Source organism: Trueperella sp. LYQ143 (assembly GCF_046599595.1).
Classification (GTDB): domain Bacteria; phylum Actinomycetota; class Actinomycetes; order Actinomycetales; family Actinomycetaceae; genus Trueperella.
This window is the reverse complement of sequence record NZ_JBKIWR010000009.1, coordinates 57,672-115,342: the sequence shown is the minus strand read 5'-3', so window position 1 is coordinate 115,342 and position 57,671 is coordinate 57,672. Positions and strand designations below refer to the sequence as shown.

General features: G+C 53.7%; 46 protein-coding genes and 1 other RNA gene (1 of these 47 only partly in view). 15 read left to right on the top strand and 32 right to left on the bottom strand.

Going from position 1 to position 57,671, the window contains the following annotated elements:
• Positions 1-567, bottom strand: the 5' portion of a protein-coding gene (locus tag ACLHIL_RS04720) for a GNAT family N-acetyltransferase (RefSeq protein ID WP_411296798.1). The gene continues 180 nt to the left of window position 1, outside the view; only the first 567 of its 747 coding nucleotides appear in the window; it begins with the start codon at positions 565-567; its stop codon lies off the left edge, out of view.
• A gap of 452 nt (positions 568-1,019) precedes the next feature.
• Positions 1,020-1,847: an ammonia-dependent NAD(+) synthetase gene (nadE, locus tag ACLHIL_RS04715; RefSeq protein WP_411296797.1), complete on the bottom strand. Its 828-nt coding sequence runs from the start codon at positions 1,845-1,847 to the stop codon at positions 1,020-1,022.
• Positions 1,848-2,556: 709 nt separating this feature from the next.
• Here nadE and ACLHIL_RS04710 point away from each other — a divergent pair.
• From ACLHIL_RS04710 to ACLHIL_RS04695, 4 genes are all read left to right on the top strand, one after another.
• A complete protein-coding gene (locus ACLHIL_RS04710) occupies positions 2,557-3,087 on the top strand; it encodes a GNAT family N-acetyltransferase (protein WP_411296796.1) in 531 nt (176 codons plus the stop codon).
• Positions 3,088-3,308: 221 nt separating this feature from the next.
• Positions 3,309-3,902, top strand: a complete 594-nt coding sequence (locus ACLHIL_RS04705; protein ID WP_411296795.1) for a hypothetical protein — start codon at positions 3,309-3,311, stop codon at positions 3,900-3,902.
• A 242-nt stretch (positions 3,903-4,144) separates the two neighbouring features.
• Positions 4,145-4,348, top strand: coding sequence for a helix-turn-helix domain-containing protein (locus ACLHIL_RS04700; RefSeq protein WP_411296832.1), 204 nt, complete (start codon positions 4,145-4,147; stop codon positions 4,346-4,348).
• The gene (locus ACLHIL_RS04695) at positions 4,345-5,325 is read left to right on the top strand and encodes a hypothetical protein (protein ID WP_411296794.1); all 981 of its coding nucleotides are present in this window, start codon (positions 4,345-4,347) and stop codon (positions 5,323-5,325) included. The genes ACLHIL_RS04700 and ACLHIL_RS04695 overlap by 4 nt, the downstream gene beginning before the upstream one ends.
• On the opposite strand, the gene ACLHIL_RS04690 is transcribed toward ACLHIL_RS04695, so the two are convergent.
• The 10 genes from ACLHIL_RS04690 to prfB form a co-directional block, all read right to left on the bottom strand.
• Complete coding sequence (locus ACLHIL_RS04690) at positions 5,326-6,552, bottom strand: DNA methyltransferase (RefSeq protein ID WP_411296793.1); 1,227 nt, start codon at positions 6,550-6,552, stop codon at positions 5,326-5,328. It lies immediately after the preceding gene.
• A 393-nt stretch (positions 6,553-6,945) separates the two neighbouring features.
• Positions 6,946-7,315: a transfer-messenger RNA gene (gene ssrA, locus ACLHIL_RS04685) on the bottom strand.
• 222 nt (positions 7,316-7,537) lie between these two features.
• A complete protein-coding gene (gene lysX, locus ACLHIL_RS04680; protein ID WP_411296792.1) occupies positions 7,538-10,804 on the bottom strand; it encodes a bifunctional lysylphosphatidylglycerol synthetase/lysine--tRNA ligase LysX in 3,267 nt (1,088 codons plus the stop codon).
• A gap of 19 nt (positions 10,805-10,823) precedes the next feature.
• Positions 10,824-11,861, bottom strand: a complete 1,038-nt coding sequence (locus ACLHIL_RS04675) for an alpha/beta hydrolase (protein WP_411296791.1) — start codon at positions 11,859-11,861, stop codon at positions 10,824-10,826.
• 780 nt (positions 11,862-12,641) lie between these two features.
• Positions 12,642-13,394 (bottom strand): DUF4230 domain-containing protein, encoded by a 753-nt coding sequence (locus ACLHIL_RS04670; protein WP_411296790.1) that lies wholly within the window; start codon positions 13,392-13,394, stop codon positions 12,642-12,644.
• Positions 13,395-13,549: 155 nt separating this feature from the next.
• Entirely contained in the window at positions 13,550-14,077 is a 528-nt protein-coding gene (gene smpB, locus ACLHIL_RS04665; RefSeq protein ID WP_411296789.1) for an SsrA-binding protein SmpB, read from the bottom strand.
• Between the two features lie 269 nt (positions 14,078-14,346).
• On the bottom strand, positions 14,347-15,696 hold the full coding sequence (locus ACLHIL_RS04660; RefSeq protein ID WP_411296788.1) for a peptidoglycan DD-metalloendopeptidase family protein: 1,350 nt from the start codon (positions 15,694-15,696) through the stop codon (positions 14,347-14,349).
• 47 nt (positions 15,697-15,743) lie between these two features.
• Entirely contained in the window at positions 15,744-16,652 is a 909-nt protein-coding gene (gene ftsX / locus ACLHIL_RS04655) for a permease-like cell division protein FtsX (RefSeq protein WP_411296787.1), read from the bottom strand.
• Positions 16,649-17,341 carry a cell division ATP-binding protein FtsE gene (gene ftsE, locus ACLHIL_RS04650; RefSeq protein ID WP_411296786.1) on the bottom strand — a complete coding sequence of 231 codons (693 nt, stop codon included), beginning with the start codon at positions 17,339-17,341 and terminating at the stop codon, positions 16,649-16,651. Before ftsE ends, ftsX begins: the two co-directional genes overlap by 4 nt.
• A gap of 119 nt (positions 17,342-17,460) precedes the next feature.
• Positions 17,461-18,585 carry a peptide chain release factor 2 gene (gene prfB, locus ACLHIL_RS04645; RefSeq protein WP_411296831.1) on the bottom strand — a complete coding sequence of 375 codons (1,125 nt, stop codon included), beginning with the start codon at positions 18,583-18,585 and terminating at the stop codon, positions 17,461-17,463.
• A gap of 81 nt (positions 18,586-18,666) precedes the next feature.
• On the opposite strand from prfB, the gene ACLHIL_RS04640 reads away from it, so the two are divergent.
• Complete coding sequence (locus tag ACLHIL_RS04640; RefSeq protein ID WP_411296785.1) at positions 18,667-19,800, top strand: phosphotransferase; 1,134 nt, start codon at positions 18,667-18,669, stop codon at positions 19,798-19,800.
• A 346-nt stretch (positions 19,801-20,146) separates the two neighbouring features.
• Here ACLHIL_RS04640 and ACLHIL_RS04635 read toward each other — a convergent pair whose 3' ends face one another.
• Together ACLHIL_RS04635 and ACLHIL_RS04630 are read right to left on the bottom strand one after the other, a co-directional pair.
• On the bottom strand, positions 20,147-23,947 hold the full coding sequence (locus tag ACLHIL_RS04635; protein WP_411296784.1) for an ATP-dependent helicase: 3,801 nt from the start codon (positions 23,945-23,947) through the stop codon (positions 20,147-20,149).
• Positions 23,944-27,312 carry a PD-(D/E)XK nuclease family protein gene (locus tag ACLHIL_RS04630; RefSeq protein WP_411296783.1) on the bottom strand — a complete coding sequence of 1,123 codons (3,369 nt, stop codon included), beginning with the start codon at positions 27,310-27,312 and terminating at the stop codon, positions 23,944-23,946. Before ACLHIL_RS04630 ends, ACLHIL_RS04635 begins: the two co-directional genes overlap by 4 nt.
• A gap of 82 nt (positions 27,313-27,394) precedes the next feature.
• On the opposite strand from ACLHIL_RS04630, the gene ACLHIL_RS04625 reads away from it, so the two are divergent.
• On the top strand, positions 27,395-27,616 hold the full coding sequence (locus ACLHIL_RS04625) for a DUF3107 domain-containing protein (RefSeq protein WP_411296782.1): 222 nt from the start codon (positions 27,395-27,397) through the stop codon (positions 27,614-27,616).
• A gap of 42 nt (positions 27,617-27,658) precedes the next feature.
• The gene (locus ACLHIL_RS04620; protein ID WP_411296830.1) at positions 27,659-29,368 is read left to right on the top strand and encodes a DEAD/DEAH box helicase; all 1,710 of its coding nucleotides are present in this window, start codon (positions 27,659-27,661) and stop codon (positions 29,366-29,368) included.
• A 278-nt stretch (positions 29,369-29,646) separates the two neighbouring features.
• Here the strand turns inward: ACLHIL_RS04620 and ACLHIL_RS04615 are convergent, their stop codons facing one another.
• Complete coding sequence (locus ACLHIL_RS04615; RefSeq protein WP_411296781.1) at positions 29,647-30,261, bottom strand: MarC family protein; 615 nt, start codon at positions 30,259-30,261, stop codon at positions 29,647-29,649.
• Positions 30,258-31,109: a PHP domain-containing protein gene (locus tag ACLHIL_RS04610; RefSeq protein WP_411296780.1), complete on the bottom strand. Its 852-nt coding sequence runs from the start codon at positions 31,107-31,109 to the stop codon at positions 30,258-30,260. The genes ACLHIL_RS04615 and ACLHIL_RS04610 overlap by 4 nt, the downstream gene beginning before the upstream one ends.
• A 92-nt stretch (positions 31,110-31,201) precedes the next feature.
• On the opposite strand from ACLHIL_RS04610, the gene ACLHIL_RS04605 reads away from it, so the two are divergent.
• The 5 genes from ACLHIL_RS04605 to ACLHIL_RS04585 all read left to right on the top strand — a co-directional run bounded on the left by ACLHIL_RS04605 (position 31,202) and on the right by ACLHIL_RS04585 (position 36,601).
• On the top strand, positions 31,202-32,704 hold the full coding sequence (locus tag ACLHIL_RS04605) for an aminopeptidase P family protein (RefSeq protein ID WP_411296779.1): 1,503 nt from the start codon (positions 31,202-31,204) through the stop codon (positions 32,702-32,704).
• 10 nt (positions 32,705-32,714) lie between these two features.
• Positions 32,715-33,995: a magnesium transporter MgtE N-terminal domain-containing protein gene (locus tag ACLHIL_RS04600; protein WP_411296778.1), complete on the top strand. Its 1,281-nt coding sequence runs from the start codon at positions 32,715-32,717 to the stop codon at positions 33,993-33,995.
• Entirely contained in the window at positions 33,988-34,578 is a 591-nt protein-coding gene (locus tag ACLHIL_RS04595; RefSeq protein ID WP_411296777.1) for a DUF1003 domain-containing protein, read from the top strand. Before ACLHIL_RS04600 ends, ACLHIL_RS04595 begins: the two co-directional genes overlap by 8 nt.
• 18 nt (positions 34,579-34,596) lie before the next feature.
• Complete coding sequence (locus ACLHIL_RS04590) at positions 34,597-35,724, top strand: Mrp/NBP35 family ATP-binding protein (RefSeq protein WP_411296776.1); 1,128 nt, start codon at positions 34,597-34,599, stop codon at positions 35,722-35,724.
• A 247-nt stretch (positions 35,725-35,971) separates the two neighbouring features.
• The gene (locus tag ACLHIL_RS04585) at positions 35,972-36,601 is read left to right on the top strand and encodes an O-methyltransferase (RefSeq protein WP_411296775.1); all 630 of its coding nucleotides are present in this window, start codon (positions 35,972-35,974) and stop codon (positions 36,599-36,601) included.
• On the opposite strand, the gene ACLHIL_RS04580 is transcribed toward ACLHIL_RS04585, so the two are convergent.
• Both ACLHIL_RS04580 and ACLHIL_RS04575 read right to left on the bottom strand, forming a co-directional pair.
• A complete protein-coding gene (locus tag ACLHIL_RS04580; protein ID WP_411296774.1) occupies positions 36,598-36,771 on the bottom strand; it encodes a DUF3117 domain-containing protein in 174 nt (57 codons plus the stop codon). The genes ACLHIL_RS04585 and ACLHIL_RS04580 overlap by 4 nt on opposite strands.
• Positions 36,772-36,869: 98 nt before the next feature.
• Complete coding sequence (locus ACLHIL_RS04575) at positions 36,870-37,646, bottom strand: TIGR00730 family Rossman fold protein (RefSeq protein WP_411296773.1); 777 nt, start codon at positions 37,644-37,646, stop codon at positions 36,870-36,872.
• Positions 37,647-38,083: 437 nt separating this feature from the next.
• Here ACLHIL_RS04575 and ACLHIL_RS04570 point away from each other — a divergent pair, with 437 nt between their 5' ends.
• The 3 genes from ACLHIL_RS04570 (at position 38,084) to ACLHIL_RS04560 (ending at position 41,716) form a co-directional block, all read left to right on the top strand.
• Complete coding sequence (locus ACLHIL_RS04570) at positions 38,084-39,130, top strand: sulfite exporter TauE/SafE family protein (RefSeq protein WP_411296772.1); 1,047 nt, start codon at positions 38,084-38,086, stop codon at positions 39,128-39,130.
• Between the two features lie 93 nt (positions 39,131-39,223).
• Positions 39,224-40,030, top strand: a complete 807-nt coding sequence (locus ACLHIL_RS04565; RefSeq protein ID WP_411296771.1) for a purine-nucleoside phosphorylase — start codon at positions 39,224-39,226, stop codon at positions 40,028-40,030.
• The gene (locus ACLHIL_RS04560) at positions 40,031-41,716 is read left to right on the top strand and encodes a phospho-sugar mutase (protein ID WP_411296770.1); all 1,686 of its coding nucleotides are present in this window, start codon (positions 40,031-40,033) and stop codon (positions 41,714-41,716) included.
• A 164-nt stretch (positions 41,717-41,880) separates the two neighbouring features.
• Here ACLHIL_RS04560 and deoC read toward each other — a convergent pair whose 3' ends face one another.
• From deoC to ACLHIL_RS04490, 14 genes are all read right to left on the bottom strand, one after another.
• Positions 41,881-42,534 (bottom strand): deoxyribose-phosphate aldolase, encoded by a 654-nt coding sequence (deoC, locus tag ACLHIL_RS04555; RefSeq protein WP_411296769.1) that lies wholly within the window; start codon positions 42,532-42,534, stop codon positions 41,881-41,883.
• Positions 42,531-43,319 carry a hypothetical protein gene (locus ACLHIL_RS04550; protein WP_411296768.1) on the bottom strand — a complete coding sequence of 263 codons (789 nt, stop codon included), beginning with the start codon at positions 43,317-43,319 and terminating at the stop codon, positions 42,531-42,533. Before ACLHIL_RS04550 ends, deoC begins: the two co-directional genes overlap by 4 nt.
• A 93-nt stretch (positions 43,320-43,412) precedes the next feature.
• Positions 43,413-44,699 (bottom strand): thymidine phosphorylase, encoded by a 1,287-nt coding sequence (locus ACLHIL_RS04545; protein WP_411296767.1) that lies wholly within the window; start codon positions 44,697-44,699, stop codon positions 43,413-43,415.
• 53 nt (positions 44,700-44,752) lie between these two features.
• Positions 44,753-45,193 carry a cytidine deaminase gene (locus ACLHIL_RS04540; protein WP_411296766.1) on the bottom strand — a complete coding sequence of 147 codons (441 nt, stop codon included), beginning with the start codon at positions 45,191-45,193 and terminating at the stop codon, positions 44,753-44,755.
• Between the two features lie 5 nt (positions 45,194-45,198).
• The gene (locus ACLHIL_RS04535) at positions 45,199-46,509 is read right to left on the bottom strand and encodes an ABC transporter permease (RefSeq protein WP_411296765.1); all 1,311 of its coding nucleotides are present in this window, start codon (positions 46,507-46,509) and stop codon (positions 45,199-45,201) included.
• Entirely contained in the window at positions 46,506-47,846 is a 1,341-nt protein-coding gene (locus tag ACLHIL_RS04530) for an ABC transporter permease (RefSeq protein ID WP_411296764.1), read from the bottom strand. Before ACLHIL_RS04530 ends, ACLHIL_RS04535 begins: the two co-directional genes overlap by 4 nt.
• Complete coding sequence (locus tag ACLHIL_RS04525; RefSeq protein WP_411296763.1) at positions 47,846-49,402, bottom strand: ABC transporter ATP-binding protein; 1,557 nt, start codon at positions 49,400-49,402, stop codon at positions 47,846-47,848. The genes ACLHIL_RS04530 and ACLHIL_RS04525 overlap by 1 nt, the downstream gene beginning before the upstream one ends.
• An 85-nt stretch (positions 49,403-49,487) precedes the next feature.
• On the bottom strand, positions 49,488-50,570 hold the full coding sequence (locus ACLHIL_RS04520; protein ID WP_411296762.1) for a BMP family lipoprotein: 1,083 nt from the start codon (positions 50,568-50,570) through the stop codon (positions 49,488-49,490).
• A gap of 167 nt (positions 50,571-50,737) precedes the next feature.
• A complete protein-coding gene (locus ACLHIL_RS04515) occupies positions 50,738-51,805 on the bottom strand; it encodes a mannose-1-phosphate guanylyltransferase (protein WP_411296761.1) in 1,068 nt (355 codons plus the stop codon).
• Positions 51,805-53,076, bottom strand: a complete 1,272-nt coding sequence (locus tag ACLHIL_RS04510; RefSeq protein ID WP_411296760.1) for a YihY/virulence factor BrkB family protein — start codon at positions 53,074-53,076, stop codon at positions 51,805-51,807. Before ACLHIL_RS04510 ends, ACLHIL_RS04515 begins: the two co-directional genes overlap by 1 nt.
• Positions 53,077-53,099: 23 nt before the next feature.
• Positions 53,100-53,924, bottom strand: coding sequence for an exodeoxyribonuclease III (locus ACLHIL_RS04505; protein WP_411296759.1), 825 nt, complete (start codon positions 53,922-53,924; stop codon positions 53,100-53,102).
• Between the two features lie 66 nt (positions 53,925-53,990).
• Positions 53,991-54,887, bottom strand: a complete 897-nt coding sequence (locus tag ACLHIL_RS04500) for a tetrahydrofolate dehydrogenase/cyclohydrolase catalytic domain-containing protein (protein WP_411296758.1) — start codon at positions 54,885-54,887, stop codon at positions 53,991-53,993.
• Positions 54,884-56,167 (bottom strand): serine hydroxymethyltransferase, encoded by a 1,284-nt coding sequence (gene glyA / locus ACLHIL_RS04495; RefSeq protein ID WP_411296757.1) that lies wholly within the window; start codon positions 56,165-56,167, stop codon positions 54,884-54,886. The genes ACLHIL_RS04500 and glyA overlap by 4 nt, the downstream gene beginning before the upstream one ends.
• A 408-nt stretch (positions 56,168-56,575) precedes the next feature.
• Positions 56,576-57,568 carry a malate dehydrogenase gene (locus ACLHIL_RS04490; RefSeq protein ID WP_411296756.1) on the bottom strand — a complete coding sequence of 331 codons (993 nt, stop codon included), beginning with the start codon at positions 57,566-57,568 and terminating at the stop codon, positions 56,576-56,578.
• Positions 57,569-57,671 lie beyond the last annotated feature (103 nt).

The window sequence follows — 57,671 nt, the reverse complement described above, 5'->3', positions numbered from 1 at the left end:
TGCCCCTGGCTGCTGGATAAGCACCATCTGCCAGCGATCAAGCATCGCCGTGCCCACAGTGCTTTCCATTACCTCCCGCATCTGATCCAGATCAATCTCCCCGTCGCGAATCAAAAAATCAAAGCGCCCATCCGGCTCATCCGTCGATAATCCGGTGTAAGAAAAACCATTGCGCAGATAGAAACGCTCCCGGCGTTGCCGCTGATCGGCATTGCGCGCCTCCGAAAGCACGGCTTCGATCTCTAAGAGCAGCGCTCGTTGTGGAAACTCGGCGGCGAGCATCTCCAGCGCTCGCGTGCCGTATCCTTGACCACGGCTCGCCGGCGTCATCGCAAGAAATAATATCCACAGATACTGAGGCGTCGGCACAATATAGCTTGCACCAATGAATTCTTCCCGCCCATCACTCTCATCCACAAAGGCAATCGCGTGACCTATTCCCCGTTTTACGAGGTCAACAAGATCGTCTACGGGCGCGCGCTGCTCAGCGCGAAAGGCCGTCACATATACGTCACATGCCGGCTGATAATACGGATCACAGGTTGATCGGATATACGAAAGTCGCACCTACCCAGAATATATCGACGGAGGAATAATCCGTACCGCAAATTTCACGAGGAAAAGCTCTCATCCCTAAAGCAACCGCTATCACCTACCGCTAGTTTATTAGCCACTCACTCACGCTGGAGCACTACCAGTTACGGCTACGGTTCACTATCGCCACCACGATAGGAAAGGCCCACAGCTACAACTACAGCCACAACCTCAGCCGCTACCCATATAATCACAGCAGCTCACCGCGGGTTTCTGGGCAGCATTGACGCAAGGTAACTAGAGCATCTCCTTATCGGTGAGCACGTCGGCGACAGAGCACAGCAGCTCCCCTGCAGGCACGCTACAGCACATAACTATTAGCGCGAAGCTATCGGCGACAGCCCGATATAGGATGCCACAGCGGAACAGCAGCTTGTAGCCGGAATGATGGCACTACCGCGTTGGCCTGCCCGCTGCCCGTCGTTTTACTCACGCCACCACTGATCGTCTGGCCCTGGTGGAATATGACGTTTATGTTCTGCTCGCTGCCACTTACTTTCGATGTTCTGACGAGCTGAATCTGATACCGTTTTGCCCTCTAAATAGTCGTCAATCTCGTCGTAGCTCAGCCCTAATTCGTCCTCATCTGTGCGCAGCGGCCTGCCGTCAAGCAGATCCGCCGTCGGAACTTTTTGCCATAGATGCTCCGGAGCACCCAAATACTGCAATAGGAGACGCACCTGCCGCTTGTTCAAACCGGCCAGCGGAAGTAGGTCTGCCCCACCGTCGCCGTATTTCGTGAAGAATCCCGTGACGTTCTCCGCCGCATGATCCGTGCCGATCACCAATAACCCACGGTCCCCAGCAATAGCGTATTGTGCAACCATACGCATACGAGCTTTAACATTGCCCTTATTAAAATCGGAGATTTGGCAGGCTAGGGCTGACTCGTATGCCTGCTCCATAGCGTCCGTAGCGGCTTTGATATTGACGGTGACTTCTTCATCTGCTGCCACCCACTCCATAGCCGCTGCCGCGTCGGCTTCATCGGCCTGCACACCATACGGTAAACGAACCGCAATGAAATGAGCTTCTTCCCCTGCAGAGCGCATACGTTCGACCGCGAGCTGGGCTAAGCGACCTGCGAGAGTTGAATCCACACCGCCAGAAATGCCAAGCACGAAACCTTTGGCATGTGTTGCACGGGCGTATTCGCAGAGGAATTCCACCCGACGGGTAACCTCGGCTTGCGGGTCAATAGCCGGATGCACCCCGAGAGTAGCAGTAATACGTTCTTGCAATGAATGGCTCATGGGAATCATTCTATGCGCGATAGGCGCGCGATGCGCTTTCACGTGCGCCCTCACGCACAGACGCTCTATGCCGACCGGCAGGTTGATACCCGCTTTCCTCGTTATCTCGCAAATGCTAAGCCCATATTCCACGACGATTGCCGTTTATAGGGGTTTGTAAGCACCAGCGACATTAGGAACTTCTACCTCCTACTGCCGGTGGCTACAACGCCCCATTGCCACGTACCACAAAATACACGATTTCAACTCTTCACCAGAGCTGGCAGCAGTTCCTATTTCCAGCAAACCACCTCGCTGCGAATTATCACAATCCTTCTTGCAGGTCAGCCCGCCGCGTTTTCAGTTTCTTCTTCAGTTCTTTTATTTTCTTCTTTTCCAATTCCGTTATTTTCTTCGCTTCTGCATGAGCGTGCCTATGGGTCTACCGAAAAGCCTCTCCCCCGTACCGAAAGCAGCCTCAGGTAAGACGATTCCGGCATTACGGTTACTTTCACCACCATCTCATACGTTTTACCGTCGTCTAACACGTCTGCTCACGCAACAACCCATAAGCCTCTTATCCAGCTAAAACTTTGCTGCAACGCCAGTACACAGCACTATTCGTGCCCGAAAAGCAAAACAGAATGTATAGTCACCCCACAAAGGGCGTATTAAGCTAGACAATAATTTCTCACATGATTCCCCTCCTTTGATCGGCGGTCCAAAAAAAATGACGGTAAGCCTTCGCCCACTAAGCGAATCAGATCTTCCATTTCTCTACCACTGGCTATACGAGGTCACTGAACCCCAGTGGAAGCAGTGGGACGGCCCGTATTTCGCTCCGGCACCTCACCTCACCTATGACAAGTTCTGCCAAAGTAGCTGGGCATGCAGCACAGATAACAACCGACGCATCATTGACGTTGCTGGCAAACCCGTCGGAATTGTGACGCGCCACGAAGAAGATCCAGTGGGCGGTGGCTGGTATGAAACCGGCATCGTCATCTATGACCCCCAGCACTGGAAGCACGGGATCGGCACCCAGGCACTATCGCTGTGGACGAAGCTCACCTTTGCGGAAACAAACGCTCATCTACTCACGTTAACAACCTGGTCGGGCAATGAACGCATGATCCGCTGTGGACGCCGCATTGGCTTTACTGAATGTGCCCGTATTCCACAAGCCCGACTCTGGGATGGCAAACGATGGGATAGCGTCAAACTCGTCATATTGCGATCTGAGGCAGAACGCCTACCCTGATAAGGCTGAATACAAGTCGCAATAGGCTACGCTGACTATCGCGCATATACCGTTCTGTTTCTTTCTGCGCCCTCATTATTCTTTTATCGTCTTTCTCGATAACGCCGTAGCCTATTGCGTCAGCACTTAATCACAGGATCTGCCACATGCTCAGCACATAAACTATTACAGCCCACTCCCCTTATTCGACAGCCGCAGAGGCGAACATCTATATTCGCTATATGGAATGGGGAAGCATTGCTGAATGGGTCGGGGCTATTACCGGAACTGGATTAGCCACCGCCTCTCTTATTGTTGCATTACGCGCAAATCGTCATGCCGATGCGGCAAATACTCGCGCAGACAAAATGGAAGAGCTCGAACGGCAACGCGACCTCCTCAACATCGGCTCTCAGCTACAAGTATGGTGGGCCTGCCACGAGGCAAGTGGCGAGGATTCTGATGATGACAATACAGAGCAGTCAAAGAAAGAATGGGGAATCATTATCGCCAATACCGGCGACGAGGCTCTCATGCTAACTAAGGTCGAAATTGAGGTAGTAAAACAGAATTTCACCCCTGAAGAAGTATCCAGCGAGATCGTTACCTGGAAATACGACGCCCTTCCACCCGGAGTATTCTTCCGACAGGCATATCGGAAGGGATATACGAACGCTATTGCCAATCTCAGTAACTACCGGGTCATACTTAATTCCTCGAAATATCGAATCAACTCCATTTGTTATTCGACGCCTAATCATCGACGCTGGAAATGGACACCAGAATACGGGCTAGCCGAGATCATCGAAAGCGACACCTCGAACAACGCATCATAGAAACGAAACAGCCTACCTTTCCTGCACGAATGTTTATTTTTGTTCCAGGCAAACACCCAGACCTCAGCAACCTAATCCGCGTCTACCATGACCAAATCGAGAAGCAGATCTTCATCGCCGTCGACAAGACCAGCGAATGCACACCAGAAGCACAGAAATTTCTGCGGGACACAACCGTGCTCAAGCTCGACAACAACGAACAAGCGCTCTTCGGTGAAAAGTGGAGCCGAAAGAACCGCCCCATGAAGATCCAATACAACAAACTCTGGAAGATCCTCATCGACAAGAACATGAACAAGGTTCAACTCCGAGAAACCGCAGGAATCAGCAGCAACTCCCTAGCCAAACTCGGCAAGAACGAATCAGTCCGCATGGACGTGCTCATGAAGATCGCCACCGCACTCGACTGCAAAGTCGAGGACCTCTTCGAGACGTTTCCAACGTGACGAATTTGATGCAATATCCCGCAGCAGCTGAAACAAAACATATCCAATTAAGCAGCAACACAGAAAGCAGCAGCACCATGAAATCACTACGTGACTATGAAAATTCCTTCTGGAGCCAAATCACATTCGTAGATTCCCCATTTTATCCCGACTACATGGAGGCGGTAGAAATCGCGTACAAAGAAGCCTTTGATTCTTTCTGGGAACTCGTAACAGAAACCGAAGACGCAGCAACCTTGTTACGACGAATCATGAAGGAAAAAGGCGGGCTCCGCATGAATCTACTAAAACTATTTCGCCGATTCGTTTCGCCAGATACTTCTGTCGAGATGCTGAAGAAAGTAAGCAATACGGAAAACATCATCCGCGAGTACGGGTACAGATTCCGAAGCACGGCGGACCTGGTCGAGATACAAGAACGATACAAGGGGAAAATGCGCGAACTTGAACTTCCGTTAATGGCAGTTCTTTTCGAGACACAGAACCGTGGGCAAAGCGGATATCGTCTTACAGACATGTTTTTCGAATGGTTTGAGAACAATCTAGGCGATGAATTCACAATCGAAGGTCCCCGAGGTGCCGGACGCGATGTCGAGCTTTCATCAATCCTTCCGGGGTTTGACAAGGGAACCCCGACCGACTTCGTTATCCGCTCGCGCGACAATAAGGAAGTCGTAGCAATCGGTTACGCACGTTACGACAGCGACAGGGGTGGCTCGCAGGAGGACGATCGGATCAGCGGCAACCGTGACAAGATCACCAAACTTCGGAATTATCGTCAAGCGAATCCTGACAGTGACATCAAGATTATCTTTCTCAACGATGGTCCCGGAATTGTACTTGGATCAATGTACAAAGACTATGTGGACCTCGAAGAGGTATACGGGCCGGGGTTCACCATGGTCACAACACTAAAGATGCTTGACGACCGGTTGACTTCTAGCTGGCTGACCAGTGATTCAACCGGCAATCAGTAGTCAGAACTGCAAGATTCGGTATGGGAATGACCCCTCACTCCCATTACCGAAATCCAAATCTAGCTGCTGCATCTGATTATCTTGTCCCTCAGAAAATGACCTAAAATCACCCATCGGTCTGGTTCCGTTTTCAAACCTTTCTCGAATGGTTTGAATTGCGAGTTCAGAATTATCAACGCCAATCCATCGACGTCCTAGTCGGCTTGCAGCCTCTAGAGTTGTGCCACTTCCCGCAAACGCGTCAAGAACCAGATCGCCTGGGTTGGACGAAGCACTAATAATTAGTTTAAGCAAGTCCAAGTTCTTTTCTGTTGGATAGCCAGTAATCCGAATGTTCTGATTATGAGCGTCCTTAAAATCCAACCAAATATCCTGCACTGCAATACCTGGACGTTCATCCAAGTAAACTTTTCTACGCGGGTTGCCCGTTGGAGACCAGTAAATTTCACCACGCCGATCAAATTCATCAAGCTTGTCCGGAGTGTACTGCCAGTGCTTACCTGGAGGCGGAAGCATTCCTTTCCATTCACCTCCCGTTGCACCATTTCGAGTTCCTGGCGCGTGAATAGGAACCTTCTTGTAGCGCCGTCCAGTACCTTCTTCTACATACTGATATTCCTTGAGCGCTGTCGCTTCAGTCCAAGGAGTATGTTGGACGTTGAAAGTCATCTGCTTGGAACGCGAATAGAAGAGTATATAGTCCGAAATGTTTCCAAATTGCTTCGAAGAATAGTTCTTTGGATTTGATTTCTTTCGCGTAATCATACTCCTGAAGTTATGACGCCCAAAAACCTCATCCATAATTAGCTTCGCTTCGAACACCATCTTGTTATCTAAGTGCACATAGATCGACCCTGTTGGAGACAAAAGTTCTCGCATCAGAATTAATCGCACACGCAAAAATTCAACAAACCCGGCACCGAAAAGTGTGTCCGAATAGGCAAATTCTTGCTTTCGGTTGTGAAAGTTTGAGTTCGTGGCGTAGGGCGGGTCAATATAAATTAGCTCGACTTTCCCCCGCACCTCAGGATTATTCAGTAAGTCCCCCAAGACCGAGAGATTGTCACCGAAGTACAAAGTGTTCGCCGCTTCAGCATCGGTCTCAAAAATTGTTCGATAATCAAGTGAAACTGCATCATTGATGACGTCCGCCTCTGCCCTTTTCCCCTCATAAATAAGCTCATAAGATAATGAGCTAGACACGCTAGACGGTACACCAATAGCCACCTGTTCCAACCTCTCTGAAGTTAGTGCTAATAGTCGCGAGGCTTCATTCCTCTACGCTACGTATTATCGACGTTAACTAAACACCTCAGCGGTATCAAGTCCCCGCCTATACAACTTCAGACCTGAAACTGTGAGGCGAAAACTGAAGGGCCATGTTGCCCAAATGCTGACGTTCGTTAGCAACTTCATGAGTTCACCTTTTGACGCCTAACCCACACTTTTCGACGCCCCTACCGGCTCCGCAACACTGAGTGGATTCGGCCTACCCAGCAGCCACCTCCTGCACCCACCAATTACGCAAAACCCCTCGCATTCCTTGTTCTACTAGGTAAAACGTTGGACCCGAGGGGTTCAGGTTGCACGCCCTATTTTGTATCAATAGTGCAGTACAAATAGTGGAGATGCGGGGAATCGAACCCCGGTCCGACGATGCATAACTCAAGACTTCTCCGGGTGCAGTCTACTCAGCGTTATTTTTGACTCCAGCACTCACGTAGACAAGTTGCTGACGAATCTAGTTATCTTAATGTTGCTGGCAATTCGATAACATCATTGCCAACCAGAGGCTTTCAAAAACGACGCCACGAACCTAACACGAAAGCAATGTTAGTGTGACGGATTCGGGCTCGCCTTAGGCGGCGAGGGCGAAATCAGACTTCTGCTTGTTGGCAGTTATTTTTTGCAGAGAATCGTTAAAGAGATGACTCTGCTTCCTCTACCCGCTTCCCTTCAGCGATCATCGCCGTCGAAACCGATCATCCCCTATGAAGTTGTCATAAGCTGAAGCTTTCAGCCGTAACACAAGACCGTATGAGCACGCCTCTCCATCGGATACGGCATAGCTACAACGAGCCTCCCCGAAATTATAGACCGTTCACTGCCACAACGTCCAGATAGCACCCTGCCGGCTTCTTCCGAGAAAACACTCAGCTATGATCTCCTTCTCCTCGCGCCTTCCGCGTAACTATCCAGCAGCCATACAAAGTCAGTTATTATTTTGTGGACGCACAAAGGGGAACGCCAACACCTGGCGAATATTTGTATCCGTCAAAGCCATCACCAGACGATCCAATCCAATGCCTAATCCTCCGGTTGGTGGCATACCCAAAGCCATTGCATCAAGGAAATCGACGTCAAGCTCCATCGCGTCGCCGTCTCCCCCAGCAGCTTTCCACGATTGAATCACTAAGCGTCGGCGTTGCTCCACCGGATCAGTCAATTCTGAATACGCCGTCCCTAGTTCCATTCCTCCAGCAACCAAGTCCCAACGCTCCACTAATCCAGGCTTAGTGCGGTGCGGAGCCGTTAACGGTGAGGTTTCCGCAGGAAAATCCACATAGAACGTCGGCATTACGGTATGCGACTCAACGAGTTCCCCGTACAGCTCCTCAATAATCGCTCCCTGCCCCCAATCTGGGCGCACTTCAATATCGTGCTCTCGGGCAATGCGCAGCATCTCATCCATATCCGTGTTTACAGATAGCTCAATCCCCGCTGCTTGACTGACGGCCTCACACACTGATACGACTGGCCAATCCCCAGAAATATCGACCAGTTCTTTCTGCTCAGAACCATCAACACTAAGTGGCATTACAGGTCGCCCGTATATTGCGCACGCTGCTTCTTGTACCAGACGTTGCGCCAGGCGCCGCATATCACGGTAATCCGATCCACGCCGATAGGCCTCAACTACTGTGAATTCCGGATTATGCGTCGCGTCTGCGCCCTCATTACGGAAATTCCGCCCGATCTCAAATACGGCATCCATTCCAGCAATGACCAACTTTTTCAGGGCTAATTCTGGAGCAATACGGGCCACCAGATCCATACCGTAGGCGTTAATATGCGTCCGGAATGGACGTGCACTCGCACCCCCATGAACCGTATTGAGAATCGGGGTTTCCACCTCAAGATAATCTTCAGATAGTAAAGTCTGACGGACAGCTTCGATTGCTTTCGAACGCAACCGCAACAGCTCCACCTGATGTGGATGCACGATCATATCCATTGTTCGCTTGCGTAGCCGCGTTTGTGGATCCCGCAACCCGTCCCAGGGCACAGGCAGATACGCCTTAGCAAGCATTTGCCATGATCGAACCAAAATCGAAGCCGTGCCGTTACGCGACTCCCCGGCGACGCCATCAACCCGAATAATATCCCCGCTATCGGCATAGCGGGCGAACATGCGCAGTTGTTCTCGCCCTACAGACTCTGACTCAAGAACTAATTGCCGTTGGGCCTGACCGTCCACAAGATCAACAAAGCACACTCCGCCATGATCGCGAATACTGCGCACACGACCAATAAGTCCATTGGCGAGGCATGGATTTTCTGCGCTCTCATACTCAGCAAGCCACATTCCGTTAACTTGCCCGACGGGATTAAGCTCAACTCCACATTCCTGCAGATCGCGAGCATGAGCGCAACGATGCCGCTGCTGGTCCGTCATTTCCCCAAACATGTCACTATTTGGGGGCGGCGGTAACTCCAGGGCACGTACTTGCTCAACCTCTGCTTCAGTAAGTCGAACCCGATCCACGTTTTCGCGACGCCCAAACAGATCCGGCAAAAATCCCTCTGCTCGACCGGCAGCAATGCATACCGTCGGAACTGTTAACACGGAAGACAACGCCAAATATCGCGGCGACCAGGTAGGACCATACTTTGCGTTCGAACGATACAGACGCTGAAGCTGCCAAATACGATCGAAGAATCCAAGAATTCGTGAATTCACCTTTTCTAAGGGCGAGGCATTGATTTCTTCAGCTTCAGCAAAAACCTGACGGAGGAATGCGAAATTCAGCGATACCCGCGTCACTCCATGATTTCTTCCCCACGCCATTAGCTCCGCAACGAGATATTCATTGGCACCATTAGGCGCCTGAGCAGAACGACGCATGTAATCCAGGGATATTCCACGACGCCCCCACGGGACGAAACTCATGAAAGCCACAGGCTCACCGTTGTCTTTATTAACTTGCGCAATAAGGACGCGCGGATCGCTCGGATCACCTAATCGACCCAATGCCATCGAAAAACCGCGCTCAACCTCACCGTGCCTCCAGTCCTCGGCTGCTTGAGCTAAGGCTTCACATTCGCTATCTGGAATATCGTCTTGATAGCGGAACTGGCAGGTGTAGCCCTCACGCCGTAGGCGTCGAGCAGCGCGGCGCACATCCGTCATTGCCGGAGTATCCAACCGGAAAGCCTCGGGCAGAATAATTGCCTCGTCACCGAGTTTGAGAACTTCATAGCCTACTACTTTGGAATACTCGCGAGCGCCAGCTTCTGAACAGGCCAGGACCCCAGGAGTCATTCCATATTTATGCGCTTGTGCGTCCCAGGAGGCGATTGCAGCAGCCCAATCATCTGGGTCGCCAATGGGATCTCCTGAGGCCAGGCAGACGTTCCCAAATTGTTGATAAGCAATGGCGCAACGCCGACTGGGCGAGAAATGAAGTAGCTTGTCGCGTCGGGTTGCGACATATCCGAGGGAATCGTCCTCGCCGTATTTTGCCAATAGTCGCCGCGCTTCAATTTCATGGCGGCTGTTCCACTGATCCGGCGAGCGCGTCGAATACAGGAACACCGCAACCGTCAACACCACGGTTATACCGAGAGTCACCGAAACAACCCGCGGGACAATCGGCGGTAACCCTTTCAACCAGTGGCGTGGCCAATCCAGGCCAATTCCCTGCGATATTGCCGCCCAGAATTGCTTCCAGAACCGCCCTGGGCAGTGGAAAATATGCACCAAAATCCAGGTGATAATCAGCGAAACGACCAGGCCAACAACAAACACCACAAGTGCTCTACGCCAGGATGTTGAGCGAGTGCGAGCGGTAAAAGCATCGGCTAGCCAGACGATTATGCCGAGGAAAATCAGGGAGACGATAATATCGCCCACCATGACGACTAGCTCCGGCATAAAGGAATTCTCCGTCATCGTTAAGACGAATACGATCCCGGATATTGCCGATACGATGCCAAACATCTGGAAAGCTGCAACGATAAAAAGCGCTAAGCGTTTGCGATGAAGCAACCCAAGATACAGAAAAGCTGCGGTAAAAAACGATACTAATGAAGCCGTAGCCGGGATATTAACCGAGACGAATATTCGTTCAACAAAGGTGAGTTTGGGCGAATACGTCACGACTTTACGCATCACTAACGCAACCAAAGAGGTTAAGGTCGCTAGCGCAAAGATCCAAATCAGGATTTGCGCAACAATGCGTTTCTTCCGGTCAATCATCAGTTCACTTTCTGCGTAGTTAGGCAGCCTGCCAGGCAAACTCGGGAGAAATGCGCCCCAGCCACGCGAAAGCTCGCGGAGTTCCCGCACGCCATACCGGCCAGGCATGCCCACCATTATCCGTTAGCACCGTATGCAAGGACGTTGGCGCATGAACCTTATCAACAAATTTCTCCCAATGCTCTATGGGGACGGTATCGTTCTTCGCAGCAATAAACCACAAATGAGAATCAGGCGCTTGCTCCTGGGCAATCGTCGGCAGATCGTAAACCCGATCTTCTTCTGGGCGTAGCGGCTTGCCGAGATATGTTGGCCAAAAATAGCCCGACATATTGATTCCATAGGCATAGATATCTGGATGTTTCATGCTCACCATCGCCGCACACCATCCGCCTGCAGAGTATCCGATAGCGGCCCACGCCTGACGATCCGGCACAATCCGTAGATTCTTCATCAGCCAGTTTCGCCACGGCGAAGTTATGTAGGAATCGACAGTGATTTTACCGTCGGTGCTATCGAGACATTCCGTATCATAATTTCGCGGAAACACATCCGGCGAGACGACAATTGCTTCGCGCATTTCCTTACGCTGGCTGGCAAGTTCCACCATCTGCCCGATGTCCATCTTTTTCCTATATGCCGACGGAGTTCCCGGCGTGCCAGGAAAGGCAACCAGAACGGGATAGAACCGATCTGGATTGCTGAGATAGCTCGGGGGCAGCCACAGGAGCGTCTTAGTCGTTTTATCCCCCACTCCCGATCCGGGGACCTCAACCGTCAGATAATCTCCCTCTGCGGATTTTGACCAGGAGTGCCCAGCAAAAGCCGGATTCTTCTCCGGATGTGCCTGCAGATCCGAAGCTTTTCTCGTCACCCACGCATTAGCTTGCACTGCCGGTAGCGGTTGACCGACGTCCTTTTCTTCTGAGACGTGAATCGTTGGATGAAAACTTGACCAGGTCGGATACCATTCGTTCATCCGATTAAGAACAACAGCCACTAGAGAGAGTGCTAGCACAACATTCACCACAATCATTAACGCTTGCCGCAGCCTCATTCGCCACGGACGTACCTGGGTGCCTGCTTTAGGCACAGAAAAAATAGACCATACAAATGCCGCCACAAACGCACACAGCGTAAAACACAGAGGACCCCACCCTACGGGCTGTAACCAGTTCGGCATCCCTTGCTCTCGCTTTCGATAATCATTACAACGCTAGTGCAGTCTCAACGATGAAAATATCTCAGATCCATATATACCGCGAGTTTTGCGCCCTGGTATCCACCTTCAGCCGGAGGGAAAGACGCATCTCAACGGCAGATTCACCCACAAGCCTGGGCCAATCATTTGTTTACGCCACTTTCTTGCTACCGCTCCGCACTAATCCATCTGCGGGAAAATCCGGAAAACGGCGTGTCGCTTAGCATTTGTGCCTATTGAGAACCTCACAAGGCAGTCGGTTAATTTACAGATCTTTTCTCCGTCACCGCTGTATCCAATCGGAGCTCTGCCGCGCGGTTACGCGCAGGGCGATCTAGCTTTTCTCCTACGTTATCTGCCTTTGCGAGATGCACAGAAAATGAAACTGATACAGGTAACACGCCAAGCGTGCAGGCGCATACAAGGGTTTACGTCATGCCCTTAAGAATCTGAATCCGGCAACACAGCCCTATGCTCATACTGTACTTATCCAGATAGCGATTCTTCGCGATACCGGCACGCGAGTGAGCAACGCGCAAATCTACCAGCATGCGCTACGAGCTATGCGCGCTATGGAATCCATACGCCCCAGAATTCAGGCGGTACATATCTCACAGCCTATCTGTTGATACCACGTTACTTTTTCGGCGTCGTATTCCAGCGCACCTCAATCTGATAATCTGCCGCTTGCGTCCCAGCTAGCATGGATTTCGCCTGAATACTCAACAGCTCCTCTGACCGTTTCTGTGCTCGCTCAAGCAAACCGCCAGCAAGCGCCTCAGAAGTAGCCCGTTTAGTTTCCGTATTGAGAAAATCAGTAATATCCGAGACAGAAAATTGGTTAATTGGATTGAAAGTCTGGTCATACTGTTCAATTGACGCAGGATCAATCGCGCTTGACAGTACCTGTGGCTCAGGCACCACCAGAACGACCTTGCGCGCACCATCGTCAATATCCACATCAATTTTCTCAATATCACTTATTCCTGCCTTTATCGTGCCGGAATAAGTAACCAAAAATGATTTTCCGGTAAAAGGCACACTCCACCCAAGGATCTGACGACCTTCATCAGAGAACTTTCCGACCCCAGTAAAGCGGTATTCCTCAACCGCGAGTTCAGCAAGATCTTCAAAAGAGTTCTTGATCGTTTGCCCAGTGATCTCTGGTTCTGGATGCGAGAAAATCTTTATTGAGATTCCGGAGATTGCCAATACTACACAGACGAAAGCTCCCAGGAGCGCTGCCGTCGTCCCAATAACTCCCCATCGGAATGATCGCAGTAGCCGGCGACGTGGGCGCCGACGTTCCTTCTGGTCTGGTTCCTGCTCTGATTCCTCACGCGATAAACGCTCCTCATCGCGCATAGAACGATATGTGAACAGTGGCATCTGTATATTCCTTTATGCTGACGGTATACGGCGCTAAACAGCCATTATCGTGCTGGCATCGCCGGTCATTATGAAAATCGGCAACGCTCTTATTGATGTGCGAGTATCTCACACATGGGCAATGAAAAAGTGAATCGAATACTCATAGCGGCTTGTTAGCGTTGACGGCGACGCGCCTGGGCCATAGCCCGTTCGGCTTCCCGAGCATCTTGCTTGCGGCGCAACGTTTCACGCTTATCCCACTCTTGCTTGCCACGGGCCAACGCAATCTCAACTTTCGCGCGCCCGCGGATGAAATACAGCTCTAAGGGGACGATCGTGAACCCCTTTTCCCGAGAACGCCGCGCCAGATCACGCAATTCATATTCATGCAGTAGTAATTTACGCTTCTGGGCTGGCGCATGATTAGTCCACCCACCCGTTGCATACACCGGAATATTTGCTCCGAGTAACCAGGCTTCCCCACGTCGGTCAATATCAATCCAGGCTTCCGCCAAGGAGGCACGCCCCATCCGTAGGGCTTTGACTTCAGTTCCTGCTAATACCAGGCCTGCCTCGTAGGTTTTATCAATCGCATAGTCGTGACGTGCCTTTTTATTGCGCGCAATGACGTGCTTGGCATCAGCTTCAGCCTTTGCTTTTTGCGCTGCTGTCATCTTTTTCGGCTTTGTTGTCTGAGCCATCGTCAACCTCCCATCACGTCATCTTCACACTAATATCTACTTTGTACAACCTGCTCGCCGCGAGCAGCTCTGGAAATTATGCCATACGCACAGGCCGTACCTGTTAAGAAGCCCCACTAAACCGCGATCTTCTCCGTATGATTCGTTGCTATCAGCGTTACCCTAGCAAATTCCTTAAACATATATTGACATCACCGGATAACTGGAGACGACTTCACCTTGGCACACAAATACTTTGCCCAAATAGCTACTAATTAGTAGCTATTAGTTTAGTTATAGGTCTCCACGAACGAACTCAGCGTCATTGGATCAAGTACCTGCCCGTCACGCCACACCTCAAAATGAACGTGGCAGCCAGTAACCATTCCCGTTGCACCCGTCCATCCGATAACATCCCCCTGGCGAACGGATTGACCAGGAACAACATTAAAACCAGACATGTGGTTCGATACGGTAACCCACGACGAGCCGTTAACAATCCCGTGGTTGATATACACCTGATTGCCGTGCGTCGAATTGCCAGCAGCCGGAATAACCGCAGAAACCACGCCATCCGCAGCCGCCACCTGAGCCTGACCACACGGAGAACGCAAATCAACACCTTGATGCATCCAGATCTGACCATCAAAAGGATAGACCCGCATGCCGAAAGGTGACGTGACGTACAGCGGGTTAGGAATCGGCGGGATAATCCACGAGCCACTCGTATTCACCCCAGCAGATCCAGAGCTATGAGCTTGGGACTGCGCCTGAGCTGCGGCAGCCGCCGCAGCAGCCGCACGCCGGTTCTCTTCATCAATTTGGGCGATCCGAGCTGCCGTGGCGTCCCGAGCCGCGCTCACTTCCGCCAAAGACTGCTGATAGTTAGCCTTCTGGGCTTGGAATTGTTTGGACTGATTATCCAAACTCGCCTCTAACGCAGCGAGCTCTGCGCGTTTTGAATCTGCGACGTCCTTCTTTTCTTTTTGGACCTTAACCAGTTGATCTGACTGTGCCTTAAGATCCTCAATCTGTGCTCGCACGGCCTCTTGACGAGCTTGCCGATTCTTCGCCTGTGCAGCCCGTTGCTGATACTGCGTCAGTGATAGCGTCTGGGATCGCGAAATTACTGATTGCGCCCGATATGCATTCGCAAAATCCTCTGCAGTACTCGAACCAAACAGCACCTCAAGGGTTGAGGGCATCATCTCCCCGCGATACGTCGCCCGTGCCAGTTCCGCTAACGAACGTCGGGTATCTTGCGCACTGCCCTCTGAGGAAACAATCTCCGCGTCAATACTCGCCAACTCTGTTTGAGCGGAATTGAGCAAGGCCGCATTTGCTTCAGCTTGGCGCACCGCCGCAGATAACTCATTTTCTGCCTGCTGAACAGCGACCTCGGCAATCGGGATGGCTGACTTAGTCTGTTCAAGTTGCAGGTAGGTCTGCTGCAGATTAACGTCAATCCCCTCCAACTGAGACTGCAGACGTTCCTGCGTGGCTTCCTGCTGCCCTTGCAGTTCAACAAGATCAGATCGCTCATCAGCATAGGCCGGAAGACTGGCCGCTACCCCGCAGCTTAACGCGCCAACCACTGCTACGGCGGCGAAGCGTCGATGATGTGAACGACGAATTGCCATGAGCGTTTCCTTCAAGCCTTATCGTGAGTTGTGATCCGAATTCGGTACTAGACCCTGGTGTATCGACGGAGAGCCAAATACGAGGCCAACATCGAGATAACGAGCGAACCGACGAGCAACCAGGGCGCGAGCAGCAACACATTCGATCCAGTGATGATACGCAGCCAAGAATCCGCAAACCAGTTATGGATGAAATGCTGTACGCCCACCCAGAGCGTCCCAATTGCCAATAGCGCACCGATCAGAGAAGCAAACATGCCTTCCAAGATAAAGGGCGCTTGAATAAAGGCGTTCGAAGCTCCGACGTACCTCATAATTTCGGTTTCGTTGCGTCGGAACATCGCTGAAAGACGGATTGTTGCCGGAATAAGTAGCAGGGCCGTCAGGATCATAATTCCCGCTAATACGCCAGCGATTAGCGTCAGACGATTGAGCATCTTGAACAGGGGTTCAAGCTGTTCGCGCTGGTCAATGACGGTATCCACACCAGGGCGCCCCTCTAAGGATTCGCGCACTACGTCGTATTGTGAGGGATCGACAAGTTTAATGCGGAATGAGGCCTGCATGAGATCAGGGTCTACGGTATCAACCCAGGCGCTATCGGCAAGATATTGGCGGAATGACTCGTAGGCTTCTTGCTTCGTCTCGAAGAATACGTCCTCGACATACGGGGCAAGCTGCGGAGATTTAATGTAGGCCGCCAGATCGTCAATCTGAGCTTTGCTCGCTTCCCCTGCGGCGCATTGCGCAGTGTTCTGTTCGGGGGCACACATAAAGACGGATACTTCAACCCGGTCATACCAATCGTTCTTGGCGTTTTCAATCTGGGTTTGCAACAGCACCGCTGCCCCAACAAACAATAACGAAACGAAAGTAACCAGCGTCACCGAAGCCGACAAGGCCAGGTTTGCTCGCAGCCCTTTAATAACCTGGGAGAAGATGAAACGTAATCTCATGCTTGGCTCCCTCCATATACGCCTCGGTCCTGGTCGCGAACCACATTGCCATCAACTAACTCAATAACGCGCTTGCGCAACTGGTTGACGATTGCTTGATCGTGGGTGGCCATGACAACGGTCGTCCCCTGACGATTAATCCGATCCAGTAGGCGCATAATGCCTAAGGCAGTCTTATGATCCAGATTTCCCGTCGGTTCATCCGCGAGGAGCAACTCTGGGCGGTTGACCATCGCACGAGCAATCGCCACCCGTTGCTTCTCACCGCCAGATAGCTCATGCATCCGGCGCTTCTCTTTTCCGTCTAAGCCCACAAGCTCCAAAACCTGCGGAACCTCTTTCATAATGGCATGACGTGGCTTACCGATGACCTGCATCGCCAAGGCCACATTGTCAAAGACGTTCTTATCAGAAAGGAGGCGGAAATCTTGAAACACTGTGCCGATCTGCCGACGCAAAAATGGCACCCGCCGAGTGGAAACCCCAGATAGATCTTTACCGAGGACGTGAACTTTTCCAGAGGTCGGGCGTTCCTCAGCTAGCACCAAAGCCAGCATGGTGGACTTCCCCGATCCAGATGCGCCAACCAAAAAGACGAATTCTCCTCGGTCGATATTGACGCTCACGCCGTCAAGTGCTGGCGCAGCCCCTCGGGCGTAAATCTTTGTGACGTTATCAAATGTGATCATAGATATGCCAGTTCGTCGGAAACCTAGTCCCGATTAGCATAGAGGGCGAATCCGCGCAGACGGAGAGGCGCGCCGTCATGCGTAATAGATCACCTCAAAAGGGCGAGAAGCTCTTTCGATTAATCCGATTTTGCGCTGTGCCGCCAGCGAATACCAGCGTCAATAAAGGCGTCAAGATCCCCATCAAATACGGAATCCGTATTGCCGACCTCGCAGCTCGTGCGCAAGTCTTTCACCATCTGATAGGGATGTAATACGTATGAACGCATCTGATCTCCCCACGAGGCTTTGACGTCACCGGCCAATTCCCGCTTCTTTGCCTGCTCTTCTTCGTGGCGCCGTTGTAATAGCTTTGATTGCAATACTCGCAGGGCCGCTGCTCGATTTTGAATCTGCGACTTCTCATCTTGCATCGAGACGACAATCCCCGTGGGGATATGCGTCATTCGCACAGCAGAATCCGTGGTATTCACTGACTGACCACCAGGCCCGGAAGAACGAAAAACATCAATTCTCAGTTCTGTTTCTGGGATCTCAATGCTGTCGGTCGTTTCGATCAACGGGATAACCTCCACTGCCGCAAAGGAGGTCTGCCGGCGCCCCTGATTATCAAATGGGGAGATACGAACCAGACGATGCGTTCCCGCTTCAACGGAGAGTGTGCCGTAGGCATACGGAGCTGAAACCTCAAAGGTTGTCGATTTAATCCCTGCCTCTTCCGCATAGGACGTATCCATAACCTTCGTCGGATACCCATGACGCTCTGCCCATCGCAAATACATCCGCTGCAACATCTGTGCAAAATCGGCAGCATCCACCCCGCCCGCGCCGGAACGGATCGTCACCACAGCAGCTCGCTCGTCATATTCCCCGTTGAGCAAGGTGCGAATCTCTAGATCCGATAAATCCGTGGCAATCTTCGCCATTTCGGCGTCAAGCTCAGCGAATAGTTCCGCACCTGAAGCCGCATCCGTTTCAGATTCTTCGCGCGCCATCTCATATAGCGTCTCAACATCAGACACTCGTTCAGCCATCTTGCGCACCCGCTCTAGCTCAGCTTGGGCATGAGATAGCTTCGAGGTAACCGCTTGAGCGGCTTGCGGATCATCCCATAGATCCGGCGCGGCTGACTGCTGCGTCAGTTCGTCAATGGTTGCTTGCAAGCCAGGAACGTCACTTACTGCTTCAATCTGGTTGAAGCTGCGACGAATCTGCTCCAGTTCTTCCTGATAATCAATAGCCACGGTTCGATATTCTACGGTATTCCCCATAGGTTAAGGCGTGTACGTTATGCCACGTCCGCCACGGACCGCTACGGTAAAGGGGTGGACAATACTCCCTTCAAACTTGCTGCATTGGCCGTCACGGCAATAGACGGGCTGAACGCCGTTGGGGTGCGCGGCCCGTACACTCGGACTGCGGATTTCCAATACGGCACAGTGATTGACGACCGCGGTCGCCCGTGGATTGTGAAATATCCGCTGCATGCCATTGCTGCGACGATGATCGAAGCGGAAGCCTCCGTCGCGCCCTATTTGCTCAATGCGCTACGAGATGGTCACTTGCCTTTTGATGTCATGCGCCCCTCAGGTTTCGCTCAGGCAAAGCATGGCCGCGCCGTCGTCTATATGGAGCCGTTAGGGCGGCAAACTGAATTTGACGTCCTTGATTTAGCCGGTGCAGGTGAGCTGGGGCGTGCCTTGGCTGCCATCCATCGTCTGCCCCACTCCATTGTGGAAAATGCCGGACTGCCGAGCTATGACGCACAAACATGCCGACGCCGGCTCCTTTCTGAACTACATGATGCCGCAGCTAGCGCCGCCATTCCGGGCGTGTTGCGTCGGCGTTGGGAGAATGCCCTCGAAGTCACGGATATGTGGGATTTTGAGCCGTGCGTCGTTCATGGCGATATTGGTTCGGATCAATTCACATGGTCCGACGGCAGTATCTCGTGCGTCCTCGGTTTCGGTAGCGCACACGTCGGCGATCCTGCCTCAGATTTTGCCGCGCTCATTTCCGGCATGGACGAAACGCTCTTCGATGCGGTGATCTCTTCCTATACGAACGCCTTGGATCGAAACCTGGACGAGAATTTCTTTAACCGCGCCGTCTTGCTCTCTGAGCTGGCATTAGCGAAATGGCTCATGTTCGGTGTACGCCGTTCTGATCCTGACATTATTGACGACGCCGTGAATATGATGAACGATCTGGCCGCCGATGTGGAAGCCGATCCCGAGCTCGCTCCGGGGCCAACCTGGTCTGTTTCCAGTATTGATCCGCATACCAATATGGGATATGCCGAAGATGCTGGTTTCACGTCTGATACGGGTTTTGTTTCGGATACTGGCTTTGCCTCTAATGCGGGCTTCGCCACGGAAGCAGACTTTGCTTCTGGCTCATATGGTGAGAATTCGGACTATACGTACCGCAATGACGAGGAGGAGCACCCCGCTTCCTAAGAAACTTAGTTTCTCGGCTCGTGGAGGCGCAGATTCTAGGCTACCCAGGGGTTCTGTATTTCTGCTTTCTCGACGCACGGCTCGCTCGTGCTCGGCTCTGACGTGGATTTTCCTTTCTTAGGAAGGCAGCTCAGATAATGGCTGCAGGCGGTACTACTGCGCGTCTGCCGTATCTGGTAGGCAGCATCCGCTAAGGCAGAATAATTCTTCAGCAGCCCGATACTGACGTGCTGAGCAATGCCCCCTACCTATTTACCCGCGTATTTACTCTCGGGCTAATAGGCAGTCACATGCTCGAGCTAGTATGGGTCAGGCGTAACGATCCCTCCCCAATCCAAACGGCCCCTCACGCCAATCCACCGGCCCGCAAATACTCTCTCAAGGTATCGACCAGCTCTGCTTTCGTCACCTGCCCTGCGCTCAGCTCTCGTCGTTGTGGATCAGATTCACCTAAATAATAGAAACACGCACCAATTTGCTCTACTGGGATATGTTGCGAAGCCGACCATGCCAGGCGATACAAGGCTAATTGCCACTCTCGGGCAGCAATATCCGAAACCGACGGGCGGTGGCCAGTCTTCCAATCGACAATCATCACATCGGGATAATCCGCAAGCGCAGAGGTATCCAACACCGCATCAATGACGCAGCGCACCGGAATCCCATCAAGCTCCACCTCGCATTGTTCCTCGACCGCAATCGGCTCGCAGTGGGCAAACGGAGCGGCTTCAAAACGCGCAAACAACTCCTGCGCACGCGCCTGCGTCAGCTCTTCCTCATCCCCATAATCCGCGTCAAGATATTGAGCATCGTCATCAATATCGAGCGCTAACGGGCGCTGATACCAGTGAGCGATACGTTCATGAACATCAGTTCCAATACGGGCAGCACGTGAGGGTGGCACCGGAATCGGGCGGCGCTCATCCCTGGCAAACTGCACCGGATCATGTGCCAGCTTCACCAAACCCGAAGCGGTAAAGTAATCGCGAACCTGTGGCTGTTTTCCATGCCCACGCTGATGTTCTGCCGCTAAAATATCCGCCTGTATTCGCCACCGTTCGATATGCTCCATACGTTCTTGTGGCGAGGCTACCTGCCACGGATCACGAGCCGTACTCACCTGGCGTTGCACATCAATCGGCCAGCGCATACTCCCGTCATCGTCAAATCCTGAACCCTCATTGCGATAGTCAGCAGCAGCCTTTTTAATATCAGCAATATCCTCCTGCGATAAGTAAGGCTCATTTTCTGGATCGGCAGTTAAATGAGCTGACATATCGCGAACGAAGGCATTTTCGCGGTAATTAGTTTCCCTCTCAGGCGGGCGATTCCCTTCCGGTTGATTCCCTTCCGGTTGATTCCCTTCCGATTGATTCCCCTCCGGCTCGTGCCCCGTTGGCTGCTGTGGGTTGAGCAAAACCGACTCGCGCGCCTGCACTGCGGAATCTGCATTGGGATGATCCTCAGCGCTTCGGCCCCAACCTGCGGTAATCTGAGCTACTGCAGCCTGATCGGTAGCATCTTGCTGGGATAAATCCGGCTCGATATTATCCGGCGAATCCACTGCCCTATGCGCACTCAAGGAATGAATCGTCGGAGCATCCATATCCTGAATTGCACCACTATTAAATTGCGCAGAGCAGATATACACCTTGTGGCGTGCCCGAGTGAGGGCAACATAGGCGATACGGCGTTCCTCCGCATTCCTATGCCGACGCAGACCTCCTGTTATCAGATCTTTCATTTCAGCAAGGACCTCGGCTTTGCGCTGAGGTAAATCTGCTTTAGCAATAGAGGTTGGCTTACCAAAAGAAAATGCTGGCAGATAGCGAGCATCCATACGAAGCGGGTATGGCAGCTCTTTAGCGCTCGTCAGCCAGCACGAATCCCGCTTATCGTCATCACGCTTTTCGTCGATCTTATCCGTCGGCCCCATATTCATTACCGCAACGATGTCCCACTCCAGACCTTTCGCAGCATGAACCGTTGCTATTTGAACGACTCCGTTCCGCTCACAATCCTCTTCATCCACATCATCGGAGGTTAACTCTTTCACTTCCTCATGTTCATCAAGCGCGTCGAGCCAATCAACGAACTCTCGAATGGTCGCACCCGGATGCCCAGCCGCGTAGCTTGCCCCAAATTCCACGAATTGGCTTAACACCGCGTCAATCTTTCGACCGCCATACGGGCGCGCTTGGGCGTACAACCGCAGATTAAGCCGATCAATAACCCCATTGATGAGCTCCGGCAAAGCGCGGAAGCGCTGCTGGCGAATATCAGCAAGCAGATGAGCGATGTCTCCAAACCGTTGCAGTCCTATTTCTGATATCCCCGACGGAGTCTGCGAAGCCTCACTCAAGGCCTCAAGCCCCTCCACCACGCACAGATATTCGTATTCAGTTCGAGAAGAATTTTTATCCTGTGCCGCAATCGACGATAGGTAACGCGAGAACGCCATGAGATCTTGAGCGCCAATCCCGTAAAAATTAAACAGGCTCAGCACTGCCTCATTGCGTTCTGGATATGCAATCAGGGTCAAGGCATGACGGACAAGTTTCACCTCTGCCCGTTCAATCAGCGGCTGACCGCCGATGACCTCATAGGGGATACGCCATTCGTCAAAGATTTGGCTGACCGCTTTAATCTCTTTCCATCCACGGCACAATACCGCCGCGCTCGGAGTTGACCCGTTCACATCTGGTTCCAGATCTGCCGCCAGGCGCCGCGCTAAAGCTACCCGCAGATCATGAGAGGTCATGCGGTGTAGAAAGACGACGTCACCTGGTACAGGTGAAGGTGGAGCTAGGGTGGCTGGTGATAGAGAGTCTTCACAGGAGGGATCTGTTTGCAGCGAGGAAGGATGTGATTGCAACACTCTTCCTGCATAAGCAGCGGTCTGCCCCGCCATCGCCTCCTCAGGCTCAGAACATCTCGCCGACGCCAGAGCGTCTTTTTCGAGATCAAGTTTGCGTAATTCTTTCACCTCAATATCGGGATACTCGCATTTACCCGAGGTTAAGGCATTCGCTGCATGTAAAATCTGCTGATCGTTACGGAAAGCGACAGACAAGCTGAGATTCTTCTGCACCTTGAACCGACGCATAAAGTCACTCAACCCATTAGCTGACGCACCCCGCCACGAGTACAGCGACTGGTTCGGATCACCAACCGCACATACCGACCACGAATCACGAAACATCGCCTCTATGAGCATCGCCTGATTAACCGATGTGTCCTGATATTCGTCAAGCAATACAAGACGATATTGTTCAGAAAGATCGCGCCCAACGCTCGGGATATCACTGATAATCTGGCGAGCAAGTCGAACTTGATCGCTGAATTCCATAAGCGAGTGCTGCTGGCAATAATCCCGATAGGCGGCAATGACGGGGATAAGGGCAATTCGCAATTTCATTGCCTCTAGCGCCCCGGATAATGCGCGGTTCATATCGGTGGCTTCTTTGGCTTCAATACCAGCATAATGACGAACGTCGTTATTTAATCTCGCCCCTTTAATCGAAGTAATGACGTCAACAGAATCCTGGCAAAATTGCTGCAACTGAGCACAACTACAATCGTGATCGTTCATGCTTTCTGCCAGTGATAACGCCGTATCGACGAGCTTTGACATCGAAGAACCAATGCACGCATCAACGAAAGCTGGATCTTGGGCATATTGCGAAACGATGCGCTCCATGATCTGCCAACGTTCGCCATCGGTTATCACCCGAGTATCGGGCGTAACCCCAATCAGGAGGCCATAGGTCGCGACGATATCAGCAGCAAAGGAATGATAGGTTGCCACATGTGGGCGTTGCAGTCGGCTATGGATACGGTAGGCGCTATCCGCCTGTTCATCTGCCGGGCGATATAGCCCCGCACGTATCGCCTTATGCAACGTCTGCTCGACCCGTTGAGCTAGTTCGGCTGCGGCAGTTCGCGTGAACGTCAAACCTAAGGCCTGGTCTGGGCGCACATTTCCCGCAACAATATGCCAGGTGATCCGTTGAGCCATCGTCGCTGTCTTCCCAGAACCTGCCCCAGCGATAACCGCAATCGCCGGATCTTGGCAGGTGATGACTTCACGCTGCTCGTGCGTCGGTTCATTAGCCAACAAACCCACAAATTCTTCATAGCTCGTCATGAGAAAAGCCTTCCATTGCCAACCGATGGGCATACATGAGCAAATGGGCATCGCGAGCACTCATCGCTAGCTCGGGCAGAGATACTCTGTGCAGAAAATTCACGACGGACGAATTCGCATGCAGTAACCATCTGCTCGGCGTCAGATTTCGAGAAAGACTCAATTCGCGCCTTTTTGCCTTTAGTATGCGAGGTATTGACATTGACAAGCTCTGCACTAGCTTGCATGCCTTTCGCTGCGTGCGCAATAGCACCGACGTAAGCGAAGAATTGGTAGCTGCGCAACTGCATATTCCGTTGCGGATCTCGTGAGTCCCGCGGTGATCTGCCCGTCTTAAAATCGACAATATTTACGTCATTATCGCAATACTCAATGCGATCGAGCCGACCAGAAAGTCGGACTGGACCAGCCGCCGTATTCATGTCGTAACGAGCTGGCTGCTCCACACTAACCCGATCCACATGTTCAGCCTGTGCGTCCAGGTATTCCTTGAGATGATCGACCATCTTTTCCACATCACGGAGTTTGGCAATCTCACCGATATTGGTACTGCGCGGCAAGGTATCAAGCAGCTCACGCGCACGCTGCGCGTAGGATTCGTCGGTACCCTGCGCATATTCTTCCGCTAATACGTGGAGAATCTTTCCGATCTCGATATGTAATCGCTGCCCTTGCTGGCGCATTCCGGCCTGATCGAAGAACGCTTTTAACGGGCATTGCCGAATATCCGCTAACCGAGACGGCGAAACCGACATAACAGTAGTGTCATCGTGCGCCTGGCTCGTCCATTGCCACCGATCTACCCATCTACTCGGATCTGCCTGCCAGATGCCATCATCGGCAAGTCGTTGAGCGATAGCAGTAGCTTCCTGCGCCATCTGTTCATCTGCACATCGGGTAGCGCGGTGTAATTCCCCTAGCAAACCCATCAAGCTGTAGCTCGTGTGGAAAGAACCAATACGCTGGGCATCTGGGAAAAACTCAGTAAAGAAGCGCGAAGCCTGCGCCTGCGGGCTATCCTCACTCGTCAGCATTATTCCGCGTCGTGCCCGACTAACTGCCTGCAGTAACATCCGCAATTCGTCATCTAATACATCACGCAGATACTGTTGCGCCTCCCCTGCCGAACCAGATAGCGCATGACCCACCACGATATTGACCAGTTGCGGCACGTGGGTCATGACATTGCGCAATCGCATATTGGGCCATTGCCCCTCAGCAATGCCAACAACCGCAACATAATCCCATTGTTTGCCGATAGCTGACGACGGAGTAACGAGGCTGACCTCATCACGCTGACCACGAGTGCGCGCAATCGAATCTTCTGGCACGTCATTACTAAAGACGTGTTCGTCAAGCAGACGGAAATCTGCATTTACGCCATAGCGATCCACAAGGCGTTGAGCCACCCGAAATAACGCGATAATGGCGTCAAGATTACTGTGCGCCTCTTCTGCTCCCTCACGCCCAGCTAAAGCGCACTCTCGCCACTGCTCGGCTACCCCCACGCTATCCCAGGCTTCCCACAACAGTTGTTGTGCATCGACACGGCGCTGTGCCGCATGCCGAATCCGCTCTAATATCTGAGCGAATCTTTCTAACTGCGCAATCTGCGTGACTATCGGATCGCCCAACAAGATTGCCCGCCACAATTCCTCATCCGAGTATGGCGTGCCGGCTTGTTCCCCGATGGCATGGAGCAAGCGGAAAAAACGCCGAAGCTCCATCGGATCAATACCAATTAACGGCCCAGTGAGTACCCGACGGATACTATCGCTATGTGCCTCCTGCGCCGAACAGAGCGCTAAGCGAATCAGCTCAACCACAGCCAATACGGCCGGATGTTGGGAAAGCGATCCCGTCAGACCAACGCTGCGCACTGGCACGCCATGCTGGCGCAACTGCCGCTGAATAACCGCAAAAGAACTATTAGATCGGGCGATGACTGCCATCTGCGAATAGGGCACCCCGTGCGCATGGAGACGTTGAAAATAATTGGCAACATAGGACATCTCATCCGAGCTGTTGGCAAATAATGCGCTATGAACGCCATCGAACGGTGCAAGATCGCCATTCGTATCCTGAGCTGCCTTCTGAGATTCGTCAACGCTCAGGCATTTTTCGGCGTTGTTTTCTGGCAATACGCACCCTTCAGCGTTTTGCGGATTTCCAGAGCGCTGCGCGCCCTGGGCTAGATCCAATTGCGCATTTTCTTCTACGGGAAGCTCACCGCGCTGGGCACGATCTCCCGTCGTACCATTACCCTCAGATGCTCTAGGGCCAACAGCGCCTCGATGACGCCCGACTCCCGCAACGTGAATACCGGCGGTGATCTTCATGATTAGCTCAGTAATCTCTGGCGCGTTGCGGTAGCGCCGCTCCAAGATCATCAGGCGAGCTCCAATGCCGCCAGTAGCCGGCGAGCGCGTCAAAATAGCTGGCAACTGGGCTATCCCGCCACGGAAGCCATTAACCGCGCAATCTGGATCGCCAAAAGCGACAATATTTGATCCGTCTTCACGCAAAGAACGCAGTAAGGTGCGCAGGGCAAGTGTGGCATTGTGTACGTCATCAATGATTACCCAATCCCAATGTGGCCGCACTATCGGCTGAATAACAGTTGCCCCCTGATCGGCACTATCCCAATTATCAATAGCGGCCGCCGCACGTGAGACTAATCGGGAGTGGTCCACCATATCGGGGTTATGGTTGCCCATGCTGGCCTGGGTAGCCAGAGATTTTTCGTAGACGTCAATCAGCCGCGCTCCCCACCGCCACATCGGCTCATCATATTGACGCCCTAATTCGGCTAGGGCTGACCCGTCCAGCCCTAACTCCGCACTGCGCGTAAGAAGTTCTCGGAATTCTGCTCGGACTGCATCCAACGTCATCGCCTGCGGAGAAAAAGGCATCGATTCGAGCCCCTCTTCTGCCTGCCGAGGATCTTCCTTTGCCCCTTGGCGCTCCTTATACTCTGCATATTCTGCAGCCAAAAATTCCAAGGCCTCGTGAATCATGCGATCTTGTTCCGAGCCGCTGAGTAATTGTGGAATATTCCGACCCAAACGCGCCGCATACGCACACACAATGCGGAAAGCAAAAGCAGAAATGGACTGGACGTTAACCGTGTTGGGCAAATAGCCTAAGCGTGCCGTCATCGCATTTCGCGCTACATCGGCTTCACGACGCCCTGGAGTCAGTACCGCGATCCGAACATGTGGGTCACTCTTACACAGCCGTACCGCAAGCTCCCGGGCAAGCAAACTTTTGCCCGTTCCGGGAGCCCCCACAACACATGCCACCTCAGGCGCTACGAGATCAAGTACTGCCTGCTGAGAAGGATCAAAAATCACGTCATCGCTCACATCTTCCAGGATACGGCAAAGGTATTAATATTTATCCTCGCTGCACCCGTACAATAGGGAGAGCTAAATATTAAGGAGAAATATGCACATCACAATCGGATTCCGCCATACGGGCGGGCAGGTATCTCTCGACACCGACATGAGTTCCCAGGATCTATACGCCGCTGTTGAGCAGGCGCAAACCTCAACCCTTCCCCTGCATTTAACTGGCACCGACGGTAAAGTCGTTATTGTTCCCGCTGATTCTTTGGGATACGTGGTATGTAATTCGCCTGAAGAACGCCGCGTTGGATTCGGATTCTAAAATAAGTTACTGGTTAATCGTGCCTATCGGAAAGTGACGAACGTGCAATCTGGAATTGTTGATAACACCCACATCACCATCACCCCCGCAAATGAACCTCCGGCAGATATTACTGGGGATAATAGCGAGGTGGGAGCCTCCAGCTTCGCAGATCTCGGAGTTTCGCAGCCGGTTGTCACTGCACTAGCCGAACACGGCATCACGCATCCATTCCCAATACAGGCACTGACGCTTCCGGTTGCTCTGAAAGGCGCTGATATTATCGGTCAAGCCAAAACCGGAACAGGGAAAACCCTCGGTTTTGGTATCCCGATGGTGGAAAAGACGATTGGCCCGAACGAACCCGGCTGGGAAGATCTCAGTGCTCCTGGCGTACCACAAGGTCTGGTCGTTGTCCCCACTCGCGAGTTAGCAAAACAGGTAGCTGGGGATCTGCGCGATATGTGTACGCATCGCTCGGTGCGCATTGTGGAACTTTACGGGGGCAAAGCCTACGAGCCACAGATCAAGCAGCTCGCTAACGGAGCGGAGATTGTTGTTGGAACGCCAGGGCGCATTATTGATCTGCTGAAGCACCGCCAGCTTGATCTGTCACACACTCGCACCGTCGTCCTGGACGAAGCAGATGAAATGCTGGATTTGGGCTTCTTAGAGGATGTAGAACGCATCCTTGCCGCCACTCCGGCGACCCGGCACACCATGCTGTTTTCCGCTACTATGCCAGGGCCGGTCATCGCGATGGCCCGACGTTATATGTCTCGCCCAACGCATATTCGCGCGCAAGACGCCAACGATGACTCCGCAACCGTTCAAGACGTCAAACAAGTGGTCTACCGCTGCCATGCGCTCAACAAATCTGAAGTTTTAGCCCGTATTTTGCAGGCCCGCGAGCGCGGTTTAACTATTGTATTTACTCGCACTAAACGCACGACGGATCGGCTGGCCACCGAATTGGAGGACCGCGGATTTGCCACCGGCGCATTGCATGGCGATCTTGGCCAAGGCGCACGCGAACAGGCGATGCGGGCATTCCGCAAAGGAAAAATTGACGTTCTGGTTGCTACTGACGTTGCCGCTCGCGGTATCGACGTTGATGACGTCACCCACGTCGTTAACTATCAGTGCCCGGAAGATGAAAAGACGTATCTGCATCGCATTGGTCGCACGGGTCGAGCTGGTCATGCTGGCACGGCGATTACCTTTGTTGATTGGGAAGATTTACCGCGTTGGTCAGTGATTAATAATGCGTTGAACCTCGGTTTTCCAGAACCAATCGAGACGTACCACACCTCCGATCATCTGTATAGCGATCTCGATATTCCCTCAGACGTAAGTGGGCGTCTGCCTCGGTCTAAGCGCACGCGCGCTGGCTTAGATGCGGAAGAAATTGAGGATTTTGCTGAGACGGGGTACCGCTCCACGCGTGGGCGACGCCGTTCAACTAATGCCTCGTCTCGTTCCACGGCACGCTCATCGCGTAAGACGACACGTGCTCGTAAACGCACGCGCACGTCCTCAGCTCGGGTGGAAAACTCAGGGCAAGTGGCTGCCGATAATCACAGTGCAAAGAACTCTCATGCCCAATCGCCAACGCCCCAGGAATCTGCTTGTGCTCCAACTGCGGCAAAGCGCAACCGCAATTCCGCTCCAGTAGCTTCCGGCACATCGCACACCCCCTCGGCTTCTCGCGGTGCTTCTACCCCACGTACCCGCCAACGCACCCGCACCCGTCGGGCCACATCAAGTGAATAACAAACGGGTAGCTAAAAATCTGCAGCCCGATATCTGGAGTCATACTCGGCTCTGATAGTGGCTGCCTGTGCCGTAGATAGCTTCAACCTTAAGTAGCAGCCATCACTCAAGGCTGTCGCCAGCTATCGTGGCATTAATCAAGCAGTAGCGATCTTATGTAGCGAATCAACCGCACATATATGGGCCGGTCGTAATAACCGGCCCACTATTGCGCGTATTTATTCTTGCAGGTATTCGTCATTACTCGTCCACTATTAAGCGAAAATGCTCAACCTCGGCTAGGACATCGACTTAATAATGCCGAGTACGCCAGAAATTATAAGCTGGGTTGCGATAGCGGCCAGCAACATACCACTCAATCGCGTCAACAACATAACGCCAGCTTCACCCAAGAACCGCATTACCGCACCCGAGAAGCGCATTAGCAACCAGGAAATAGCTAATACGACAACCAACGCAGCGATAACGGTTAATTTTTCTACCCACTGCCCCGAATCACGCATAAACAACATGAAGGCGACGATTGCCCCTGGGCCAGCTAATAACGGCATCCCCAACGGCACTACAGCCACATGGATGGACCCACCGGCAGAGCCAGGATCTTGTTCCTTTCCCGTCAATAATTGCAGCGCAATGAGCAAGAGCAATATGCCACCGGAAATCTGGAGCGCCTCGGCCGAAATTCCCATCCATTCAAAAAGGAAGAAGCCAAAAAACCCGAAAACTAGCAACAAGATAAGCGCAATAAGATTTGACTGACGGGCAACCTTAATTCGCGTCGCCTTATCTTGCGAGCGCGTCAACGCAATAAAGATCGGCACGTTACCTGGCGGGTCGATAATGACCAACAGCGTCGTAAACGCAGTGGCAAAGAGCGCAGGGTCAAATCTCACGGGCGTAAAACCTCCAAAAAAGCACCTTGTGCGAGGGCATCTACCGTTGCCCGATCAGTTGAATACTCACCGAGCACATTCGGTTTTCCGCTTCCATGGTAATCACTTGATCCAAAAGGGAAAAGCTGTAGCCGTTCAATATAGCTACGCAGTAGCTCACGTTCTGTTTCAGGATTATCCCGATGGTTAACTTCCACGCCAAATAGTCCCGCTTCTCGCATGCGATCGAAAGCCCACATCGGCACTGTTCGCCCCCGATGCCCGGCAAGTGGATGAGCACAAACCGCCCGACCACCGGCATCCACAATCCATTCAATCGCCTCGCAGGTCTGCGGGGCATACTGCCGGACGTAATACGGGTGCCGAGGATGTAGCAGCCGCTCAAAAGCTTCCTCCCGCGAGGCGACTACCCCACGGGAGATAAGCGCATCGGCAATATGCGGTCGACCAATAATGCCATGTTCTCCGGCCTGCTCCTGCACGTCCTCCCACGTAATATCCACATCGCGTGCCAGACGTTCAACCATCTCTTTTGCTCGATCTATCCGCGCATTGCGCATTCGCACACAATGCCGACGCATATTGGCATCGTCCGGATTGAAAAGATAGGCAAGCATGTGTACTGACAGTGGGCGCTCACGGTAGATAAAACGAGTCGATAACTCCATACCGCGGACTAACGCGACGCCCGTGGCAGCAACCGCACTGCTGGCCTCTTCCCATCCGCTGATCGTGTCATGATCGGTCAGACCCACCATCTGCACGCCAGCCTCGCGCGCCGCATACATGAGTTCGCGGGGGCTGTCCGTGCCATCCGAACAGGAGGTGTGAGTATGTAAATCGATCATAAGCTCACGCTAAAACGCGGAACATATTTCGGCAAGCGTAACTGCGGTACGGTGAATTCTTCCTCTGCTATCTGTCGTGGGATAATAGCAGCATGAGTGAACAGGTGACACAGAGCGTCGAAGAAAAAGCCCATAACCGCACCCAACGCCCACGCGGTCAGGTCTTTCGGGAATTCATTGGGCAGGATTGGGGGGCACGCCCAGCCGGCCCAGAGCGAATGGCCGTTGCTGATTACACACCGGCACGCCGCGCCAAACTTTCGGCATGTTTCCCCGGTGAACGTCTCGTTCTTCCCGCAGGAGATCTGCAGGTACGTTCGAATGATTGCGATTACCGTTTCCGCGCCCATTCTGCGTTTTCCCATATGACGGGTCTGGGTGGTGAAGATGAGCCCGGCGCTGTTTTAGTGCTCAACCCGATTGATGATTCCCACCACGAGGCCACGCTCTATTTCCACCCTCGCGCTTCGCGATCTTCTGAAGAGTTCTACGCCGATTCGCGCCACGGCGAATTTTGGGTTGGTGCTCGGTTATCTGCCGAAGAGATGGAGCGCGCCACTGGAATCAAAGTAGCGCATATCGAGGAGCTTCCCGATGCGCTCGCCAAAGATCTCGGCGCGATCAACATCCGAGTTATGCCGCAATCTGACGCCCGCATTGAAGCCCTTGTTGCACAATTGCGCAGCCAAAATGAGCTGACGGAAGGTGCAAGCCAAGCTGATGCGCTCCTGGCAGAAGCCGCCTCGGAAATCCGACTCATTAAAGACGAGTGGGAAATCGAGGAAATGAAGAAGGCTATCGCCGTCACCGCGTCGGGATTTGACGAGATGATCCGCACCTTGCCCCGCGCCAAAGAGCACTGGCGCGGCGAACGAGTCGTCGAAGGCGCGTTCTTCGCCAAAGCCCGCGAAGAGGGCAACGGAGTGGGATATGAGACGATTGCCGCTGCCGGTAATCACGCAAATACTTTGCACTGGATCACGAACGATGGGCAGCTCCGCGATGGTGAATTAATCCTTATTGACGCCGGCGCGGAAGTAGATTCCCTCTACACTGCGGATATTACTCGCACATTGCCAATTAGCGGAGTCTTTAATGAAACTCAGCGAGAGGTCTACAACGCCGTTCTAGAGGCATGCGAATATTGCCTTGAGGTGGCTTCCCGCCCGCGTGTGCAGTTCAAAGATCTGCATGCCGCGGCAATGGAGGTCATTGCCGCACATCTCGAACGCTGGGGGCTACTGCCGGTATCCGCCGCAGAATCTCTCGATCCTAGCGCGCAGTACCACCGCCGCTGGATGCCCCACGGGACCTCACACCACCTCGGAATCGACGTCCACGACTGCGCGCAAGCTAAGCGAGAACTTTATCAAGATGCGTACCTTGAACCCGGTATGATCTTCACTATCGAACCTGGCCTATACTTCCGGCAAGACGATCTGAAAGTACCAGAACGATTCCGCGGTATCGGGGTTCGTATTGAGGACGATATTCTCGTCACCCCTGATGGCGCCATCCGGCTCTCTGAATCTATCCCTCGCACTGTCGAAGATGTCGAAGCCTGGATGGCACGCTGCATGGGGCGTCAGAGCTAGGGAGAGCAATATGGCATCCGGAACGCGCGTTTTTGTTGGCCGGCTAGCTGGCGCACCCGTTTTTGATCCGATTGGCGACCGCGTTGGGAAAGTACAAGACGTGGTGGTTGTCTTTCGGTTGCGCGGCAACCCGTCAGCAGTCGGGCTTGTCGTTGAGGTATCGGGCAAACGCCGTGTGTTCCTTCCGCTGACCCGCGTCACCTCTATGGAAAACGGCCAGGTCATTACCACTGGTCTGCTCAATATCCGACGCTTTGAGCAACGCCCATCGGAGACGATGGTGCTCGGGGAGCTATTGGATCGTCAGGTCAATTTCACCGACGGTTCTGGCAACGCCCACGTCCTTGACGCCGCCATTGAGCAGGTAAGCCACCGTGAATGGCAACTCACGACGCTCTACGTCAGAATGGCTCGCGGAAGCCTGGACGCGGGGAACACCAAAATCGTTGACGTTGCAGAGATTACGGGTCTGCGTACCCGCGCAGCCAACCAAGCCGCCACTGCCCTGCTGGCTCAGATTAACAATCTGAAAGCTCCGGATATTGCCGATCTGCTTTCCGCATTACCTGATGAGCGCGTTATCTCCGTCGCAAAGTACATGTCCGACGATATTCTGGCCGATGTTCTTGAGGAAATGTCGGACGCCGACCGCGTTACAGTGCTCTGCGCTCTTGAGGTGGAACGTGCTGCCGATATTCTCGAAGAGATGGCCCCGGATGACGCTGCCGATTTGGTCAACGAGCTTCCCGCCGCACAAGCAGAAATGTTGCTGGCACGTATGCAACCTGATGACGCCCGCGATGTGCGGCGATTGATGTCCTACGGCGAGCATACCGCCGGCGGTCTGATGACGACCGAGCCTATCGTGTTATCGCCAGACGCTACAGTTGCTATGGCTTTGGCGGCAGCTCGCCGGCAAGACCTGCCGCCGGCTGTTGCCTCAGCATGTTTTATCGTTCGCCCACCAACCGAAACGCCTACCGGCCGATATATCGGAGTCGTGCATTTACAACGTGCATTACGCGAACCGCCCTCTGAAATGGTTGGCGCTATCGTGGACCACGTCGAAACACTGCATCCCGATGACGGCATTGGCACCATCACTCGACTATTGGCTACCTATAATCTGACGATTCTGCCTGTTGTTGATGGTGGTCTATTAGTTGGCGCTGTTTCGGTGGACGATGTGCTCGACCACTTGTTGCCTAAGGATTGGCGCGACGAGGACGAACTCGTCATTGATACGGAATTTGATGAGCGACACGCCAATGAGGAGGATGACGATGCCTGATAGCTTCGATCAGCCATTAGAAAAGCGTCGGCGTCGTTTCTCTTACCGACCCGACGCTGAGGCGACCGGAATCGTCGCCGAACGGATCGCTCGTTTTACCGGAACTCCGGCGTTCTTGATCTACCTGACGGTATTCGTCGTCATATGGATCGGATGGAATGCGCTGGCACCGGAACATTTACGTTTCGATTCCGCCTCTCTCGGCTTTACCGCGCTGACCCTCATGCTTTCCCTGCAGGCTTCCTATTCCGCACCACTTATCTTGTTGGCACAGAACCGGCAAGATGACCGCGATCGCGTGACGGCCGAGAATGATCGCCAACGAGCCGAACGTAACTTAGCTGATACGGAGTTCCTCACCCGCGAGATCGCCTCACTGCGCATCGCTATGCAGGATCTTGCCACCCGAGATTTCGTTCGCTCTGAGATTCACGACCAACTTTCTCAGCATACGGAGCGTGAGAGTAGCGAACGCGAGGATTTGCGTGCGCAACTTGCCGATCGCGAAGCAGAAATTGCTGCCTTACGCGAGCGCTTATCCCACTTTGAAGACCCTGGCAACGGCGAGAACATCTCACAGTAGTTAAGGAGAATAACCGATATGACCATCCCCAGTGTTGAAACCATCACCGCCGCCCTCGCCAAGGTGATTGACCCAGAGATCCGCCGTCCGATCACCGAGCTTGGGATGGTGCGTTCTGTCTCTATCTCAGAAACCGGCGATGCCGTCATCGGTATTGATTTAACGACGGCAGGCTGTCCCCTGCGGGACACCATTTCCCGCGATGTTCACGAGGTTGTTTCATCCCTAGAGGGAGTCCAGCACGTATCGGTTGAAATGGGCGTCATGAGTGAGGAGCAAAAAGCCGAGCTGCGCAAGACGCTGCGTGGCGGTCAGCCGGAACGAGTAATTCCCTTTGCTCAGCCGGGGAATCTGACTCGCGTCTATGCGGTAACTTCCGGCAAAGGCGGCGTTGGCAAATCGTCAATGACGGTTAATTTGGCAGTGGCGATGGCCGCCCAAGGGCTGAAAGTCGGCCTGGTAGATGCCGATATTTACGGGTTCTCTATCCCTACTATGATGGGCGTTTCCACCCCGCCACAGGTCGTCGATAATATGATTATCCCGCCGGTGGCACACGGCGTAAAAACGATCTCGATTGGCATGTTCATGCAAGAAAATGGGCCTGTCGTATGGCGTGGGCCAATGCTGCATCGGGCGTTAGAACAGTTCTTTGCCGACGTTTACTGGGGCGATCTTGACGTACTGCTCATTGATCTGCCGCCGGGAACAGGTGATATTGCCCTGTCTGTTGCTCAGCTCATCCCGTCAGCCGAAATCATTTTGGTCACTACCCCACAAATCGCAGCGGCAGATGTTGCTGAACGTGCCGGCATGATGGCCTCACAGACCGATCAACGGGTTGTCGGCATCATCGAGAATATGTCCCATTTAGTGTTGCCAGACGGCTCAACGATGGAGATATTCGGCAGCGGCGGCGGGCAAATCGTCGCTGGGCAGCTCTCACGTCTATTAGGGTATGCCGTTCCGCTGCTCGCACAGATTCCTTTGGAGCAGCAACTGCGTGAAGGCGGAGATGCGGGAACGCCGATTGCTGGGCAAGACGGTGAATCCCCGGCCCAGCTTGCATTACGGGAGGTAGCCACTACCCTAGCCCACCGTGCCCGTGGCTTATCTGGGCGCAATCTCGGAATTTCCCCGCTCTAATCCGAGCACTCATTCCAAAGCAACCCAGTTATTTCGATTCGGCTGTGTCCACCCCATTTGGGCTCCGTGTGGCTCATTCGGTTTTGTGAGAATCAGCCACACGGAGTAGCCACACGCTCTCGCGTGCGTGCTCGTGTGCTCCATTCTCGCGAATAACGCAATATCGTGGCATGTGCCTCGGCGCGATACTCAGCTAAATCGCGTCGGGGCACGTACCATAGGAGATGCACATACTCAAGGAGAGAAGATGGCCGCCGATAAAGCCCAGTCCTGGACCTACGCTGAACAGATCATCGTCGAAGAAGGCGTTATGCGCCTATCGCGGCAACATGCCGCCGAATTAGGGATTCGCACGCTCTCACCAGCTACCGGCCGTTTTCTTTCCACTCTCGCGTCACTTGGCTCAGCAAAAACGATTGCTGAAGTCGGCACCGGCACGGGGCTATCGGGGCTCTATCTGCTTAATGCTGTTCCCGATGCTGTATTGACAAGCATTGACATTGATTCCGAGGCGCAAACACTGGCCCGTGAGAATTTTACTGCCGCTGGAATCCGCTCAGGGCGGGTTCGGCTTATTAATGGGCGCAGCGCGGATATGCTCCCTCGGCTCGCCTCTAATGGCTATGATCTCGTTCTCCTGGATGGCGATCCAGCCGAAGCCGCCGGTGACGCCTGTGAAGCACTGCGTATGCTTCGCTCTGGCGGCACTTTGATTGTCACTCATGCGTTAAACGCAGATCGAGTTGCCGATCCAGCCCGACGCGATGAAGCTACCGTGGCTTTGCGTAACTTAGGACGGCAACTAATTGAGGCTGAAGACGTCGTCTCCAGCCTCATTCCCCTTGGGGATGGTCTTATCGTGTGCGTTAAGCGTTAAGCTAGCTTTAGCACCTCAGCAAGGACCTCGTGCAGGGACTTCACCTCGTCATCACTCAATTCCAAGACGAGACGCCCACCGCCTTCGAGCGGCATTCTCAGCGTCGTTCCGTGAATATCGCGTTCCGCTTCTAACGGTCCGTCGCCGGTACGCGGTTTCATGGCTGCCATTGAGTTTCTCCTTCCGAGGCAGGATCGTCTCTGCCTCTTCTTGAGAATAATTCTACGCGAAATCGCCGCGCTTCGTCATCGCCTCATAACGAATCTTATTATTCGTCAGATGTTTCGCTGCTTTCCCGCATTTCTTCAGCCAATCGATGCACCCCCGCAACGATTGCAGACACTGCCTCCTGCTCGGTATCCACAACAGTGAAGAGCTGGTCGTCTCCTGGTGAGATATATCCCTGCACCATCATGGTAGACGTCAACCATTCAATAAGCCCAGACCAATATTCCCGCCCGACGAGAACAACGGGGAATGAGGAGACTTTACGTGTTTGCACTAGCGTCAACGCCTCAAATAGCTCGTCCATTGTGCCATAGCCACCGGGCAATACCACGAAGCCAAGGGAGTACTTCACGAACATCATCTTGCGAACAAAGAAATACCGGAAGTTGATCCCCAGATCGACATATTCATTCATGCCCTGTTCAAAGGGTAATTCAATGCCTAAGCCGACGGAGGTTCCTCCAGATTCCATCGTCCCTTTATTACCGGCTTCCATAATGCCTGGCCCGCCCCCTGTGATGACGGCATAGCCCTGCTCCACAAGACCTTTGGAGATACGTTCAGCGAGCTGATAATAGGGGCTATCGGGGTGTAGCCGAGCAGAACCAAAGATTGAAATTGCCGGCCCCAGCTCCGCGAGCGCATCGAAGCCTTCTACAAACTCTGCTTGGATGCGCATGATACGCCACGGATCGCTATGAATAAACGACGAATCTTGTAGCGAGCGCAATAACTGCGCGTCGGTGGTCATCTGGGGGATTTGCTTGCCCCGCAACGTCACCGGACCTTTGTGATAGTTATGCATACTTTTCGACATACTTCACAGGCTACCGATATTGTCTGCATACTGTGCAGTGTTCACGCGTTGCGCGAATCTGTATTGGGCTATTCGTGGCGTTTCATCGTCAATTCCTGTTGGCGCATGGTCAGGGCGGTTGCCTTATGGTCAATCCGTTGGCTTGTGGGCTCCCTGGGTGCTGGGATTGGTTAGCCCGTTATTGTATTCACCGCTTTGGCTGTATCCATTACTCCTATCATCGGCTAGTTCCTCTTGTGCGCTAAAAAGCATGTGTACAGCGCGATTTTCTCTGCTTTGCTGGCCTCACTATCCCCGTTCTTCCCTAGAATTCCTTTTATCCGCCCTTATTTATTAGGTTCTTTGCACCGACAGACACGACGGTAGACAGGTGCAAAATAGCGCGATCATTGCACATAGTTTGGTCCCACGTCATCAAGGAATTAGGCTGAACGAATATGGAATGGGTAATTGCACTAGGCGCTGGATTAGGGATTGGTCTCATCGTCGGAATACTGGGCGCAGGCGGCGGTATCCTCTCCATACCTGCCCTGGTGTATCTCTTACACCACACTCCTCATAATGCGGCCGCTGAATCCCTGATTATCGTCTCCCTATCGGCCTGCGCTGCCCTGTTCTCCCATGCAAAGCACCGCTGCGTGCATTGGCGGGACGGATGCACATTTGCTGCTGTCAGCTCTGTTAGTGCTATTGCCGGCGCACGTTTAGCACCCTTATGCAATCCCACTGCGCTCATGTTTGCCTTCGCCGGAGTCGTCTTTTGTGCTGGCTGCTATATGCTCTGGCGTTGGCGAAGGGAATCTGGCGGATCCGCCCTTTCCACTCATGACGTGCCCGCTCACAATGCACGCCCCAGCAATACGCTCGCTCATTATGTGCCCGCCACATCACCCGAGGTAGACCAGGGGGCAGTTACATCTGCTGCTATCCCCTATTCTGATTCGGAATATAGCGATGAGGATCCCTCGCAGGTACCCGCGGTTATACCCAGCCATTACCCTCCGGTATCTTCACCGGATTCAACGTCTCTACCTAGCGACTCAACATATCTGCCCAGCTCAACACCGCCACCTAGCGTTCACCTTCCTCCAGCACCTACCTCAGCCCCTGCGCCGCGTTGGTGGGCAATGGCAACGGCAGGCGCAAGCGTCGGACTCTTGTGCGGGGTGTTCGGAGTTGGTGGCGGATTTGCCGTTGTTCCCGTCTTGGTTGCCATTTTTGGTTTCCCCATGCTCGAAGCGACCGGCACATCCGTCTTGGTCATGTTCCTTACCTCAGCCGCCGGGCTGGTGGGGCGCATCGGTACACCTGTTCATATCATCTGGCATATCGTCATCCTGTTTGGGGCGGCTTCTCTGATCGGCAGCGCACTCGGAGCGCCGCTATCGCGTCGGGCAAAGAACACAACCTTATCGTTAGGCTTCGCACTGTTACTATTCGGGGTTGCGGTTATGACCATCATCCTGAGCTTTTTCACCGCATAACCTGTTTTCTTCGGGTTCTCCGTGCGCACAATTCATCGGATTATTCGGCATTTCTTACCCCGCATCTGGGCATACTGCGCTACCGTATTACCTATGAATCCACACAAATTAGCCCAAGATGCCGCACAGGTAATTGCGCAAAGAACGGGCGTAACTCAACATGACATTGCATTAACACTCGGCTCAGGCTGGGGCGGGGCTGCCGATCTGATCGGTGAGGTGGTCGCCGAGTTGGCAGCCGACGAGGTTCCAGGCTTTTCCGTCTCGGGAGTTGCCGGGCATGCCGGTAAACTGACCTCAATCAAACTACGAAGCGGAAAGCACGCTCTGGTCCTCGGGGCACGTACCCACTACTACGAGGGTAAAGGCGTGCGTGCAGTCGCCCACGGGGTTCGCACCGCTGCAGCAAGTGGAGCAAAGATTTGCATTTTAACCAACGGTTGCGGCTCGACCCGAGAAGCAACCGGCCCTGGAAGTGCTGTTCTCATTCGCGATCACATCAATCTCACTGCGGCCTCTCCCCTCGAAGGAGCACAATTCGTTGATCTGACCGATCTGTATTCACAGCGGTTACGCGATTTAGCACATCGGGTTGATCCGCAATTGCCGGAAGGTGTCTACGTTCAATTCCCTGGCCCACACTACGAAACCCCGGCCGAAGTTCGAATGGCAGCGCTCCTTGGCGGCGATCTCGTCGGCATGTCTACCGCATTAGAAGCTATCGCTGCTCGCGAGGCCGGTATGGAGATCCTCGGCATATCTCTCGTAACAAACCTGGCTGCGGGCGTTGCTTCACATAAACTTGATCATCACGAAGTGCTAGAAGCGGGTCGGAACGCTGGCCCACGTATTTCACGCCTTCTGGCAGACATTATCGACTCAATGACGAAGGATATGTAAATGACTGATACTGAACTCTTTACCGCAGTACGCCAGTGGATCGCTGCCGACCCTTCCCCAGCAGATCAAGCTGAACTGACGGAACTATTAGAGCGCGCCGAAGGTGGCGACGCTCATGCTCACGCCGATCTCAGCGATCGGTTCGCTGGTTCGCTCAAGTTTGGCACTGCCGGTTTGCGCGGTGTGATGGAAGCTGGCCCGAATCGAATGAATGCTGCGGTTGTGCGTCGTGCTGCCGCCGGCCTGGTCGCCTGGTTGCAGGAATACGTCGATCAGGAAGCAGTTGTCGTCATTGGTTTTGATGCCCGCTATCACTCCCAAGAATTCGCACAAGATACGGCAGCGATCGTGCAGGCCGCGGGGGCAAAAGCGCTCCTCATGCCACGCCCGCTTCCGACCCCGCTCCTGGCATACGCAGTGCGCAAACTCAACGCCGATGCTGGCGTAATGGTCACCGCCTCGCATAATCCGCCAAAAGATAACGGCTACAAGGTCTATCTAGGCGGTCGTTCTGTTGATGCTGACGGGCGTGGCGTGCAGATTGTTCCTCCAGTCGATGCGCAAATCGCCGATAAGATTGCCGCCGCTCCGCCAGCTAATGAGGTACCTATGGGCCAGGGCTGGCAGATGATTGACGAATCCCTCATTGACGATTACATTGCCGATACACTGACTCGCACCCCCGCAGGTCCACGCGATCTTAAAATTGTCTACACTGCAATGCATGGTGTAGGCAACTCTCTCGTTGCCCCACTCTTTGCCGCTGCCGGATTCACTGACGTCATCACGGTTCCCAGCCAGATCAATCCGGATCCGGCCTTCCCCACGGTTGCTTTCCCGAATCCGGAGGAAGCGGGCGCACTTAATGAAGCAATCGCGGTTGCCCAAGACGTCGATGCCGATATTATTATCGCCTCTGATCCCGACGCGGATCGCTGCTCGGTAGCTATTCCCACGCCACAGGGATGGCGTCAGCTCTCCGGTGATGAGATCGGATCAATCCTCGGCGAACAGGCTGCCCGTCAGGCAGTTTCCCGAGGCATCACCGGAAATCTTGCCTCCTCTATCGTGTCCTCGCAGTTACTTGAGCAGATTGCTGGCCATCACGGTTTAGGTTACGAAGCTACCCTGACTGGCTTCAAATGGATTGCGCGTGCGCCAGAAATTCTCTACGGGTACGAAGAGGCTATCGGTTTCTGCGTCAATCCAGATGTTGTTAAAGATAAGGATGGTGTCAGCGCTGGTCTGGTCGTTGCCGTCACAGCCGCCCAACTCAAAGCGGAGGGCACGACTCTGCAAGCCGAATTAGACCGGCTAGCAATTCGCCACGGAGTGTACCACACTGCCCCTGTGACCGTGCGCGTGCAAGATCTTGCCATTATTCCGGCCACAATGGCAAAGGTGCGCAATGAGCCACCCACTGAGTTAATCGGAACACCAGTAGCCTGTGTAGAGGATCTATCGAATGGCAGCCCTTCGTTGCCTCCTACCGACGCCATGCGAATCGTCACCGCAGACGGTGATCGCGTCATCGTGCGCCCTTCCGGAACAGAACCTAAGGTTAAATGCTACCTAGAAGTGATTGTTCCGGTTTCCGATGCGGCTGAACTCGATGCTGCTCGTAGCGCTGCTGTCGAACGCATGGAACGTTTCAAGGCTGACGTCTCTGCCATGCTTGGCGTATAGCGCGCTACCTGGGCCGATATGCGGGATACACAGTTAGCCACAGCCGAGAACACTCTCACACGTGTTCTCGCGACGGTGAGCACCGCATATTAGCCGGGCACGCTAGCAATAATGTGGGGTGGTCCTGGAAGATCCAGGAGCACCCCACATCGTTTAGAAAGCTATTATTCGGTAATTCCCGCTAGCACCGCGCGCGAGGCAGACAACCCCAGGCGCGTTGCCCCTGCCGCAATCATTGCTTGAGCCGTCTGGGCGTCACGAATACCACCCGAGGCCTTTACTTCCAGCTCTTCGCCGACCGTTTGCTTCATTAATTCCACCGCATGAACGGAGGCACCACCTGCCGGATGGAATCCCGTTGACGTCTTAACAAAATCTGCACCGGCCGTCTTTGCACATTCGCAGGCTGCAACGATCTCATCGTCCGTCAACGCTGCCGACTCAATAATGACCTTCAGAACCGCATACGGAATCGCGTCGCGCACAACAGCAATGTCATATTCTAAGGCTTCCCAGTCATGCTCCTTGGCATAGCCGAGATTAATAACCATATCGACCTCATCTGCCCCGGCAGCCACTGCACGAGCAGCCTCCGCAGCCTTAATCTCCGAGGCGACCGCACCAGAGGGGAAGCCGCATACCACCGCAAGTTTCACGTCACCAAAGTCAATATCTTCCGGTAATGGAAGCATTGACGGGGAGACGCACACTGAGTACGTTCCCAGCTCTTTGGCTTCCTCAATAAGGGCGCGCACGTCCTCAATCGTGGCTTCCGGCTTGAGTAGCGTGTGGTCGATCATACGCGCAACATCAGTCATTGCATTAACTCCTTATCATGTTGATTAGCAAGCACCGCCCACACAATATGTGTCCAGTGCCCAAAAGCTGCCAGCGGGGTTTCTCTATCCGCCAACGCATAAATCGGGACTCGATATATCTTGCCAGAGGCAGGATCATATATCGCAATTTCTGGGATTCCTTCGGGTGTTGTTCCAGCTCCGGGTAACGCCAGGACGACGTGACGCGGGATAGCGGCCCGCACGCCGGAACGCAGATCGCCTCCGGTATAGAGCGGGATGGGATACCCACAACACGTCGCATGCAGTATCCAGTCAACAATGGTGTGCCCTAATTCGGTATGGGGAGCGACCGGGCGATCCCAGTAACATACCCGTGTTTGCTTCCCGTCAGGCGAATCCGAGCATTGAGCTAATATATTGCTCATCGTCTGAGCTAGTAGCCACGGCGGGCTTCCCCAGCGTCGCGGCCAGAGCCGAATTCCCTGCTGATTTCGCCGTATCTGATCGAAAATCTCCACCTCGTATTCAGCAATCCGGTGTGGATTGGCATCGAGATGCTGACGAAAGTCGGTATCGCAGAGGTACCGAGCCAGAAGAACGACCATCGCCCCACAGGTGTATGGGGTTGACTGGCGAAGCGTATATCCCCCAATCTGCATGGGAACGCCATAGGAAGCGTACTCATCCATCGCCGCAAAAGCAGCGTCGGTGCTAGGATCTCTAATCTGTGGCCAGCCCATCGCCACTGAACTAGTAACTGGAGGAGCAACTCGGCTCAACAGCGCAGCAAGATTTACTGGCATATACCCAGCACCTGTTTCCTTTTCTTATCTATCCCTATAGCTGACAGATGACGAGGCGTGCGGCATCGGTGCAGATGCCGCACGCGCAGGGTTTTAGTCAATACGTTCCAGTACGACGTTGCCTGGCACATCGGCGTATTCTCCGATGTCAAAGCTGCCTTCCAGGGATTCCATCGCCCGCGGGATTCGTCCTTCTTCATCCGTATGCAGGGTCATCAGCTTCTGACCAGCACGAACCTCGTCACCTGGTTTCGCGAAGAGTTCGATACCTGCCGCTGCTTGGACGGGATCGCCCTTAGCTGCGCGCCCAGCACCCAAACGCCACGAAGCAACCCCAACGCTCAACGCATCCAAACGCGAGAGCACACCATCTGCTGGAGCAATAACGTCATGAGTAAAGCGCGAGGTCGGCATGGGTGCGTCTGGATCGCCGCCTTGTTCGACCACCATCTTGCGCCACACGTCCATCGCTCGCCCATCCTTGAGCGCGCCTTCAACATCGGCATCTGGCTGACCAGCCGCAGTAAGCATTTCACGAGCTAATGCAATCGTCAGATCTACGACGTCTGCTGGGCCGCCACCGGCAAGAACCTCAACGGATTCCTCGACTTCTAAGCCGTTTCCGATCTTCAAGCCGAGCGGGGTTTCCATATTGGTTAACAGCGCGACAGTCTTGACTCCCGCGTCGGTTCCCAGATTAACCATCGTCTGCGCCAGCTCACGGGCACGCTCAATGTTTTTCATAAAAGCACCCGAGCCGACCTTGACATCAAGGACGAGTGAATCCGTCCCCTCTGCGATCTTCTTCGACATAATCGAGGAGGCAATGAGCGGTACACATTCTACCGTTGAGGTGATGTCACGCAATGCGTAGAGCTTCTTATCAGCCGGTGCCAGACCCGCACCAGCCGCGCAGATAACGGCCCCGCTCCCCTGCCCGAGTTGGCGCATAATCTCGTCATTTGACAGATCAGCACGCCAGCCAGGAATTGCCTCCATTTTATCCAGCGTTCCTCCGGTATGGCCTAAACCGCGCCCGGATAGCTGGGGCACTGCCACACCGAAAGCTGCTACGAGTGGAGCGAGCGGAAGGGTGATCTTATCGCCAACCCCACCTGTTGAGTGCTTATCAGCGGTTGGCTTTCCGAGAGAGGCAAAATTCATCCGTTCACCGGAAGCAATCATTGCCGCAGTCCACTGGGCAATCTCCTCACGATCCATCCCGTTAAGGAAAATAGCCATCGCCAATGCGGCCATCTGTTCATCACCGATGACGCCACGGGTGTATGCGTCTATCGTCCAGTTGATCTCATCGAGAGAAAGTTTGCCACCGTCTCGTTTAATACGAATAATATCGACGGCGTCGAAACGCTCAGTCATAATTCTCCTTTGAAGATACGAGGCGGCCATTGACGGCCGCCTCGTGGTAGCGATTAAAAAATAGTCTGTGATAGATCGATATTCGCTGCGCTGCTCACTTCGCCAAGTGATAGCGGACCAAATGCCTGCGGAATAACGTAGGTCATTGGTTGCGGACCGCCCTGCGGCATATATACCTGCAGTTGTGGACCACCAAACTCAAAGAGTAACTGGCGGCAGCGCCCGCATGGCACTACGGCTTCCCGATTCCCATTGACGCAATATACGGCAACGAGACGGCCGCCACCGGAACGGGCCAGTGCGGATACCAGCCCGTTCTCAGCGCACGTACCAAGCCCATAGGATGCGTTTTCAACATTGCATCCTGAAACAAATCGACCATCATCTACTAGCCCAGCAGCTCCGACAGGATACCCAGAATACGGAACATACGCTGTTTCCATCGCTTCAATAGCGAGTTCGCGTAAATAATCCCAATCAATTGTCTCAGTCATGGTACTCACTTCAGATAAGGAATGTTCTCAGCCGCCGGAGCACGAGACTTGCCGACGAACCCAGCCACCGCGATAACCGTCACGATGTACGGAATCATATTGACCAGATCCGACGGAATACCGCCGTGCAAGTTCGGGATCAAGCGGGCCATTGCCTGCGCGAAGCCGAACATGAGAGCTGCCCCAGTTGCCCCAATGGGATGCCACTTGCCGAGAATCATTGCTGCCAGAGCGATGTATCCGTTACCGGCAGAGATGTTGTCATTAAACGCCAAACCAGATCCGATAGTGAAGAAAGCTCCACCAAGGCCCGCTAGCGCCGATCCGAAGATCGTATTGCGGGTACGGGTCCGGTTGACGTTAATACCGACCGTATCTGCAGCCTTTGGATGCTCACCGCACGCACGTAGGCGCAAGCCCCAGCGAGAACGGAAGATAAAGATCCACAGGAAGATGATCGCGGCGTACATGAAGTACACCAGAACCGTCTGATTGAACAGCACCGGGCCAATAACCGGAATCTCCGACAGGACTGGGATCTTGATCGACGGCAAGGAGAACTGGTTGGTATTGAACTTGCCCGGATCTCCCGTCATGATCGTGCCAAAGAAGAAGGAGGTCAAGCCCAATGCCAACACGTTGAGCACGACACCGACGATAATCTGGTCAACGCCATAGCGCACGGAGAACAAGGTCAGCAGGCAACCGAGGAAGGCACCAGCGATCGGAGCAGCCACCAAACCCGCCCACGGAGTGTGGAAGATCGACGCTGCCATGACGCCCGCGAAAGCGCCAGCCAAGAGTTCACCTTCAATAGCAATATTCACCACGCCCACGCGCTCGCAGACAACACCGGAGAGTGCGCCGAAGATCAGCGGAGTGGAGATAGCAACCGTTGATACCAAGGTGGAGGTCAAGGTCACCACGCCGGAGGATCCAGCGCCAGCGAATACCATGAAGCCAAAGACCGTCAAGATACCCACCACAATCATGGCAGTGGTATCGAGTGAGCGGCCCAGACGACCAAACTTCCCACGGCTCAAGGTACTAAAAATTGACCATCCGGTTGCGATCACAGCGATCACAGTAAATACCAGCAAAACGCCACTAGCATTGACGGAGACGTCATCTAAGGTCAGCTTTTGAACTCGATCGTTCAAACGCAGGACGGTCATGCCATGTGCTTTTAAGCTAAAGAACAAAAGCAAAAGCGACGCAAAGCCATACGTAATTGGTAGCTTCCACGACAGGGAGCTCTGAACTGCCGATCCATCAACAGTCTGCGACGTATGTGTCTGTTCTGTTGTCGTGCTCATCGCAGATCATCCCCTTTCGTATTGTCGTTCGTTGCCGAGCTCGCTGTAGCCGCTACCGGCTCCTCAGGTTCACTCGACTCGCTCTCCTTTTCTTCTGCCACCGCAGGACGTGTGCCAGATGCTTTCTCCGTCTTTGCCAAATCTGCGGCATTCGCAGCAGTAACGGGAATACCCATCTCTGTTAAGGTGACGTACTGACGCAGAGTAACGTTGTTGGCACGCGGCAAACGGAAAATCCACCGCACCAAGGCCGGAGCCGCAATCAGCAAGACGATAGTGGACTGCAAAATCAGAATCATATCGATCGGAACGTCACGAGTTTGCATGGTGTAACCGCCTGCCTTGAATGCACCGAACAGCAAGCCAGCAAAGAACGTCCCTAACGGTTTATTCCGCCCCAACAGGGCTACCGTAATCGCATCAACGCCGGTAGTACCAGCGACGTTTCCAGCCACATACCCCAAAGAGCCGAGCGCTTCGTTAGCGCCGGCAAGCCCCAGGAAAGAACCAGAGACCATCATGGTGAAGGTCGTAACCTTACCTACCGAGATACCCGCAGTGCGAGCCGCATTCGGATTAGCACCAACAGCGCGTACTTCAAAGCCGAAGGTCGAACGCTCCAGGATCCACCAGAACACAATTACGGCGATAATCGCCACGATAATGCCGGTATGCAACTTGAACGGCGAGCCGAATAGATTCGTCAGCGCCGCGCTTTCAGCTACTCGTGGGGTCTGCGGGTATGACGTCCCCGGCACCTGCCACGAGGGCTGCAACAGGATGAAACTCAATGCCAAAGCGGCAATGGAGTTCAACATGATCGTCAAAATAACTTCGTTGGCGCCCGTTCGTGCTTTGAGAGCACCAGCGATACCGGCGTACAGAGCACCAGCTACGATACCGGCCAGGATCGCTACCAGAGGGTGAATAATCGGGGGCAGCGTCAGCTTAAAACCGACCCACACTGCCGCCAACGCACCAAAAATGAGCTGGCCCGTACCACCGATATTGAACAGACCGGCACGGAAACCGAACGCTAAGCCCAAACCACTGATAATAAGCGGAATTGCATAGAAGAAGGAATCCGTTAACGGTTTAATTGCCCGCTGGAAAGTTGAGGCGTTCGGATCGAAGATCGCACCGCGGAACATGGCAAAGTATGCTTCGCTGATGGAGGCACCCGAAATGATAATGAGGACAGTGCCGACGATGAAGGCAACAATCACCGCAAGAATTGACACGAGCCACCCTGAGCGCAAGCCGGTGTACAGCAGGGCCTTTATCCAGGTGCCAATGCCGGCTTTGCGGGTAGTGGTCGCGGAGTGCTTTCCTGACATTACTTAGCCTCCTCCATCTTCGCCGTTGCAGAACTATCCTCTGCAGCCAAGGCTTCTGCTTGCGGAACGCCGGCCATCATCAGGCCCAATGCGTTGCGCGAGGTATCTGCCGGGACAATACCGATGACCCGGCCGCGATACATAACCACGATGCGATCAGCCAATGCGACGACCTCATCAAGTTCCGACGAGACAAGCAGAACCGGAGTTCCCTCATCTCGTACTCCTACAATGCGCTTATGAATAAACTCAATCGATCCGACGTCAACGCCACGGGTCGGCTGATTAACAATGAGTAGTTCAAGATCCATCGACAGCTCACGGGCGACAACCACCTTTTGTTGGTTTCCACCGGAGAGAGTCGAGATCGGATCAGTCACTGCAGTCAATCGAATATCAAATTCGTCAACGCGCTCATGCGCATTCTTCATAACGACCTTGGGCCGCAATGCGCCGCCTTTTGAGAACGGAACGTTGCGGTACTGATCGAGGATGAGATTCTCTGCAATAGAGAATGATGCGATAACGCCGTCCTTGGAACGATCTTCTGGAACAAGGCCAACGCCAGCCTCGATCGTCTTGCGCACACCAGTATGCGTAATATCCGTGCCGTTGAGTCGCAGTGAGCCACCTGCCGGATCCAGTAAACCAATAATTGCTTCTGCAAGCTCGGTTTGCCCGTTCCCCTGAACGCCAGCGATAGCCACGATTTCTCCACGTTCAACATTGAAGGAGACATCATCGAGGACGCGAGTTCCTGCCGAATTGAACGCTGTTAGGTTTTCTACCTCAAGTCCGGTCCCACCTAACTTCGGCGGATTCTTTTCGACTTTCATCATCACCGGACGCCCAACCATCATGGTGGCGAGTTCAGATTCGGTACTGTTCGGATCGGCCTCACCGACGACTTTGCCGCGCCGAATAACAGTAATATCATTCGCCACTGCACGCACTTCGCGCAGTTTGTGGGTAATAAAGACGATTGATGTACCAGCGTCAGCTAACTGACGCATAATAGCCATGAGCTCATCAGTCTCTTGCGGCGTGAGCACTGCGGTAGGTTCATCCAAAATAAGGACCTTCGCATCGCGCGAAAGCGCCTTAATAATCTCCACGCGCTGCTGTGCGCCCACCGGGAGATCCTCAATCAACGCATCTGGATCAAGATCAAAGCCGAATTTTGCCGACACGTCCAGCACTGTTTGCCGTGCCTTCTTCACATCAATGAGACCGGCTTTCCCAACTGGTTCGTAGCCAAGCGCAACAGATTCGGCAACAGTAAACACCGGAATCAACATGAAGTGCTGATGGACCATGCCAATGCCAGCGGCAACAGCGTCGCCTGGCCCTTTGAAGGACACTGGTTTGCCATCAATAAGAATTTCACCATCGTCGGGATCGTATAATCCGTACAGAACATTCATCAGCGTTGATTTGCCTGCACCGTTTTCACCCAACAGGGCGTGAATATGCCCTTCCTCAACAACGAGGTCGATATGGTCATTGGCCACTAACGGACCAAATCGCTTCGTGATCCCTTTAAGTTCGAGTTTCACGGTTTTTGCCTTTCTTTTACCGACAACGAGGACCCGACCCTACGGGTCGGGCCCTCGCTTTCATCGATAATAGTCTGAGAAAACCTTACGGAGCGTTCGGGGACTCAATCTTGAGTTCACCGGACTTGATCTGCTTCGTCAGATTCTCCAGCTCGGACTTCAGCTCAGCCGGAACCTTGGAATCGAAATCGTGGAACGGAGCAATGCCGACGCCATCATTCTCCAACGTTCCCACGTACGGGGAGTTGGTGAACTTGCCCTCAGCGGCATCCTTGATAACGCTCTTAACTGCCTCAGGAATTTCCTTCATGACGGAGGTCAGAACGATCGACTTGTAATCCGGCGAGGAAACGTACCAATCGGTATCCACACCGATGATGTAAGCATTTCCAGCTTCCTTGATCGCAGCAGCGGCGCCAAGACCAACCGGGCCAGCAACTGGCATGATGATGTCTGCACCCTGATCGAGGAACTGCTGAGCCTGCTGCTTGCCGAGTGCCTGATCGTCGAACGTATTGGTGAACGAGCCCGTCTGCTTTGCCTTATCCCAGCCAAGAAGCTTGACGTTCTTGCCCTTTGCTTCGTTGTACTTGGCAACGCCATCAGCAAAGCCGTCCATGAAGATCGACACGGACGGAATCTGCTTACCACCGAAGGTAGCAACCGTTCCCGTCTTGGTCATACCAGCGGCCGCGTAACCAGCAAGGAACGCCGCCTCAGCGGTGTTGAAGATCAACGGACGAGCGTTCTTCAGATCGCTGGAGAACGTCGAATCGACCAAGCCGTAGTTGATGTCTGCGTTCTGCTCAGCGGAGGCGTGGATGGCAGCTTCAAGGTTGAAGCCAACGCCGATGATGATATTACAGTTATCGGAAACCATTGCCTCAACGTTCGGCACGAAGTCCGAATCAGAGGAGGACTCAGCAGTTCCTGACTTAATACCGAGTTCCTTGACCGCCTCATCCAGACCGACCTTAGCCGATTCGTTGAACGAACGATCATCCCAGCCGCCAGCATCCGAAACGATACATGCTTTGAAGTCTTTGCCCTCTGCTCCCGATCCGCCTTCGGATCCAGAACCAGAGCCACCCTTATCTCCTCCAGAGCACGCAGTCAGACCCATAGCCGTCACTGCAGCAATAGCGGCAAATTTCTTGAAATTCTTCACGAATTTACTCCTTCGTACGGGTTTTCCCATCACATCCTCTGTGATGTACCACCACAACACAATAACGCTTTGCGGGCGTTTTGTCGCGTGAAGTTGGGAAGATTCATCATACTCTTCTCAGCCTTCATACGCACTAAGTTTACCGAGATCTACGAGGTAACGAGCAATTAACATAAAAATTGCAGGTCACTATTCGATAACAATTCGGGTGCTTGCTTTACGTTTTGGGCATTTCGGCGAGTCGTCACCATGATGACGTCATCCATTTCCACAACAACAGCGTCATCTACCCCGACCACAACCACAGGTTTACCCTGGCTATACGCCAAAGTGCCGCTACAGCCCACCTCTATAACGGAATCACTCATCTGTTGCGCCGCTGCCGCGTCATGCATTATCACATCGCGCAACGAAGCAAAATCTCCGACGTCAGACCATCCCATCTCAACCGGGACAACGGCTACCCCGCCAGCGGCTGCTAAGGGCTCAGCAATGGCGTGGTCAATGGCAATCCTTTTCAACCTCGGCCAATACTGCCCCATCACCGCCTCACGCTCCGCGGAATCATACTGCACTGCAATTGCTTCCACATCCGCCGCCATCTGCGGTTCAAAACGCGCCAATGCGTCCAATAAGACGCGAGATCGCGCCACAAACATCCCAGCATTCCACCGATAGTTACCGCTCGCAAGATATTCACGCGCAGTTTGAGCATCTGGCTTTTCCGCAAAGGCCTGCACCCGTAATACCCGCGCTAGACCGGCTATCGGCTCGCTAGCCCGAATATACCCAAAGCCAGTCGCTGGAGAATCCGGAGTAATCCCAATCGTTGTGACGTATCCCTGATCGGCTGCCGCGCAGGCATCACGTACCGCACGGTGAAAGGCCGCAACATCGCTAATGAGGTGGTCAGCCGCAAAGGATCCCACCACAACATCGCCGTGACGCTGTCGAATAACCGCAGCAGCCAAACCAATGGCCGCCATGGAATCCCGAGCTGAGGGCTCAACCAACACCTCAACATCCGGTACTTGCTCCCGCACCGCCGACGCATGTGCCTCTCCGGTTACTACCGTGATCGTCTGGGCAATCGGCTGGAGGCGATCCACCGTCTGTTGTAACAACGTGCGCCCACACCCCGTCAGATCCGCTAGGAATTTCGGGCAGGTGCGCCGCGAAAGTGGCCACAACCGCGTTCCGGCTCCACCGGCTGGAATAATCGCGTGGAATTGCACTACTTATCGTCCTCCTCAATAACAATATCTCCCCGACGAATCCCCGCTAACTGCGCATTGGTGGTATGGCGAGTATCGGCGTAGAACGCATCCCAGGCGCCCCGACGGTAATCATCACGGACGATAGCTAACTGCGCCTCAGCCTGCGTCACCCGTTGTTTTGCCGCAGCAATACGCTTGCGGGCACGACGCTCACGCCATCCTGACCAATCCGGAATAGGATCTTCTCGCGGTTCGGGACGATCCGGCGCAATAACTCCAGTGCGCGGATCAAAATTCCACATCTTCGTCGTAATATCCGATTCCGTGACGTAGTTCGGTCGGTCCTCCAAATGCTCTATCTGGCTCGGGGTTGGCTTGCCCGGAGCCGGCGGATTCGCCGTCACCGCAGCAGATAGCAGAATAATGCGAGCCAAAAGGTTAACCCACAGCAGCAACGTGGCGATAGCAGCAAAGGGGGCAAGCAACTTATTATCTGATACCGACGAGGCCACTGACGTTCCTAGATAGCGCAAGACGCCCGAACCAATTGCCCCAACTAAACCGCCGATAACCAGATCGCGCCGCAGTGGGCGCACCCCCGACATTACCCGTATCAAAAAGACGACAACGCCGAAATCAATCGCCGCCGCAACCACATAGGACACCAGCGTCAGTAGCCAGGTCGAGGCATCACGTGGGATCCCCAAAAACGCCAGAATCGGCCCGGCGAAGAATCGTGCCGCCGAAACGACCACCGTGGCAAGAACTACTCCGCCTCCCATCACGATGAGTCCGGATAGATCCATCAGTTTTGCCACGACGAAGGAGCGGCGCGGTGCGCTCAACCCAAACATCGCCAAGATCGAGGATCGCATTCCACTCATCAATGAGATTGACGACCATAACAAGACCAGTAATGCCACGATACTCGGCAAGGTCAGCGGGCTATCAACAATCAAGGAATCCGGGTCCAATAACCCGTTAGGGTTTGCATGAGTCTTTAACACCCCTGGCAAGGATGATTCAATTGAGGAGAACAGACCCTCACGCAGTTCCGTATTTCCCCCCAATACATAGGAAAACACTGTCAAGCCGACGGTCAATGCACCCGCAATCGAGAACATTGCCGAATAGGCGATACCGCCGGAGATTAACGCTCCGCGGGCATTGCCGTATCGCTGGAAAGCCCGCACAATACGCAGGCGCATAATCCAGTTCAAATAGCGTTGTGCTTTCTTCACCGCGATGGGCGGATCGGAGGGCTTGCGGATATGAACAGTCTTAGCCATGTTCTCGCGTCTCACTTCGTTTCTCAGAGGGTGTAGCTCATAACCAGCGGGGCATGATCTGACCAGCGGGAAGCATAATCTGGCGCGCGATCTACTCGCGCTGTCTGTGCGGCGGCGGCCAACTGCGGGCAGACCATCTGATAGTCAATGCGCCAGCCCGCGTCGTTATCAAAGGCTTGACCCCGCTGTGACCACCAGGTATATGGGCCTTGCGCGTCGCCTACAAGGCGGCGATGGGCGTCAACATATCCTAATTCCTCAAACCATTTCGTCAGGTAAGCAATCTCCGCATCAAGCACACCAGCGGTCTTATTGTGATTGGATTTCCAATTCTTGATGTCGCGTTCGGTATGCACGATATTGAAATCACCGCCTACCAATACATGTGACATCCCCGTTGCGGATTCCCTCAGCTCTTGTAACCGCTGCGTGACGCGATCGAGATGCGCATATTTAGCAGCCATCTTTTCTTCCTGGTCAGCAATCCCAGAATGTAAATATGCACTGACGAAAGTGGTATCAAATTGCGGAATATCCGCCTCGATCCAACGCCCCGTATCCACCGGCGGTTCCGCGTCAGCCACCGCTAATCCTGTGGGCAGCCCGTAGCGAATCTCCCCCACCTCAATGCCGTGCGCCACCGCGATTGCCACGCCGGCACGGCCTTTCAATTGTGAAGGATGCGCGTACATTGTGTAGCCAGGCGCAGTGAGCTCTGCCAAAATATCCTCTGGGGCACGCACCTCCTGCAATAGCAGAATATCGGGAGTTGCCTGCGCTACCCATTCATGCATACCTTTGCGTACCGCAGCGCGGATTCCATTGACGTTTACAGTTGCAACGCGCATATTACCTCCGATGTTCCTTTGCCCGATAGCCTACGTTGCCTAAAGAGAAATTTCGATCTTAATAGGCTAGCGGCGATCGGAAATATTATTGCGGGCGAGGTCCACAACATTAGCGAGGAGCATAGCTCGCGTCATCGGCCCTACACCTCCCGGATTTGGCGAGATATATCCGGCAACCTCGGCAACCTCAGGATGGACGTCCCCCACAATTCGGCTAGGAGTACCGACCGCACAATCAGCCGCAATCCGAGTAACCCCGACGTCAAATACTGCTGCCCCAGCTCGCACCATAGCGGCTCGCAACAGATGGGCCGCACCCGCTGCCGCAACGATAATATCTGCCGACCGAGTATGCTCAGCTAAATTCCACGTGCCAATATGACACGACGTAACAGTTGCGTTCACCTGCTCATGGGTGAGCAATAGACTCAGTGGACGCCCGACGGTTTGCCCTTGCCCGATGACGCATACGTGTGCGCGATCAAATTGCACACCCCCGCGTCGGCCTAATTCCACAATCGCCCGCGGAGTACACGGCAGGATCGGCGGTAATGCACCGGCTGCTGTTGAGGCCAGACGCCCAAGATTCATCGGGTGCAATCCGTCTGCATCCTTGTGCGGATCTATGGCTTCGAGGATACGGCGGGTTTGACCGGGATCAGGAAGCGGTAGTTGGACGATGAATCCGGTACATTCCGGGGCATTGTTCAGATCGCGAACCGCTGCCAAAATATCAGCAACACGGGCCTGCACCGGCAGATCAATACGCAAAGACTCAATTCCTACGTCAGCGCAATCGCGATGCTTACCACGAACATATACATGCGAGGCAGGATCATCTCCAACCAAAATCGTTCCTAATCCTGGATGACAGCCAAGTTGCTGTAAACCGCGCACTTGTGCGCGCAGCTCCTCTTTAACAACGTAGGCTTCCCGACGCCCATCCAGGATTCGAGCGGTCATGCTAATTGATCCAAGCCGTCATACAACGGGAAAGCGTCAGCTAATGCCGCAGTTCTGGCCCGCAAAGCAGCAATATCAGCGCGTGCTCCAGCGCATAAGGCTTCGGCAATGACGTCGGAAACCTCAGTAAATTCTTTCTCGGTAAATCCGCGCGTGGCCAAAGCAGGAGTTCCAATGCGCAGACCGGAGCTGACGGTAGCAGGCCGTGGATCAAATGGCACAGAATTGCGATTAACAGTAATCCCCACTCGTTCCAATAATTCCTCGGCTTCGCGCCCCGTCATATCGCTCTCGCGCAGATCTACAAGAACCAGATGCACATCTGTTCCTCCGGTCACGACGCTAATTCCGCGCGCTTGACAATCGGGAGCCATAAGGCGCTCTGCCAAGATTCGCGCTCCAGCCAGCGTTCGACGTTGCCGATCACGGAATTCCTCGCTGGCGGCAATCTTCAACGCGACTGCTTTTGCCGCAATGACGTGCATCAGTGGTCCGCCCTGTTGACCAGGGAAAACCGCCGAATCCAGCAGCTTTCCAAAGCGTTCCTTATCGCGAGACAGAATCATGCCGGAGCGTGGCCCGCCCAGAGTCTTGTGAATCGTGGTAGTTACCACGTCAGCGTAAGGCACCGGATTCGGATGCAAACCAGCGGCAACCAGACCCGCAAAATGCGCCATATCCACCCACAGGTATGCTCCCACCTCATCGGCGATCTCACGAAAAGCCGCAAAATCCAAGTGGCGCGGATAGGCAGACCAGCCCGCGATCAACAGCTTTGGTCGCGATTCTCGAGCGACCCGCGCAACCTGGTCAATATCAATTCGGAAATCAGATTCGCGCACCCCATAGGAGACAACCTGATAGTTACGCCCAGAGAAATTCACTTTCATGCCGTGCGTCAAATGCCCGCCGTGCGCTAACTCCAAGCCCATGATGAGATCTCCGGGGCGCACTAACGCATGGTAAACCGCCGCATTCGCTTGCGCTCCCGAGTGCGGCTGAACGTTGGCGTATTCGGCGTCAAATAGCTGGCAGGCACGTTCAATGGCTAGCGATTCCGCCACGTCAACGGCTTCGCATCCTCCGTAATATCGCCGCCCAGGGTACCCTTCAGCGTATTTATTCGTCAGGACTGATCCTTGGGCTTGCAATACGGATCGCGGCACGAAATTCTCCGAGGCAATCATTTCCAAGGTTGCCCGCTGACGGCTGAGTTCGTCTTGGAGTACTGCTGCGATCTGCGGATCAACGTCACGAATTGACTTCATATTAAAATTCATCGGTACTCCTTGCGCATACGAGCAGATGGCGGTCCTTAGTTAGTGTATCTCAGCGAGCGTGATGACGGAGATTCTCGCAGGTGCTGCCCGCGCTCAGCGCGCCCAATCGCAAGGAAAATAAGCTCCCGCTGATTAATATCCAGCGCTTAATATGCGGCGCCGATCTTTTTATGCACTGTCGAGATAGGTTCAGTGACGTTAAGTGACGTTAGATAATTTCCGACGATGCCTTTGCCGTATGCAGCGCGTATCGGCAGTATCTGCTCTCCTGCTGATGAGCTAGGGGTATCATTCAACACTTATTACCCAGATAGGCTGGGCATAGTGTTGGGGTCGGCACGCAAGCGCGTCCCGACCCCAACAGCTCTACATACAGTCTTGTTACCTGCACGTAACAGCTACATAGCGCTACTTGATTAAGCCCAAAGCACGAACTGCCTCAAGTTCTTCTTGCGCTGCAGCAATGTTGCGCTCGATACCGATTCGGCTGGCCTCGGAGATCTCCAGACCATCAACGATCTTCCATTCGCCACCCTCGGAGGTTGCCGGGAAGCCGAAAATCAGACCTTCTGGAACACCGTAGTGCGAACCATCAGAGTAAACACCCGGCGTCACCCAATCGCCTTCCGGCGTGCCGTTGACCCAATCAAAGACGTGATCGATTGCGGCCGATGCAGCCGATGCCGCTGACGAAGCTCCGCGAGCTTCGATAATTGCCGCACCGCGCTTGGCAACCGTCGGAACGAAGTATTCATTGACCCACGCCTCATCAACGAGCTCGGTTGCCGGCGTGCCCTTGACCGTCGCCCAGGTGATATCTGGATGCTGATCGGCGGAATGGTTACCCCAAACCGTCATCTTCTTAATATCGGTGACCTTAGCGCCCGTCTTTTCTGCGAGCTGAGAAATTGCTCGGTTGTGATCCAAACGCATCATCGCAGTGAAGCGCTCCTTCGGAACATCCGGAGCGTTGCGCATTGCAATAACCGCATTCGTATTTGCCGGATTACCAACGACGAGGACGCGAATATCGTCTGCCGCGTGATCGTTGATGGCCTTGCCTTGCGGGCCGAAGATGCCGCCGTTTGCTTCGAGCAAGTCAGCGCGCTCCATCCCCTTAGTACGTGGACGCGCACCAACGAGCAGACCTACGGAAGCGCCGTCGAATGCCTTATTGGCATCGTCAAAGATATTGATCGAGTCCAACAAGGGGAAAGCTGAATCGTTCAGCTCCATTGCGGTGCCTTCGGCAGCTTTCAGACCTTGCGGAATCTCAAGCAGGTTCAAGCGAACCGGAACGTCAGCGCCGAGCAATCCACCCGAAGCAATGCGGAAGAGCAGGGCGTAGCCGATATTTCCGGCTGCGCCGGTAACGGTAACTGTTACTGGAGACTTTGCCATGTAACTAAACTCCTTTGTTGGTTCCCCAGGCAGATCAGACTGTGGTCAAACCTGTCAGTATGAGCGGCGAATTCGCCGATACCGTATCTAGTCTAACGCGATC

Bases quoted from the DNA above. Each gene is read 5' to 3' on its own strand.
- nadE (WP_411296797.1), bottom strand. From the start codon at position 1,847: ATGAGCCATTCATTGCAAGAACGTATTACTGCTACTCTCGGGGTGCAT.
- ACLHIL_RS04710 (WP_411296796.1), top strand. From the start codon at position 2,557: ATGACGGTAAGCCTTCGCCCACTAAGCGAATCAGATCTTCCATTTCTC.
- ACLHIL_RS04705 (WP_411296795.1), top strand. From the start codon at position 3,309: ATGGAATGGGGAAGCATTGCTGAATGGGTCGGGGCTATTACCGGAACT.
- ACLHIL_RS04700 (WP_411296832.1), top strand. From the start codon at position 4,145: ATGAAGATCCAATACAACAAACTCTGGAAGATCCTCATCGACAAGAAC.
- lysX (WP_411296792.1), bottom strand. From the start codon at position 10,804: ATGATTGACCGGAAGAAACGCATTGTTGCGCAAATCCTGATTTGGATC.
- ACLHIL_RS04675 (WP_411296791.1), bottom strand. From the start codon at position 11,861: ATGAGGCTGCGGCAAGCGTTAATGATTGTGGTGAATGTTGTGCTAGCA.
- ACLHIL_RS04670 (WP_411296790.1), bottom strand. From the start codon at position 13,394: ATGCCACTGTTCACATATCGTTCTATGCGCGATGAGGAGCGTTTATCG.
- smpB (WP_411296789.1), bottom strand. From the start codon at position 14,077: ATGGCTCAGACAACAAAGCCGAAAAAGATGACAGCAGCGCAAAAAGCA.
- ACLHIL_RS04660 (WP_411296788.1), bottom strand. From the start codon at position 15,696: ATGGCAATTCGTCGTTCACATCATCGACGCTTCGCCGCCGTAGCAGTG.
- ftsX (WP_411296787.1), bottom strand. From the start codon at position 16,652: ATGAGATTACGTTTCATCTTCTCCCAGGTTATTAAAGGGCTGCGAGCA.
- ftsE (WP_411296786.1), bottom strand. From the start codon at position 17,341: ATGATCACATTTGATAACGTCACAAAGATTTACGCCCGAGGGGCTGCG.
- ACLHIL_RS04635 (WP_411296784.1), bottom strand. From the start codon at position 23,947: ATGACGAGCTATGAAGAATTTGTGGGTTTGTTGGCTAATGAACCGACG.
- ACLHIL_RS04625 (WP_411296782.1), top strand. From the start codon at position 27,395: ATGCACATCACAATCGGATTCCGCCATACGGGCGGGCAGGTATCTCTC.
- ACLHIL_RS04610 (WP_411296780.1), bottom strand. From the start codon at position 31,109: ATGATCGATTTACATACTCACACCTCCTGTTCGGATGGCACGGACAGC.
- ACLHIL_RS04605 (WP_411296779.1), top strand. From the start codon at position 31,202: ATGAGTGAACAGGTGACACAGAGCGTCGAAGAAAAAGCCCATAACCGC.
- ACLHIL_RS04600 (WP_411296778.1), top strand. From the start codon at position 32,715: ATGGCATCCGGAACGCGCGTTTTTGTTGGCCGGCTAGCTGGCGCACCC.
- ACLHIL_RS04595 (WP_411296777.1), top strand. From the start codon at position 33,988: ATGCCTGATAGCTTCGATCAGCCATTAGAAAAGCGTCGGCGTCGTTTC.
- ACLHIL_RS04590 (WP_411296776.1), top strand. From the start codon at position 34,597: ATGACCATCCCCAGTGTTGAAACCATCACCGCCGCCCTCGCCAAGGTG.
- ACLHIL_RS04585 (WP_411296775.1), top strand. From the start codon at position 35,972: ATGGCCGCCGATAAAGCCCAGTCCTGGACCTACGCTGAACAGATCATC.
- ACLHIL_RS04580 (WP_411296774.1), bottom strand. From the start codon at position 36,771: ATGGCAGCCATGAAACCGCGTACCGGCGACGGACCGTTAGAAGCGGAA.
- ACLHIL_RS04575 (WP_411296773.1), bottom strand. From the start codon at position 37,646: ATGTCGAAAAGTATGCATAACTATCACAAAGGTCCGGTGACGTTGCGG.
- ACLHIL_RS04570 (WP_411296772.1), top strand. From the start codon at position 38,084: ATGGAATGGGTAATTGCACTAGGCGCTGGATTAGGGATTGGTCTCATC.
- ACLHIL_RS04565 (WP_411296771.1), top strand. From the start codon at position 39,224: ATGAATCCACACAAATTAGCCCAAGATGCCGCACAGGTAATTGCGCAA.
- ACLHIL_RS04560 (WP_411296770.1), top strand. From the start codon at position 40,031: ATGACTGATACTGAACTCTTTACCGCAGTACGCCAGTGGATCGCTGCC.
- deoC (WP_411296769.1), bottom strand. From the start codon at position 42,534: ATGACTGATGTTGCGCGTATGATCGACCACACGCTACTCAAGCCGGAA.
- ACLHIL_RS04550 (WP_411296768.1), bottom strand. From the start codon at position 43,319: ATGCCAGTAAATCTTGCTGCGCTGTTGAGCCGAGTTGCTCCTCCAGTT.
- ACLHIL_RS04545 (WP_411296767.1), bottom strand. From the start codon at position 44,699: ATGACTGAGCGTTTCGACGCCGTCGATATTATTCGTATTAAACGAGAC.
- ACLHIL_RS04540 (WP_411296766.1), bottom strand. From the start codon at position 45,193: ATGACTGAGACAATTGATTGGGATTATTTACGCGAACTCGCTATTGAA.
- ACLHIL_RS04535 (WP_411296765.1), bottom strand. From the start codon at position 46,509: ATGAGCACGACAACAGAACAGACACATACGTCGCAGACTGTTGATGGA.
- ACLHIL_RS04530 (WP_411296764.1), bottom strand. From the start codon at position 47,846: ATGTCAGGAAAGCACTCCGCGACCACTACCCGCAAAGCCGGCATTGGC.
- ACLHIL_RS04510 (WP_411296760.1), bottom strand. From the start codon at position 53,076: ATGGCTAAGACTGTTCATATCCGCAAGCCCTCCGATCCGCCCATCGCG.
- ACLHIL_RS04505 (WP_411296759.1), bottom strand. From the start codon at position 53,924: ATGCGCGTTGCAACTGTAAACGTCAATGGAATCCGCGCTGCGGTACGC.
- ACLHIL_RS04500 (WP_411296758.1), bottom strand. From the start codon at position 54,887: ATGACCGCTCGAATCCTGGATGGGCGTCGGGAAGCCTACGTTGTTAAA.
- glyA (WP_411296757.1), bottom strand. From the start codon at position 56,167: ATGAATTTTAATATGAAGTCAATTCGTGACGTTGATCCGCAGATCGCA.
- ACLHIL_RS04490 (WP_411296756.1), bottom strand. From the start codon at position 57,568: ATGGCAAAGTCTCCAGTAACAGTTACCGTTACCGGCGCAGCCGGAAAT.